The following is a 43,496-nucleotide window of genomic DNA, read 5'->3' on the forward strand; positions in this document are numbered from 1 at the left end:
TAAAAACCTTAATTAGTGGTGTCATTAATATGACAGGTATTTTATACATTGCAACATGGATTTCACCTTATTTTACAAAACTAGCGGAAAAAGGCGGCGTGTCAGAATCCGGTGATAAGGTCAGTGCCTTATGGGCAGGGAATGTCTTTGATTTTGTTATCGCAAACATTGGATTTTTGGGTTATCTTGGCTTGGCCATTTTAATTATAGCAACTTGTTTTATAACGATTTTTGTAAAAAGAAATGCTTTAAAAGATTAAACATCAGGAGGGAACAACATGACTTGGTTAAAAGAAAAATTAGGTACAGAAAAGGCAATTATTGCAATGTGTCATTTCGATGCGTTGCCGGGGGATCCTCATTTTAATGAGGAAGGTGGTATGGAAAGAGTGATTGAGCATGCCAAAGCTGATTTTTTAGCGCTTCAAGAAGGCGGCGTTGACGCAGTAATGTTTTCTAATGAGTTTTCTTTACCTTATTTAACAGATGTTCGGACAGAGACAGTAGCCGCAATGGCACGAATCATTGGAGAGCTGAAACCATTAATTAATATACCATTTGGAGTAAATGTTTTATGGGATGCTAAAAAATCGTTAGACTTAGCAAAAGCCGTGGATGCTGTTTTTGTAAGAGAGATTTTTACTGGGGTATATGGGTCAGATTTTGGCTTATGGAACACAAATGTCGGAGATACTGTTCGACATCAAAAACAAATTGGCGCTCAAAACGTGAAACTTCTTTTTAATATCGTTCCGGAGGCTGCTACTTATCTTGGTGATCGTGACATTACAAGTGTTGCCAAATCAACTGTTTTCAATAATCGTCCAGACGCACTTTGTGTCTCAGGTTTGACAGCTGGAACAGAGACAGACGCTAATACTCTAAAGGTTGTCAAAGATGTTGTTCCCAATACTGTTGTTTTCGCCAACACTGGTGTCAGACTGAACAATGTTGAAGAACAATTAAAGATCGCTGATGGTGCTGTTGTTGGTACTACGTTTAAGAAAGATGGCGTCTTCGAAAATCATGTTGATCAGGCACGTGTGAAGGAATTTATGGATAAGGTCAAAGCGTTTCGTGAGCAGTCCCATTCATGAGCAAACCAACTGTGATCCATCGTTATAAGTTTGTGATTGATTTTGATGGTACGATTTCAATTAATGATAGTACGACAATGCTGGCTGAAATGTATATTCCTGATCTACATCAGAAATATTTAAGGGAGATTCGAAATGGAAATATTTCTGTAAGGAAATATATAAAAGAACAATTAGAAGCAATTAGGATTACCAGAGAAGAGTACATTCGTACATTACGAAACGAGATGCAGATTGACTTGACCTTCAAAAATTTTCTGATAAAGAATTGGGATTTTATGATTGTAAGTGCGGGCACTCTACAAAATGTTTTTTACTCATTAGAAGCAAAAGGGATAGATATCTCACAAAAACAAATTATTTCAAATCATTTGACTTTCAATGGTGAAGAATTGAAAGTGGAGGCACCGCGCCAATATGATGATCAGGAAAATGGTATTAATAAGGCTGAAGTCATCAGGAACTATCAGCGACAAGGATATCAAGTTGTTTTTATAGGTGACAGTATTTCAGATTTTGAAGGTGCTAAAGTTTCGGATATTGTGTATGCCAAAAAGAGCCAGAAATTAGCGAAGTACCTCAAAGCACAAAATATTCCTTTTATTGAGTATCAAAATTTTGACGAAATTGTTCGTCATTTTCAACGATATTTAGTTGGTATGAAGTAAATGATAGTTCTATAAAATCCAAGCAGCTTCTTTGGATTTTGTAGGACTATCTTTTTTGGGGGAATCTGTATTGAAGACATGCTTTGTTTGACTATGGGATATAAATAGAAGATCGTCTTTAAATGATGAGAGTGCTTATGATTTCAGCCCACTAGTTCGCAGATGTTTTTGAATAGCTTTTTGTTGAATCATTACACAAATATTTCTCTCCTAGAGTTTATTTCTTCTTTAATAATTATAGTAAATAAAAAATAGCTACATTCTATATTGAAAACCCCTGTCACTTCAATTAGAATTTAATTATCATACGCTATTATGATAATTAAAAATGGAAAAGAGGGTACTCGTTTTGCTAGAATTTTTTAAACAGCTTTCGCTAATCAAGCGGATCGTCATAGGGATTATCGTTGGGGGAATATTAGGTGTTTTTCTTCCTCAATGGAGCTTTATTGCGATCCTAGGCAGTTTGTTTGTTGGCGCGTTAAAAGGGATTGCGCCACTATTGGTATTTGTGTTGATCATGTCTTCGGTATCGAAACATCAAGCGGAAACGCAAACGTTCATTAAGCCAATCATTTCTTTGTACTTATTTACCACTTTATTAGCAGCAACTGTTGCTGTATTGGCTAGTTATATTTTCCCGCTAACTATTTCGTTACAAGAGGTTTCGGGTTCTCAAGAAGCGCCCAAAGCTCTGATCGATGTATTGACGACTATTTTGAATAATATTGTTCAAAATCCGTTACAGGCAATGATTGATGGTAATTATTTAGGGGTTCTATTTTGGTCCGCTTTAATTGGTTTTGCACTACGTACACGGAAAAATTCGGTAAAAGAAGTCATTGACGAATTTTCTCAAGCAATTACTGGGGTAGTCCAGTTAGTTATTGCGATGGCACCATTTGGTATCGCGGGTCTTGTTTTTGATTCGGTCGCATCAACTGGTTTGTCCGGTTTAGCGCAATACGGCCGTCTTTTGCTTCTATTAGTAGGTACAATGTTGGTTGTAGATTTGATTATTTATCCTTTAGTCGCTTTTGTGATCATTAGACAAAATCCATATCCGCTCGTTTGGTTCTGCTTAAAAGAAAGTGCGATTCCAGCATTTTTCACTCGAAGCTCTGCAGCCAATATCCCAATCAATATGATGTTGGCTAAACGCTTAGGTTTAACAAAAGAATCGTATTCTATTTCGTTACCACTAGGTGCAACCATCAATATGGGGGGAGCAGCGATTACTATCTCTATAATGACCTTAGCGACTGTTCATACTTTAGGAATCGCTGTTCCTTTTAGTTTGACCTTAATGCTATGTGTATTGTCAGCCTTAGCTGCTTGTGGAGCTTCAGGAATTGCCGGCGGGTCGTTATTATTAATCCCATTAGCCTGCAGTCTCTTTGGAATTTCCAACGATATTGCTATGCAAGTTGTTGGTGTTGGCTTCATTATCGGGGTAGTTCAAGATTCTGTTGAGACAGCAGTGAACTCATCCAACGATTTATTTTTCACGGCTATTGGTGAATTTTCAGATCTGCGCAAACGTGGAGAAAAAATTAATCTAAAGGAACGCTTGGCAGAGAAATAAAGAACGTTGATTCAGTTCTCAAGAAATGAATGAAATAGGAGTGTACAGAAGATGTACACTCCTATTTTTTCTATAATAGAGAAAGTTATTCGCTTTTTTTATCTGGGCGCATAATTGGAAACAGCACAGAATCTCTTAGATTTTTGGTTCCAGTGATTACTTGAATTAATCGATCTATGCCCATACCCCAACCAGAAATCGGGGGCATACCGTGACGCATAGCAGTAAGGTAATCAGTATCCATTACCATGGCTTCTTGATCTCCCTCTTTATTTAATTTCGCCTGTTGCTCAAGTCTTCGTTCTTGTTCTGTAGGATCAACAAGTTCAGAGTAGCCGTTAATAATTTCAGCACCGTTAATAATTAATTGAAAACGGTCTGTAATTTGCGGATTTTCGTCATTTGCTCGAGCTAGTGGTGATAGCTCAATAGGATGCTCTGTTAAAAAGGTTGGTTGAATAATCCGTGGACGACTTACTTTTTTATAGAGCAAATCAATTAGGTTTCCTTTTCCCATTGAGTCTAAGTCATCCGTGCTATTGAGCTCAATGTTGTTTCTTTTAATTTCTTTCAATAGGCTTTTTGCTGTATCGAACTGATTTATGTCTATTCCACAATCTTTGATAAGCAGCTCTCGAAAGGTCACAATCGGCCATTCGCCATCAAATTCTATAAGACGTTCATTTATGGAAATCTGTGTTTTACCATAAACCTCTTTGATTACTGAAACGAGCATTTCTTGTAAAAATTTCATATTGTCTAAATAGTTATAATATGCGCAATAAGCCTCTAACATAGTAAAATCCTGCAAATGAGTAGCGTCCATACCCTCATTGCGAAAACAACGGGCAAATTCAAATACTTTGGTAAATCCGCCTACAATGGCCCTTTTTAAATAAGTTTCAGGAGCTATACGCAAAAAAACATCAATATCTAAAGCATTATGGTGTGATACAAAAGGCTTAGCCAAAGCACCAGAAGGCTTATTGGTCAAAACAGGTGTCTCAATTTCAATATATTGCTCATTCTCTAAATAGCGTCTAATAGCTTGAATGATTTTCGTTCGCAACAAGAAACGCTCCTTGGCTTCTTTATTCATGATTAAATCAAGATATCGTTGACGATAAATAATCTCAGAATTCTGCAACCCATGAAATTTTTCCGGTAGTGGAAGGTAGCTCTTGCCTAAAAAAGTATACTCTTTTACTCTTAACGTTTTTTCTCCTGTTTTAGTTGTAAAAATGGCGCCCTCTAATCCGATAAAATCACCAGTATCAATTATTTGATGAAAATGGTTGTAGCTTTCCTCGCCAACCTCATCTTTTTTGATAGCTGCTTGAACTTCACCATCAATGTCAGAGATACGGAAAAAAGTTAGTTTTCCTATTTTTCGAACAGCGGTTATTCTACCAGCAATCTTTACATCAGTTGTCCCGTCCTCTAGAGAGGCAACTTTACAAATCTTTTCATTAGCTTCGTATCTGTCAGGATAAGGATTTTTTATCTCCTTTAGCTTTGCTATTCTCACTTCTTCTAATGACAAATTATCCATATTGATTCCTCCTTAAAATAAAAAAAGCCTTCATCCATAAAAGGACGAAAGCTTTTGTTTCGTGGTACCATCTTTTTTCATCTATACCTCTCGGCACAAATCTCTGCAAGTACGGGTAAATTACCGATACTCTGATGCTATAATGGGCATTCCCATCGCAGCCTCAATACTTAAAAGTATAATCGGTGCGCCGCTCCGAGTCTTTTCAGTAAGCTTATTTTGTACCTTCTTTCAGCAACCGAAGGCTCTCTGTAACAAAAGTTGAAGCAAACATTCTCTCTTCATAGCGTTTCATTTCTTTTAAGTATGTTCACATGAAGTCAGTAAAAAGTCAACCGCTCAAAAAAAGATATTTATCTGTGAAGCTATGAAACAAGAGCAAAAGAGATATCGATTGCCCGTGGTAATCAACGACATAAGGAGATTTGAAATACCTATAAGAAATCTTTTCCTGCTGTTTTTGGAGAGGGAATTGAGAAACGAGGGGACTTATTTGCATCATTAAAAAACTTTTAAATGTTTTTATAAAAAGCTTTTTAAGGGTAAGTAAAAGTATTTTCTATAGAAGATTATGACCACGAGAGGGAGGAGGCACCTTCGATTATCAATGATTATCTATGTTGCCTATTCATTTTACGTATAAGAATTTCAAACTGTCTGAGGATTGATCAAAAATCATCCTTGATTAACGATAGGAGAGATAAGAAAAAATCAACGATCAACTTAGTAGATCGTTGTATCTTTTCAAAAGCTGCTGATAGTGAGCATACAGCAATGTAAAGCGATTATTACTTTTTTCATCCCAAGGCTTTGGCTTGCCGCAATAATGCAGAACAACGGTATTTTTGGCTACCCAGTGAGAGTTATGTTTGCCGAGGCTTTTTGTGAGATAGACATTAGATTTTCTAGTATCGTAATTCCATATTTCTTCAGGGATCTCTTTGATATATTTTCCATAAAGGAAGTTTAGAATGTCTTGATCAGGAAGTAATAGGTAATCGCCGAATTCATGAATCGTCTTGAAAATATCTTCTAGCTGGACGATTTCACGAACTTTTTCCATATCCATAAGCATCACGCCAGAGTTATAGTAGCCATGATCCGTACCCAAACGAATATTATTGAAGCCTTCTGTCAAGTTAGTTAACCCAGCATGAGTCGCTGCTCCTAGCATGTTGCCATTCAAATCAAAATCCCATAAGGAGTTTAAAGGATTAATGATTAAGGTGTCAGGGTCCAAATACACTACCTTTTTGACAGTATTCGGCAATAATTTACCGCTGGCTAGACGAAAATACATTTCTTTTGGATAACGTTCTACAGTAGGGGCATTAGAGAATAATTCCATAGGGACCTTAATTTCATGGAACGTCATTTTCCATTGGGCCAATAGACGATTAAGCTGTTGTAGTTTACTATCAGGTATCCGCTCATGTATCAACCAAATAGTAAAGTCTTGAGCGGGATTATTGACGTGTAGTGAGGTAAGCATGATATGCAGCGGCTCCAAGTAATTTTCATCTAAAGTAATTAAGATATCTATCGTTTCAGCCATAGTGCAGCGTCCTTTCGAAAATATAGATTATTTTTTGGGAAATAAAAAAGGAATGTTTTCCTCTATGACAATAGTCAAGTGGCGAAACCGACTACTTAGGAGGTACATTCCCTACGAACAAATTTACCATAGAAACAAGGCTCGCTTTAGCCTGAAAAAAAGATTTGAATAAAACTTTATGTTTTTGTCTTGAACAAATTTTCTTACATGAATAAATAGGTCAGAGTGAACGCTCGTGTATTAATGGAATAGTTGCACCAAACGATACACGAGCTTTTTAAATTGCTGGGTTGATGCCTCTAGTTATTCAAATACGACATCCAAAATTTTCAGGGAATAGACCATCAGATGGAAGTTTCTGATTTTGTCATGAATAATCGAATCCTCCATAATCGTGTAAAAAGCTTCTTTCAGCTCATCGATGTTTAGAGAGTCAGTTTTTCTACGTATTTTTTGAAAGAATAGCTCCATCTTAGCGTTAAGAATAGTGAAAATTTGCGCTTTTAATGGCATAAAGTGATTCAAGTCGATCCCATGATTCATTTGAAAGAGCAGCTTTATTCTTTTCTGCTGCTCCACAGAACTCGTCATTTCAATCAGGTTATCAGTTAAACGGGTCAAATCTTCTTTTGATTCAATCGAAGGAATGATCGCTTCTAGTTCAGTAATAAACGTGTGATTAGCCGAGTGTAGTAAATCGACCTGGTTCTTGTAGTGCTGATAGAATCTTTTTTTACTGACCTTAGACGCTGCAAGCAGCTCATTTAAGGGGATTGTCAGGTAATGTTTATCCTCAATCAGTTTTTTTGCTCCATGCATCAATTGATTTTCTAAGTTGTTTTTTATTGTATTTGCGGATACTGTAAATTGCATTGTTTTTATCACTCCGATCCTTTGTTAAGTGGTTCCAATATCACTGCTACCTGAGAAGAATTTTCAATATTTCTCTTTTTTGAAAGCCGATAACCATCATTGACGATCACTGAGAACTCGCCTTTTTCTTTTAAAACCAATTTCATTAGCTTTGAAATATAGTTTTGTTTAAGATTCCCGTTAATGATCAGCTTTCCTTTGGCTTGCTTTAAATGCTCTTTGATCTTTTTAATAGAAAAATGACTATTTTTGTGGAATTCTTTAAAGGTAAGAAAGCTTTTTATATTTTTGGGTTTACTGCCTAATAAGATATCTGTTTCAACAATAGGCTGTTTTACTAAATTTTGACGTTGGGCAATGTATTTTCGAATTTTATTGATCATAGTGAAGGCACCTCTTTCTTTTTATTAGACAAAGGAAATTTCATCATGCAGCTTTTTTTTCAGCGTTTAATAGGGATATTCCCAATTATTGGCTGCGTAATCCTCTAGTGTTTTCAGTACACCATCGCTATTGTTTGATGGAATGATTTTATCAGCGAGTTGTTGGATACTAGGATCAGCATTTCCCGGAACAAAGGATCTGCCAGCATACGTCAACATTTCTTCATCATTCCAATCATTTCCAAAAGCAATCATTTGAGAAGGGCGGATAGCGTATTTTTTTCCTAACCTTTCTAAACCTGTCGCTTTATTTATGTCAGGCGAAAGGATATCCAAAGTCCCATGTCCAGCTGCTTTAACACAAATATTCCCGCCAAAATTCTTTTCGATCACTTTTGTCATATAGCCTTTACTGTCACTAGGAAGCAAACAGGTGATTTTAAAAAATTGATCCTTTGGCAGCTGTTTGATGTTCTCGATGACTTTTAAATTAACAAAAAACCGTTTTGCTAAAGAGAGAACTTTTTCGTTTTTAGAATCTGTATAGGCAAAGCGTTTTCCAGAAAGCAAGATCTCGATCCTGGGTATTCGTTTAAGTAAGGCTAAGATCTGAGCGATTTTGGATGTGGGGATCGAACTAGCGACCAGCTCCTCCTTTTCTGCTAAAACATGCGCGCCATTTTCCGCTATGATTGAAATGTGGTCATTGAATGAAAAATGCGAGCGGAGTTTCGAGTGCTGGTTCCCACTTGCGGCAACAAATTTGACGCCATTCTCCTCCATTTTTTCAAAGATTTTACGAAAGCGCGCGTTATCGTAGGTCAGATCGTCTCTTAAAAAGGTGCCATCCATATCTGCGGCAATAAGTTTGATCATTTTGTTTCCTCCATTCATGAGTTTATTCGCTATAGGAGTTATTTTTTTGATTGTTCCAATAGACGACAAACGTATAGTAAAATGATATAAAATAGTTATAAGCTATCCCTTAAAGGGAAGGTCAAGGAGGATGAGATGGATCATAAGGATTTGTTAACAATTGGAAAGCTGGCTGAACTCTCAGGGGTTCATGTCAAAGCGTTGAGATACTATGATCGTATCGGAATACTGCCGCCAGCTTGGGTGAATGAAGAGAATGGGTACCGCTATTATTCTCAAGAACATATCTATTTAGTTGAAATCATCAAGCTTTGTGCAGAAATAAGTATTCCGTTAAAGGACTTAAAGGAGTACCTATCCGAAGATGGATCGATCGAAAATATCTCCGAGCTTGCGGACGTCGGTATTGAGATGTTGAAAAAAAGAGTGAAGGAATTTCAGGAAGGTTTAGGCTTTCTGGAGGAGTTGAAAAAGGAGATTCAGCGTTCGTCAGATATGAAAGAAAATAATCAGGCTACGCTGATTGAATTTGATGCCACTGATTATTGGTTAGAGCCATTCGATGGTCGAATAGATGACATTGCTTATCATACTTTATTGGCAAAGGTATTTAAGAAGTTAGAAAAGTTGGACCTACAAACCAAATACGAGATGGGTACCGCTCTTATATATGAAGAGGGCACGTATCGTTCTTATATTTTTATCGCACTAGAGGAAAAGGAAAAAAATTCAACATTTGATTCTGTCATTCGTGTGCCAGCGACTTCTTATTTAGCAAAAATAACCGCTGAGACAAGGTTAACTTCAGCAAATGAGGTTTTCCCAGAGCTCTTTAAAAAAGAACATCCCAAAATCATATTCGAGCTGGAACTAATAACTGTTCAAATGAATCGAAGCCTGCCGAGATACGAAATGAGATGTTCATTGCCCGCAAAATAAAAAAAGTTCTTATGACGTTTTTAGTGGAAAACGCTATAAAAACTTTTTTTGTATTTTATAGGTTATATCTGATTTGAGATTATGAGCTTGCTGGATTAAAAGCTAGTTCAATTGCTTCTATCCTATTTGTTAAAGTGAATAATTGATAAAAGAGAAGGGCGGCGAAAACGTGTCGCCCTGGGTATTTTTGCGATTAGAATAGAATCGTCTCGGTAGTTTCTACTAGCATAGCTGTCTCCACCGTATCAAAGAGATCTTCTCCTTCTTTAGAGAATAGCTTCAATGGACCGATTCGTTCCAATAGACCTTTGATTTGCGCGGGTGTCTTGCTCGTATCTGGATTAGCGAAGCTCCATGTTTGTTTCTTTCCTGCACTGCTTCTAAAAATGGCAACTAGTTTTAACATATCATTTCCTCCGATTTCTTTTTTATGATGTTAGTTGGTGTAACGAGTTTGGCTGGTTAGGACAACACCATCAAGCTCGCTGCCGTCAGGTGATAGAAGAGTCATGATTTCGCCTAACTCTAAGATGGCGCTTTCTTCTGGAGCGTCCACGACATTTTGAAAGTTGATGTTTTGCAACTTTTCCTCATTTGGCGCATTGACCTGTACTTTTAATTTGTTTCCAATTCGTTGAATCATTTTCATTCCTCCATGTTGATTTTTTATAGTTCCGGCCGGTGAGGTAAGAATACCGCAAAACGAAAAAAACGCCTCCTGCCAATTTCGTGAAAAGTGGGTCAATTTCGGAGGAACGATACTTATTCATTTAACAGAAACGTTGATTTAATAGGATTTATAATAATTCTCACTCGCCAAAACCTCCGTAAAAGGCCCTTAAATCCAGTTATACGAGCTTGACAAAATTATTTGTTTGTGAAAAGGCTTTATTTGTGTTTGAGAAGCTGGTAAATCAGTGTTTGTAGACAAAAAGACGCGTCTGTAAAAAACACAGACGAGTCAAAAATTTATTCATAAAAGGCTTACATTATTGTGATAGGCATGCAGTCACAGATCGGAAAGACCACTGACACACATCAAAATTTTTGAGAGGAATTATTCTTGAGGGCTTCTCATTTTCACTTCAGCCGCTAACTGCGTCAGCTTTTCGCTATCTAGAATTAGATAGTGTTTTTTTTCTTTTATGATGTAGCCTTTTTCTACAAAATGTGCGAACACGTAAAGCAGGTGTCGATAGGAGACACCTAGGTATTCAGCGACCTGAGTGTGTTTTTCGCGATAGATGCCTTCGTTTTGTGTCAATAAAATGAAGGAAGCTAAACGCTGCGAAAGAGGATAGCCTTGATTTTTTGTTGATGCTTTAATGTTTCGATAGTTTTTATGAGCAAAGTAAATACATAATTTTTGTAAAAAAAGTGTGTCGGACAGCAGCCGCTTTTGACAATCCTTTTGTGCCAAGGCGAGGCACCAGCAATCATCGATCGCCTGTACACTAAAAGCTGTTTGATTTTCATCTACCAATTCCATCTCGCCGATAAAGCAGGGCGGTGAAAAGAAATCGATCAGTGCCAATTTACCATTAGCCAAAGTGTCATACAGCTTGGCTTTACCTTTGACTAAATAAAACAAATGCGTTGGCGGTTGATTTTCTTTGACGATATAGCTGTTGGCTGGAAAGAAAAATAGTTGAGTATCTAAGCTGACATCAAAGGAAAATTGATTCAAAAAGCCCGAAGAGCGGATAAATTGCTGCTTTAATTGCTCATTGTGCAATTTCTTCATTTTTCTGTCTCCTTGTATGAGATTTCTCATATTTGTGATAGGAAGGAACTCGCTATAATGCAAATAAATAAAGGAAATAAATTTGTAGGAGGCGTTAAAATGGAAAAGCGAAAAATTATTCTCGACTGTGATCCAGGGCACGATGATGCGATTACAATGTTGATGGCGGCAGTCCATCCGAAAATTGATCTATTAGGAATTACTATTGTAGCAGGAAATCAAACGTTGGACAAGACGGTGGTAAATGGGTTGAATGTCTGCCAATTATTGGATATCGATGCGAAGGTCTATGCGGGGATGCCAAAACCACTAGTACGAGAACAAGTAGTGGCAGACAATGTTCATGGTGAATCTGGTTTAGACGGACCAGTCTTTGGCCCGCTTCATCGTCAGGTAGAAAAAACACATGCGATTAAATACATCATTGATACTCTGTTGGAAAGCGATGGGGATATTACGCTGGTGCCAGTTGGTCCACTAACCAATATCGCGGTTGCTATGCGGACAGAGCCAAGGATCGTTCCTAAGATCAAGGAAATTGTTTTGATGGGTGGCGCTTATGGAACAGGCAATTTCACACCTTCAGCTGAGTTCAATATTTTTGCCGATCCAGAGGCGGCACAAGTCGTCTTTACCTCTGGTGCTCCGATTGTCATGATGGGATTGGATTTGACGAATCAAACACTTTGTACGATGGAGGTTATTGAACGGATGGAAGCAGTTGGAAATGCTGCTGGTAAATTATTCGGAGATATTATGCGGTTTACACTGAAAAGCCAATTCGAGTGCTTTGGGTTGGAGGCAGGCCCTGTACACGATGCGACATGCGTGGCCTATCTGATTCATCCAGAAGCCTTTGAAACACAAGACATGTTTGTAGAAATCGATACGAATCAAGGACCTTGCTACGGGCGAACGGTCTGTGATGAGTTGAATGTCTTGAAGCAAGTACCAAATGCGAAGGTTGGTAAAAAGATCGATACCGATTATTTCTGGGATTTGGTAGAGGAATGTATCAAGAAGTATTCAGACGTATATGTTGGTGCAAAATAACGAACTATGAGAGAAGCAATTGAATAAAATCAATGAATTGTTTCTCTTCTATATTATGTAAGCGGTTTATTTAGGAGGGTTTGAAAATGAAAGTTGTAGTAGTTGGGAGCATTAATTTAGATCTGGTTGTTCAAGCAGATCGCTTTCCGAAAGTTGGCGAAACAATGTTTGGGACAGACAGTAAGATGCTGCCCGGAGGAAAAGGTGCCAATCAAGCTGTTGCGGCAGCGCGACTGGGTGCAGAGGTTACCATGGTCGGGTGTGTCGGAAACGATGCTTATGGCGAGATTGTATTGAAAAATTTTCAAGAGAATCAGGTTGATGTTTCTTGTGTAAAAAAAGTGGCAGAGCCTACCGGAGTGGCTTATATCACGATCGCGGAAAACGATAATTCAATCATTCTGGTACAAGGAGCCAATGCCTGTGTGGATCGTTCGCTGATCGATGACTCTAAAGCCCAGATTTTAGCAGCGGACATCGTCATTACTCAATGTGAGATTCCACTGGATACAATTGAATATTTGATTGATCTGTGTGCTGAAAATGACGTATGCCTGGTACTGAATCCAGCACCAGCGCCGGAGATTGATCGAGCACACTTAGTCAAGGCGACTTTTTTAACCCCGAATGAAATTGAGATCAATCAGCTTTTTGAGCAGGAGGCAGAGTTGGTATTACAAAAGTATCCGAATCAAATCATTATGACTTATGGCGCAAATGGGGTTCGCTATCATGATGGAGAAAAAATCGTAGAGATTTCCAGCTATCAAGTTCCAGTAGTGGATACGACAGGTGCTGGTGATACTTTTAATGCAGCATTTGCAGTGGCTTTTGGACAGAAACAGGATCTGGCAGCGGCCATCGACTTTGCGAACCTAGCAGCTAGTAAGACAGTTCAAGGATTAGGAGCACAAAGCGCGATGCCGAGAATCGAAGAGCTGGTTTAGCAAGGAGAAGCTTTGAGATATCGATTCTGCTTTTTGCAGCTATCGGTCAAAGAAATCCTATGTTTTAGACAATTGATAGATGTGATGAGCATCTAACTTATTTTTCTTTTTGAAAAACAATACATGAAAACGAACTAGGAGGAATACAAAATGAAAAAAACAAAATTATTTTCTTTGGGTCTTGTGGCAATGGCGGCGTTAGTGGCGTTTAGTGGTTGTGGTGGTGGAAACAAAAGTGGTTCTTCTGATAAAGGAAGCTCAGATCATAGTGTCGTGATGGTGACCGATGTCAGCGGAGTAGATGATAAATCCTTCAATCAATCGGCATGGGAAGGTCTGCAAAAATGGGGGAAGGAAAATAAATTCAAACGAGGAATCGGCGGCTATGACTATATTCAATCCAATGAGATCGCTCAATTTGCATCGAACATCGATACTGCCGTGTCGAATAATTTCAAGACGGTGTTTGGGATTGGGTATTTACTGGCGGATTCGATTGAAGCGGCAGCCGGACAAAACCCGGACACCAATTTCGTCATTATCGATACTGTAATTGAGGGCAAGGATAACGTGGTATCTGCGACCTTCCGTGACAATGAAGTGGGTTATATTGCGGGTGTCTCTGCCGGCTACACGACTAAAACCAACAAAGTCGGCTTCATCGGCGGCGAAGAAGGTAAGGTAATTGATCGTTATGAAGCAGGGTTTGTTAAAGGAGTCAAAGATACAGCGAAGAAGCTGAACAAGGAAATCTCGGTAGATGTGAAATATGCAGCATCCTTTGGTGATCCGGCAAAAGGGAAGGCCTTAGCAGCGAATATTTATCAAAACGGTGCGGATATCATTTATCAAGCAGCTGGCGGAACTGGCGCCGGTGTTTTCTCAGAAGCAAAGGCCTTGAATTCAGAAAAAAATGAAGCAGATAAAGTTTGGGTATTAGGCGTGGATCGCGATCAACAGGACGAAGGTGAGTACAAATCAAAAGATGGGAAAGAAAGCAATTTCTGTCTTGCTTCAACGATTAAATCTGTTGGTGTGGTGGTTCAAGATATCTCTACTCGTGCATTAGAAGATAAGTTCCCTGGCGGCAAACACCTGTCCTTTGGCTTGAAGGATGGCGGTGTAGAAATGACCGATGGCTATCTAAGCGATGAAGCAAAAGCGGCAGTGAAGGAAGCGAAGGAGCAAGTGATTTCTGGCGATATCAAGGTTCCTGAAACACCTGAGGATTAGTAACAGAAAGGTCCCCTCTGAATTGTTCAGAGGGGATCACTAGAAGGAAAGAAAGGATGCGAATCAACGTGACAGAAGAACAGTATGTCATCGAAATGCGGCATATCACAAAGCAATTCGGCGATTTCAAAGCCAATGACGATATCAATCTGCAAATTCGCAAGGGTGAAATCCATGCGCTCTTAGGAGAAAATGGCGCTGGTAAATCGACCTTGATGAATGTATTGTCGGGGTTATTGCAGCCAACCTCAGGTGAGATTTATATGAATGGACAGGCAGTCAGCATCGCCAGTCCAACCAAAGCAAATCAGCTTGGAATCGGAATGGTCCACCAGCATTTTATGTTAGTTGATGCTTTTACAGTGACTGAAAATATTATTTTAGGCAGTGAGTTAAGTACAAATGGCGTGTTGGATCAGAAAAAAGCCAAGGAAGAGATTACTCGATTATCTAATAACTATGGTTTGCAGGTCGATCCAGATGCGTATGTTCGGGATATTTCGGTCGGAATGCAGCAACGGGTAGAAATCTTGAAAACCTTGTATCGCGGTGCGAATGTGTTGATCTTCGATGAGCCGACAGCAGTTTTGACGCCGCAGGAAATCGATGAACTGATCACGATCATGGCAACATTAGTTGACGAGGGCAAGTCAATCATTTTGATTACTCATAAGCTGGATGAGATCAAAAAAGTCGCTGACCGTTGTTCAGTTATTCGCCGAGGCCGTTATATTGGAACGGTTGATGTAAAAGATGTGAGTTCTCAGGAATTGGCAGATATGATGGTAGGACGCTCGGTTTCTTTCAAGACGGACAAACAGCCGCCGACGATCGGTGAGATCGTTCTTTCTATTGAAGATTTAGTAGTAAAGGAAAGCCGTGGGCTGGATGCGGTGAAAAACTTGAGTTTAACTGTTCATCGTGGCGAGGTCTTAGGAATCGCCGGTATTGATGGGAATGGTCAATCAGAGTTGATTCAGGCATTGACGGGTTTGCGAAAAGTGGAAAGCGGCACGATCATGATTGATGGAAAAGATGTGACTGGCAACAAGCCGCGGGAGATCACTGAGAATGGGGTTGGACATGTACCAGAGGATCGCCATAAGTATGGCTTGGTTTTACCTATGCCATTATCGGAAAATATTGCTCTGCAATCTTATTATCATGAACCTTTTAGTAAAAATGGTATTTTGAATTTCGCGGAGATCCAGCAATACGCTAGTCGCTTGATTGAAGAATACGATGTTCGAACGACTAGTGAACAGGCGCCAGCAGCATCATTATCTGGAGGAAATCAGCAAAAAGCGATTATTGCTCGAGAAGTGGACCGAGATCCAGAGCTTCTGATTGTGGCGCAGCCGACGCGAGGCTTAGATGTCGGTGCTATTGAATATATTCATAAACGTTTGATAGAACAGCGGGATAAAAGTAAAGGAGTTCTGTTGGTCAGCTTTGAGTTGGATGAAATTTTGAATGTTTCGGACCGTATAGCGGTGATTCATGCAGGAGAGATTGTCGGAATCGTTGATCCGCAGGAAACAACGGAAAGAGAGCTGGGCTTGCTGATGGCGGGATATAGCTTAGAAGATGCCAGAAAAGAGTTAGTAAAGGTGGGTGGAACAAATGAATGATCGTTCTGGACAACTCAGCAATGCGCTGGTGCCGATTATCTCGGTCGTTTTAGGATTTATTTTGGGAGGATTGCTGATGCTTGCGACCGGATATAATCCGCTCTTAGGGTACCAGGCGATGTTCCGTTCAGCCTTTCAAAGCAGTATCTCTATTGGTGAGATCTTAGTTGGTGCCGGACCGCTAATTTTTACTGCATTAGGTTTCTCAGTGGCTAATTCAGCAGGATTTTTCAACGTCGGTCTATCGGGACAAGCGTTATGCGGCTGGGTAGCGAGTATTTGGGTAGCGTTGAGTATGCCTGATTCACCAAAAGCAGTGGTAGTACCTTTGGCGATTCTTGCAGGAGCAGCAGCTGGTGCTTTGGCAGCGGCAATCCCTGGCTTGCTGAGGGCTTATTTTGGGACTAGTGAGGTCATCGTCACGATTATGATGAATTATGTTTTGTTGTATTTTGCCAATCACATAGTCAATAATGTCATGGCACCAACGATCATTTCCAATAAAGGTGTTACTAAAATCGTGGGAACGAATGGGTTACTACGAGAAGAGTGGCTGACAAATCTGTTTGGCGGGTCACGAGTCAATATGGGGTTTGTTCTTGCCTTGATCTTCTTAGTTCTGGTTTGGTTTCTGATGAAACGGACGACCTTGGGATTTGAGATTCGCTCAGTTGGAATCAATCCTTTTGCCTCTGAATATGCTGGTATGAGCAGTAGACGCACGATCGTGATCTCTATGCTGATATCTGGGCTGTTAGCTGGATTAGGCGGAGTGGTTCAAGGACTAGGAACATTTGGCAATTATTTTGTTCAAGGTTCCTCGATCAGTATCGGCTTTGATGGTATGGCTGTTTCCTTATTAGGAAATGGCGGTTCGGTCGGGATTCTTTTATCAGCACTGCTTTTCAGTATCTTGAAGCTCGGCGGACAGGGAATGCAGTTTGCTGGTGTTCCAAGTGAACTGGCAAATAGTGTGATTCCGCTGATCATCTTCTTTGTCGGAATCAATTATGTAGTTGGACGGGCGTTAGACAAAGCTGGAGAGCACAAGAAGGAGAAGAAAAAGCGAGAAGTAAGAACAGTTCAGTCGTTAAATCATAAACAGGAAGGAGCTGATTTGGAATGAACATCCAGTTAATTGGTTCATTGATCTCTCAAACCCTCGTTTATGCAGCACCTTTGATTTTAACGGCATTAGGCGGTGTCTTTTCTGAACGTAGCGGAATCGTAAATGTCGGATTAGAGGGAATCATGGTAGTTGGTGCATTTAGTTCGGTTATTTTCAATTTAAGCTTCGCAGATCAATTTGGTATGATGACGCCTTGGCTGGGAGTCCTCGTTGGTGGAATTGCCGGGTTAGTGTTCTCCTTAATCCATGCGGCAGCCACGATCAATTTCCGTGCAGACCACGTTATCAGTGGGACGGTCATGAACCTATTGGCCCCGCCATTGACGATCTTTTTGATTAAAGTGATGTATGGCAAGGGACAAACCGATACGATTCAGCAGCAATTTGGCTATTATGATTTCCCTGGTCTAAGCAAGCTTCCGATTCTGGGCGACCTGCTTTTCAAGCGTACTAGTTTGCCAGCCTTTTTTGCGATCGCTGTTGCAGTTGCAGCATGGTTCGTCATTTATAAAACCAAATTTGGTCTGCGATTACGTTCAGTCGGAGAGAATCCGCAAGCAGCAGATACTTTAGGGATCAATGTCTATGCGATGCGTTATGCGGGCGTGCTGATTTCTGGATTTCTTGGCGGTATGGGCGGAGCAGTGTTTGCTCAGTCAATTGCCGGGCGTTTTGCCATCACTACAATCGCCGGACAAGGATTTATCTCTTTAGCAGCAATGATCTTTGGTAAATGGAATCCACTCGGTGCAATGGGAGCCGCGGTTTTCTTTGGCTTCGCGCAGAATCTCAGTATTGCCGGATCTAACTTGCCGGTCATTTCGCAGATTCCTGATGTGTATCTGCAATCTGCGCCATACGTACTAACGATTCTCGTGTTAGTTGTCTTCTTAGGAAAAGCTACAGGGCCAAAAGCAGGCGGAGTAAACTATATAAAATCGAAATAGTTAGAAATACGAAAAGAAACTAATTCCTAGCGATTGGTTTCTTTTTTTATAAAAAAATTTTGAACGATTCAAAAGGAAAATTAGGTGCGAATACATCTAAACCTAAGCCATTTTATCGATTGATGGATTCTTGGATTTTTCTTAATATTAAGGAATAAACATTACCGTTTAGGGTCGTTACTTTGCCGTTCAAGGTATCGAATAACTTTATTTGTGATTTTAGATTCTATTTTATAGCAGAATGTGATATTTTCAATAAAGAAACCGATAATAATTATAAAGTACTTCTGTTCGCTTAGCATTCAAATAAGAAACTAATTTTTAATGCATCATTTAGAAGTCAAATAGAGGACACGCATTATCTGAATGAAAGAGAATATTTGAAGAGGAAATTAGAGAATTGAGCAGAGTTAGCTTTGCCAGAGATTCATTAGTAGGAGGTAAATGATTGAGCAAGAAGACTGGACTACTACCAATTTTTTTAGTAACTATCATAGTACTCACAGTTATTACTTTTTGGTACTTTTTAGTAACCAAAAAGGAGATTGCTAAGAACGAATTTATAAATAGTGAAATCAAAGAAATTGTATTCGGAGAAATCTATACTTTTCAAGAAAAGGGATCAATGCCAGAGTACATAAAATTTCTTGATGAGGAAAATTATGTTGCAATACCAGGAACGAACGCTCCAGAAGACAGTTTTGGTGATGGGGAAACTTACGATATTATTTTTATCGAGGGAAAATATTCATATAGTAATGGAAAATTTTATCTAGGCAAGTCAGTTAAAGATACGATGTTATCTTTCTACGATGAGAAAGGGTTAAATTCAAATAGATATGTTGGAATATATAAATCTGCCAAACCAAGTACGATTGATTTTGAAACAGGCAGCATTGAGAAAAAAGAGAAACAATGGGTTTATCGCCGTAATTCAAGTAATGGGAACGTCGAATATCCATTAGAACGATCAAAAAACGACATTCCGAATTCTATGGATGAATTCTTGAAGAAGTATAAGAAGGTAGATGAAGTTAGTTCTTCAAGGGAGTAATGTAAGCAAAGACTGGGATTTTTTTTACCAGAAAAATATCCAATAGTAGCAGCATAGAAGAATTTTGAAAATCGGATTATGAACGGTGAATCATATATTTATGCGAATAAGGATGGAACAAGAGCATAGGAGATTAGAGAGTGATCTGCTAAAGGGAGAGGATTATCAATAAAAAGGTAGACAATAAAGATTCTTGGAACTGAACTTCCATTGCTTTCATATTAAATTGATAGAAATATGTCTCAATCAATTTAAGTGTAGATGATAGCTATGAAAAAATGGGCTTTGGAGAGATCAATATAACTCCTCAAAGCTCAAAAAGGAGTACCAATGACTAATTTTGCGAAAAAAACAGAAATGGAGAAATAGTTTTGAAAAAAAGATACATTGAAACGTTATTGTTGATTATATTATTATGTGGCTTATTTCTGTCTAACTATTCAAAATACTCAGGTTTATGGAGTTTAAGAAGAAATCACAATGAAATCTATCACCTCTCAAAAAGAGGGTACCTTAAAATCATTGCAGTTGAAGAACTTGATGCAAGCGGTATGAGTATAGAGGTAGATGAAGTAACAGAGATACCATTAAATCGTTTTCATTATTTTCAAGGTAACCTTGAAACCTATAATCAGCTAGGGGATAGTTACAATTGGTTAGGCGATAAAGAAAAAATCTACATTAATTATTGTGATGAATGGGATACCCTTACTTTTTCTCAAAAAAATAAGGGAGACAAGTTGTTCGGCACTTATGAAATGTTGGGGGATGATGGTAGTTATGGAAAGTATATCGTAGAAATAAAATGATATATATATCCCCGTCGGCAGTCTGTGAGTATAAGTGAAACAATATGCTTCTATCTGATTGATCTAACGGTAGGAATCATCAAATAGTCAGATAAAATTACCCTCTCGACTCTATTAAAAAGGAGAATAAATATGACTAAAGTTTTTGAAGATTATTTTACAGACTTACAAGCGGATATGGTCTCGATTTGTTTAGAGTATGTTGAAAACGATGGTGAAGTAATATACATATACTGCTCTTATGAAAGAAAGGTTTATTCGGTAGGATATTTTTATAAGATAAATGGGAAATTAAAGGAAAGGCATAAAGTGAATGAAGAATTGTCTAATCTTGATGTATCAATTCATCGACAACAGACCGTTTTGCAGATATTGATGGATGATTTAAAACAAATAGAGGATGTTTGTAAGCAATTTGGTCGACCAATGCCTACAGAAATGAAACTAATATATGATATTAAAAATAACAGCTATAATGCAAGTTACCAATATGAGTTAGTTTATTCTGAAGAGGGTGAGAAAACAGCTGATGATATCGAAGAAGAATGGTTTGAAGAAGTAATGAAACAGAACAACCAAAAGTAGTGTACAATTTTTTAGTAAATTTCTATTCTAGTAATATGAATATTTTGGCAGAACTAACTAAAAAGATATTTCCTTTAGTCGTGATACGCATTCAGCTGTATTTATTCTATCTAGTTTGGCGTAGCCAATTCAGATTATTGATAAAATAGAACAGAGGGATTTAGGTAAAGGAGATTTTTGTGATGAGTATTGAAAAGTACGATAAGGCGAAAAGAATAATACAAGAAAATGATTATTTAGTTGATGATTTTGGTGGGGCTCAAAAAAATAGTATAGAAAAAGCACAAAAAATCCTAGGAGTAGAGTTTCCAGAAGACTACAAACTTTTTTTAGCAGATTTTGGAGCACTGACATTTGGTTCGATAGAAATATATGGAGTATGTAAAGAAGACTTTGCAGACTCTGGAATTCCGGACACTGTTTGGGCGACCTTAAATGAAAGAGAATTGATACAGATGCCTAAACAACTTATTATTTTATATAATTCCGGCATGGGTGAATTATATTGTATGAATTTCAACGAGCTTAATAAAGAAAATGAACCTCAAATAACTTCATACTATCCAGGATTTTCTGAAGAAGCTCAAAGGAATGAAATTTTATACGATAATTTCGGGAGCTTTCTTTTAGATATGGTAATGGAAGAAATAGGTTAAGTGGAGTAATAAATTATTATAAGGTCCAGTCATCTGAGTCGTTAATGAAATTTGCCTATAACTTGTTTTGCAGATACAGATAGCTTGATAATCAAGAGTTTAGTCTTGGCCAGTATCAATTAAAAAAACAGTATCTTTTCTTGGCTTTAGAAGGAGTAATTTATGAAAATATACTTATTGAGAGCGTCGTAGAGGTAGGCTACCATGTTCCAATTACAGTGTTATTTCAAGAAAATGATGATAGGTATAAACTGGGAGAAATTTATTACTACAGGTTTGCTAATGAGCAAGAATCATTTTATTGAAGTCAAAATTAATTCTATTACACAAAAAATGCTAGAAGTGCCCTACTTATCTATTAACGATATTGAAGAATCTATTTTATCTATTGAAGATTGTGAAGAAAAAAATCCAATGATTCAAATGGATATTTTTGATGGAAACTCAATAGCAACTGAAGACTCTAAATTTAAAATATTACGAGAATATAAAAAATTATTTTTCAAACTAGACAAAGAGAAACTACATACTACTGTGAAGATATCCAAGCATTTATTATTCTTTCTAAATATGGATCATAAAATCATCGGCATGGAGTTTGCTTGTTTATCAGAAGAGGAATGGTCAAAAATTAATAAGAGTATAGTCTCATTATCTGTATTTTAGTCTGTCAACTAGGTGCTCACTACCTGAAGTTAAGATGTGATAATTTATTTTAAGTTTTTTTTCACCTTGCAAATTTTTTTTATTGGATATGTGGTCTTGAATAAGCAAGTTTGTCATAATCTGATATTTTCTTTTGTTATTGGCCTATTATGAGGCTGTTATCAAATTTTAAATTAGATCATGGTCGCTGGCAACCATAATCATGTTGGATGACGGCATGTTTTAAATTTAGTTGTATGAGTAAATGAATTTCGGTTATGATACGAATGAGGTGATTTCGTGCTAACTTATCGACAGGTATTAATTTTATCCTATATTTTAAGTATGAAAGAGGGCGTCTTACTAGCGACGTTAGCTCAAACTTTAGAGGTATCTGATAAGACTGTAAAAAATGAAGTTGCAGCAATCAATCAGCTGTTGCCGAAGGAAGAACAAATTCAGTACATAGGAAAAAAAGGCTACTTTATTGAAAAGGCTGGCAGGACAATCGATAAAATTATGGATGAATCTTTTCAAGAAAATCACGAGGAGTACGTGGACAGGGATAGAACGAACCGTATTTTAATGATTTTACTATTTGAAAAGGATTATATTAGCATGGAAGCGCTAGGTCGAAAGTTGTTTTTGTCTAAGTCCATGCTGAATAAGCTAATGGATGTTTCCTGGAGATTGCGGAATTATATTGAAGTTTCTCCTACAAAGGGTTTGCGTTTACCATGGTCTGAAAGTAAAAAGAGAAATTTTTTGGCTAAATCTTTTATTATCAGCCCAGCAACACTGGCACTCGTTCAGCAAGACTCAGAGGCTCTTTCGGCTATGGATACTTTGTATCAAATTTTACAAAAAGCCGTGCTAGCCCATCATTATACAGTTGCTGGAGATGCTTTTACCGCATTTCATCGGTATATGTCAGTAACGATGATTCGTACGCAGCAGGGCTTTCTTTTAGAAGAAGAGGTTGCAAAAGTACCACTCTCAAATTTAATGATGGAGGTAAATCAACAGATTCAATCAGAGTTGCAGGTAATTTTGAGCGAAAAGGATCTGTGGAGCTGCCAAAAGAAGTTAAATGAGTTGAATGTGCTGCATTCTATAAAAAAAGATGGCTTTACTGAATACATGGAGGTCCTGAAGGATAATCTGGATTTGTTTAGCAAAGAAATAAAAAAGGATTTCAACATTACTATTGAGATGTCTGAATCACTGCGGGAAAACTTTTTACTGCATATGTACAAGCTGAAAATTAGAAATGACAATGGCACAGATGTTCCGAACTTTAATAAGCGAACGATTAATGAGCATTATCCATTCTCAGCCCAAGTTATAAGAGACTATTTTCTTCCGATTTTTAAGCTCGACATTAGAGAATCGGAAGTATCCTATATTATTCTTTATTTTGCAAAATTTTTAGAACCTTCAATGCCAAAGCAGGAACTTTTGCTTATTAGTGATAGTGCTCCCAGCTTGATTTATGATGCACAGAGGAAATTAATGCAGCGACTTGAAGGGTGCTCTGTAACAATCATTCCCCAATATAAATATTTAGCAGCTATGGAAGAGTACAATGCTCGTTTTCTAGCGATTCTTACCACGGAAGTTCCAGTTATTGTAAAAAATCATCGAGCGCTGTTAATTGATAAGTTCCTAGTTCAGGAGGATTATGGACTCATTGAGCTTTACCTGCAAGGATGTCTGCATAGCAATGAGAAAATCAGACTAGAAGAAAATTATCAGCGTTTTGTTTCCGAAGATGATGTAATTAAGGGAGCTTATAAGTCAGTGACGGAGCTTTTTCCTGAAGAACAGCTTGGCGGCTTTAAACGCTATGACTTGGTTTTAGAAAAAAATATTGGTTACTTTGCTTCTTTTTCAAAGGGGAAGAGCCAAATAAGAATTAAAAAGCTGCAAACACCCATTTTGTACAAGGATCATTTTTTAGAAGCGGTGATTGTAGCTGAATATAATCCAGAGACAAATAATCTAGCGGGCTTTTTCCAAGTGATTCATCCCTTACTTCAAACATCCACTTAAGCAAGGAATATAAGGAGTTGATCGGCTTCTAGTATAACCATTCACTTTTTTTCCATTTTTTTTGGAAAAAGACTGAATGGTTTTTTTTATGCGGCTTTTTATAATAAGAAGTAACAATAGAACAGATGGAGAGAGGAGTAGAAAGATGTATCATAAACGAATTTCTAAGTTCCCTGAGGATTTTTTGTTTGCCGCAGCGACCTCAGCGTTTCAAGTAGAAGGAGGGATTGACTGTGGTGGCAGAGGGGTAGCGGTTCATGATTTACAGCCGAAGAAACCAGGGATTACTGATTTCTCTGTAGCCAGCGATCATTACCATCACTATAAAGAAGATATTGCTTTGATGAAAGAATTGGGATTAAAAGCCTATCGTCTATCTATCTCGTGGGTTCGTATTATGCCGGATGGAGAAAGCGTCAACCCAGAGGGAGTGGCTTTTTATGATCGTCTGTTACAAGAGGTTGTTGATAACGGAATGGAGCCGATTGTGACAATATATCATTTTGAATACCCGCAAGCATTAGTAGAAAAATATGGTGGCTGGTTGGACCGAAAAGCCATTGATGATTTTGAACGGTTTGCGACAGTACTTTTTGAAAACTATGGAGATCGTGTGAAGCACTGGCTGACTATTAATGAACAGGATCATTTACTAAAAATTAGTGGACGTCTTGGTTTTCCTGAAGCATTGACAGGTCAGGATTATTTAAAAGCAGCTGAGCAGGCAAATTATCACATGTGTACAGCAACGGCTCGCGTAATTAAAAAATGTCATGAGCTTTTACCAACCGCTAAAATTGGTCCTGTGATTAATCCCATGCCGGCACTGGCTGGCAGCAACAAACCAGAGGATACAATTGCGGCGATGGAATTTAATGAACTTTCAACGTACTATATCACCGAACTACATTGTCGTGGGGAGTATTCACCTCTTCACTGGAAATACATGGAGGATCGTGACATCCTTCCTGAGATTCGTGAGGAAGACATGCAGCTGATGAAAGAAAATACGCCGGATTTCTTGGCGATGAACTATTATTTAAATCAAACGGTTGCCAAAAGTCAGAAGAAAGAATTTGGCTATCATGACAAAGCCGTCTTCATCAATGAAGAGCCGGGTATTTATAAAATTGTAGAAAATGAGCATGTTCCACAAACGGACTGGGGTTGGAACATTTGTCCTGAAGGGCTTAAAATCGCGATTATGGATTTCTACCATCGCTATCGTCTGCCAATTCTGATTACCGAAAATGGGTTAGGAGCTTACGATAAGCTGGAGAATGGAGAAATCAATGACGATTATCGTATTGAATATCTGCAGAATCATTTAACACAAATCAAAGATTGTATCGGAATGGGGTATCCGGTTTTCGGTTATTGCGCGTGGTCCTTTATGGATTTGGTTAGTGGACGTGAGGGTATGGATAAACGCTATGGGTTTGTTTACGTTAATCGAAATAATGAAGAGCTGCTGGATATGAAGCGCATCAAAAAGAAGAGTTTTTATTGGTATCAAAATATGATTAAGGAAAGAGGGGAATCGCTATGACCAATCAAGAAATTGCCAAGGAGATTTTGTCGTTTGTTGGAGGAAAAGAGAATATTACGAATGTTACCCACTGTGCGACAAGACTACGTTTAAACGTAAAAGATGAAGCAGCGGTAAAAATGGATCGCTTGAATGATATTCCTGATGTAATCAAAGCACAATTCAGCAGTGGCCAACTGCAAGTTATTCTTGGTGGAAAGGTAACAGGTGTCTACAGTGCATTTACGGCATTGGTTCCAAGTGGTGATGAGGAACAAGTTGAGGAGAAGAAGAAGTTTTCTTTCGGCTCGTTGATTGAAACCATCGCAGGCATTTTTAGTCCGACATTACCTATTTTAATTGGTTGCGGGATGATTCAATCCGTGAATGCTCTGTTGGTCAACTTTCAACTAATTTCACCAGAATCTGGTGCGTATGCGTTGCTGCAAATGACTGGTGATTTAATCTTTTATTTCTTGCCATTCTTCCTGGCCATTAGTGCAGCAAGAAAGTTCAAGACAAACGAATATATGGCAGTTGCTTTGGCTGCGGCTTACATGTATCCGACCATTCAAAATGGTGCGTTGACTGCAGCAGAAACAGGGATCAAGGCATTAGATTTCTTTGGCTTGCCGCTATTGTTCGTTAATTATAAGGCAACCGTTTTTCCAATTATTTTTGCAGTCTGGATTATGAGCTATATTTATAAATGGATCAATAAGTTGATTCCGGATGCTTTTAAGATTCTAGCAGTTCCGATGCTTACCTTATTTATCATGGTTCCCTTACAACTAGGTATTTTAGGACCGATCGGCTCGTACACGGGGATCTATATCGCTCAAGGTGTTAACTGGTTATATAATACAGGGGGAATTATTGGCGCCTTCCTTCTGGGGGCTTTAAGACCCGTTCTGGTAATGTTTGGTATGCATTATGCCATTACTCCAATTATGGTTCAAGAAGTTGCTGAAACAGGAAAAACAGTAATTATTCCTGCGTTACTGGTTGGAAATTTAGCACAATCAGGTGCGGCTTTTGCGGTGGCTGTCAAATTGAGAAACAAAGCTCAGAAGGCCGGTGCGTTTTCAGCTGCCTTCACAGCCTTTTTAGGAATTACCGAACCGGCAATGTATGGCTACAATTTAAAATATAAAAAGCCATTTTACGCAGCCTTACTTTCCGCTGGGGTGGCAGCTGCTTACTTAAGTATTTTCCATGCATCCAGTAATGCAGTCGCTTTACCGGGAATTCTGGCATTATCCACGTATAAAGCAAGTAGTTTTATTCATATTATTATTGGAGTAGTGATTGCGGTAGTAGGCGCATTCTGTTTAACCTTTGTATTAGGAATTGGCGAACAAAAGGAAGAAAAAACAGGAGCAGGTACCACAAATTCAGCCGATTTAACTTCAAGCATGACAGTTCAAGAAATGGTGTCACCGGTTAAAGGGGAGCAAATTGAGTTGGCTCAGGTACAGGATGAAGTCTTTTCTAAGGAACTAATGGGAAAAGGGTTTGCAGTATTGCCAAGTGAAGGGAAAATCTATGCTCCTTTTGACGGAGAAGTAACCATGCTTTTTGATACCCTGCATGCCATTGGTTTAACCTCAACGCAGGGGGCAGAAGTTTTAATTCATGTAGGCATGGATACCGTCAATTTGAAGGGACAGCATTTTACTCCTAAAGTAAACGTAGGAGATCAGGTGAAGGCTGGAGATCTATTGTTGGAGTTTGATCTTGATAAAATCAAAGAAGCAGGATATTTAACAGATACTCCTGTTGTTGTTACTAATGGTATGCCCTATACAGTAGTCTAGATTGAAGCAATCGTAAAAGAATTCTTTACTTGTTGAAAGATAAGTAAAGAATTCTTTTTTGCGTTCATGCTTCAGATGATTTTAGGGCATAAAAGTATGGTCATTCCAGCTATCTAAAATGGTGGATGTAAGGAGGATCAGTCCTATTTTCGAGTTCATTACCTAAGAAAAATAGTGGACATTGCTGCCTATACCCCCAACTTAATAGAAAACGATATGAACATTTTAGACCAGAAAATGGAAAATTAGAGAAGCATTTAACAAGGAGTGGAACGGTAACTCTGCTTGACGAAAACCACATGTGTTACGAAAATAAACCAATTATTTACAATATTCGTAAAAGAGTTCAGCCATATATTCTTCACTTTCGTTAAAGTCGTTCATAATCCATTCAATTAGTATATTAAAAAAACCACCGGTCAAAAATTTGATGGTATATTTTTCCTTTTCTGGAGAATAAGACTTGTCACAAACAATTGTTTTACAGATGTCTTCTAAAAAAGTATTGCACTTATCAAGTAGGAGATAGGTTAGTTTTGATTCGATCAGATTTAATAAAAGCGTTTTTTCCGCTTTGAAAGTAGAGAAAAACAGCAATACAACTTCATAGCTATTATATAATCCGACACGTTCTATCGCTTTTTCATATTCGGCGAAGCAGTCATTCAAGTAGTCAGTGATGACATCCTCAAGCACTTCGTAATTTCGATAAAAGGCCATTCTGGAGACACCTGCTTTTGCGGTGACTTCAGTGACGGATATTTTATGAAAGTCCTTTTTTTCCATGATGATCATGAGCGCAGTAAAGATACTTTCCTTTGTGATTGCGTTTTTGTAGCTGTTCATCGCATTAGCCATAACACTTTGCCCCAATCTGTAACGTTTGGAGGGGTTACACTTGAAACACCTCGTTGAACAGAGTATATTTCATTTTGCGAGAGGTTGCAACTGTAACATCTAGAAAAATAAAGCGAGGGACATTTAGTATGAATGAAAAACGAAATGAGAAAAAAAGATGGACAGAAAAAGAAATAGGTTCTCAAATTGGTAAGAATGTGGTGATTACTGGTACTGGCGGACTAGGATATGAAGCAGCGATAACTTTGGCAGGTGCAGGCGCGAATGTGATCATTGCAGGACGCAATCCTGAAAAGGGGAGAAAAGCGGTGGATGGCATAAAATCCGTTTATCCTAATGAGATAATCAGCTTCCAACAGCTTGATCTGGCAGATTTGGCTTCAATAAAAAAATTTAGTGAAGTGATTCAGTCACGCTTTAAAAAACTGGACATTCTCATCAATAATGCCGGTGTCATGGCGGTTCCAGAGAGACACGTGACGAAAGATAAATTTGAATTGCAGCTTGGGACGAATTATCTTGGGCATTTTGCATTGACGGCGCACCTCATCCCGCTTCTTCGCAAGGTGCAAACTCCCCGTGTCGTAACAGTGAGCAGTATGGCGCATCGTTCTGGAAAGATTCATTTTGATGATCTACAGCTAGAGCAAAATTATGATCCTGATGTTGCTTACTCTCAATCTAAGCTGGCTTGCTTGATGTTTGCTCTTGAGCTACATAAGCGCAGTGTTGCGGCAGGCTGGGGGATCACCAGTATCGGTGTTCATCCAGGTGGGGTGGCGACTGATTTGATAGATAATGGTCCAGGCAAAACGCTCTATACCCGATTGATTTATCATACTCTCCAAACACCTAGTGAAGGGGCCAGAGCTTCTTTACTTGCGGCTACATCATCCGAAGCCCAAAGCGGCTCATTTTATGGACCAACAAGACTGATGGAGATTTATGGAAAGCCAAAATTGATTGAACCTGCAAGCCAAGCATTAGATGCTCAGGCTTCTGCAAAATTATGGGATATATCCAGTGAACTGGTTCATGCGGTCTTTATGTAGAATCCAGATCAAGCGTGGAAAGATTTCTTGAAGCCAAGCCTCTATTAGTATTTATTCAACAAATGCTTTTATGATAAACTATATGAACGATTAAGATCATAAAAATGGAAAAAAGAGGCAGGCATTTAAGAAGGGGTGAGTCAAATTGATTAAGCGTATTCGGGAAATAGGTGCTGAGTATCCAATTCTAGCACACATAATTGGTTATTTTCTTTTGGCTATAGGTTTGGGAGCTTTTGATTTGTATGTGAATGATAAGATCGGCTTTGCTGTTTTTATGGGGCCTCTAGTTCTCTTTTTATTCTGGCTCCTTGAATCGTATTATCGCCTTTCGTATAAAAAAATATGGCTTATTTACTTTGTTGTACTCTTCATCTTTCTAACAATTTTTGATAGAGGAGCTTGGGTAGACTGGACATCTTCAGTCGTTCAATTAGGGACAGCTGCAATAGTAGCGACTCTCGCTGTAGTTTTCTCTAGAAGAGAAGGAAGAAGCTAAACAAAAAATCGATTGGCTTACAATCTGCTTATACGAAACTTGGCAGCAGATTGGTCGTAAAAATATATCTGAGTGACTCATGCTGTCTCAACCGAACTAAATACGGGAAAATAATTATATTAAAAGATCAGAAAATGAGATGTCTATTATATCTCCTCTTTCGGGTCTTTTTCCTTAGCTCAACACTTTGCAAAATAAAAACTGTGGAGCAGCTCCTTGAATAGTGGTTACTTATTTCAAAAATCATTATGGCAAATATTTTTCATAAATTCTTGAGTCTCTGTCTGGGAATGGGTAGCTAATATCCAATCTCTCTTTATCTATTTGTCTAAAGCCGTTCTTTTCATAAAAGAAATGTGAACGTTTTTCGTTTTCTGGTGTATCTAAGACAATTCTATTAAAATCTGCATTTAGGGCATACTGAAGAAAGGTTTCAAACAATTGGGCGCCTAATCTAATAGGATATCCTCTGAATTCAGGATAAGTAAAAAATTTTTTTAATACAACAACCTCATTATTGATTGGTAATAACGCGATTGATCCTACAACTCGATTTTCTTTCAAAGCAATCCAAAATTCGCCATTATTATCTTGATAATATGATTTAATGTTGAAAACATCACTCTGTTCAGCCATTTTAATATCTAAGCCGGCCTCAATATTTTGACAATAGTTTATTAAATCGACTAGTTCTGCTAAATGTTGAGAATTTTCTTTGTATTTGACAATTTCCATTATGCTCACTCAATTCTTACTAAGATATGTAGTCTATTTGACGTTGACAACTAATAGGCTACAATCTATAATAACACCAAAAAAACTTCGGAAAAATCGAATTATATGGATTTTGAATTCGATAAAACCGAATTGAAGGACATCACCTATGGAACTTAAAAATTTGATTACTTTTAAGACAATTGTTGAGACTGGAAGCTTTCAAAATGCTTCCTTCCAACTTAATTATGCTCAATCAACAGTTACAAATCAAATTCAACAACTTGAAAATGAGTTCAACGTCAAATTATTTGAAAAAGTTGGAAGGCAAATGATGCTTACTCAAGCTGGGAAAGATTTAATTCCACATATTAATAGCATTATTGATACCATGTCTTTGATAAAAAACTACCATAATAGAGACAATACAAAATTAGAAGGTGAATTAAGAATTGCGCTTCCAGAATCGTTGTTAACTTATCAGCTTCAGCCGATACTCAAAAAATTTCATCAAGAAGCACCGAATGTAAAATTACATCTGAGAACCATGAATTGTTATCAAATACCTAGTGAGGTTCATTCTGGTTTAGTAGATTTAGGCGTTTATTATGATGTCGAAGAGCGAATACCTAATTTAATAATAAATAAAATTTGGAAACACTCGATTGTTTTGATTGGCAGCCCACAATTAGATACAACAAGAATAGATTTTTCAAAACCCAATCAAACAATTGATAGCTGTTTGCTGACAAATGACCCAGACAGCATATTTCAAAAGCGGTTGAATCGCTATTTAAAGAAAATGAATATAAATTTTTCACATAGTATGAATATTAGAAGCATAGAAACAATAAAAAGAAGCACCCAAAGTAATCTTGGAATCGCAATACTTCCGAGATTCGTGGTTGAAAAAGAGTTGACCGCGAATGACATAAAGGAAATTCCTATAAATTTTTCAAAAGGCCAAACGCAGATTGAAACCATTTATGCGTTCCATAAGAACAAGTGGATGTCTCCTAGTATGAAGCTCTTTATAAACTTATTGGAAAATGAAAAGGCAGACGAAGAGTTCATTTAGTTACTTCAAATTGCTGAGGAGCGATGAAGAAATTCTTAACTAGCGCTCTTTATATTTTTCCTAGGTTTATAGCCCCATTCGTTTAGTGTTTCTTCCTACGTTGAATTCTTCGTAAATATCCCGCTTAGTTTTTGCAGCAGTCCATTCCTTTTTTTGGGAATGGCTTCTTTTTTGTCTGATGAGGAGGGACTAGGCGATCGACCTTCTGAATGGATGCTTTCTACAGGTAGATAGGAGTTGGTCTCAAATACTTCTATTTGTTTGACAGGACGAGTGATAAGTAGGCTTGTGTCTAGTTCTATCGGCTCCTCTTTTGTGTCAAGCTTGTCGGCAGGGACTTTGTTTAGCGCCTTAGGGCAGACTAAATCGACAAACTTTTCGTAATTAATCGGCTTGAAGGGATTCAAGCAAGAAACGGGCATAGGGTTCTTGACTGGCTTTTCTGGCAAAGGCTCGGATTCGACAGGAGCGTCTGGATTGAACTGAATGTATTTTACTGTTTCGATGTATCTAGCAGTGACGACTTCCGCGAAGGTTTTTATCCCGTTTTCTTCTTCAAAAATATCTAAGGTGGTCAGTAATTCCAAGGCTTCATGAACTTCTTCGGGCGTTTTATCAACAGTCGGACTTTTGATCGTCAGATTGTGTTTTTCGCCGACACTGTTTTTAAAGGTGGATACGAGCTTTTTGACTTTGATGGTTTTCATGTTTTTCGTCCTTTCTTTTTAGTTTTTTACGATCACTCGACCTGTGTTTCGTTGTTAAATAAGCGGATACCAGAAAAGCGGCTGCGGACTTCGTTGATCGCTTTTTCGGCGTATTGTCGGACAGGAAAGACACGGATCGTTAAGTATTTCCACTGTTTTGATACGAAGTACTCTTTAAAGTGGAAAAAGTATTTTTTCATAATTTTCGTAACCTTGCGTTGGGTGAATAGATGGTGCACAAGATCCTTTAGAACCAAGTGGAATTCGCTATCTCCTAGGCGATTTCGGACTTGCAGGGCGATTAGATATTGTACGGTGGCATCGGAGTCGCCGGAGATTCTGTAATACGAGACGATACGTTTTTCCAGCGTGGATTTTTTCAAGCCAAATAGCTGTTGACGGGTAAAAGGTTGTTCGTTCATAGGTTTTTCCTCCTCGATTTAGAAATGAGTGAACAGATGCGAGTCCGTTGATGTCATTTCCTTTGAATAGTGTGGTTTCGATAGTTTCTTGATACTTTGCGCTTTCGATCGAAAAGAAAGCAGCGTTTTTAAAAAGGGTTAAAAAAGTAACACGTTCCAGAAGACTGCGCAGTTCCTCTGATTTTAAATCTGTCCTAGGATTTATGTAGTACCAGCGATGGTGTGTATCATCGTCGGATTTGTAGTCAATGATGAGCCTGATCATGTTTCTTCCTCCTTGAAAGAGAAGGGCGGCGAAAACGTACCGCCCTCGACACTTTTACGATTAAAATAGAATCGTCTCAGTAGTTTCTACCAGCATAGCTGTTTCCACTGTGTCAAAGAGATCTTCTCCTTCTTTAGAAAATAGCTTCAATGGTCCGATTCGTTCCAATAGCCCTTTGATTTGCGCGGGCGTCTTATTCGTATCTGGATTAGCGAAGCTCCACGTTTGTTTCTTTCCTGCACTGCTTCTAAAAATGGCAACTAGTTTTAACATATCATTTCCTCCGATTTCTTTTTTTTTCATGGTGTTACCTAACGAATGGCCCGCTGTAAGCGAGTGACCTTCTGGTGTCGGATTGCCCTAAGCAGGCCATTGGGTTGGATAGACTATTTGGTGTAACGAGTTTGGCTGGTTAGGACAACACCATCAAGCTCGCTGCCGTCAGGTGATAGAAGAGTCATGATTTCGCCTAACTCTAAGACGGCACTTTCTTCTGGAGCGTCCACGACATTTTGAAAGTTGATGTTTTGCAATTTTTCCTCGTTTGGCGCATTGACCTGTACCTTTAATTTGTTTCCAATTCGTTGAATCATTTTCATTCCTCCAAGTTTAATTTTTTATAGTTCCGGCCGGTGAGGTAAGAATACCCTAAAACGAAAAAAACGCCTCCTGCCAATTTCGTGAAAAGTGGGTCAATTTCGGAGGGACGCTACTTATCTATTTAACAGAAATGTTGATTTAATAGGTTTTCTAAAAATTCTGAATCTCCAAAACCTCCGTAAAAGGCCCCCAAATCCAGTTATACGAGCTTGACAAAATTATTTGTTTATGAAAGGGTTTTATCTTTGTATTAAAAGCTGGTAGAACAGTGTTTATAGACAAAAAGACTCGTCTGTAAAAACACAGATGAGTTAAAAATTTATTCTTAAAAAAGCTTGTATGAGTAAATAGTGTGTGAATGAGCGGGTTTGGAAGACCGACATTTTCTTTTGTGTGCGGGAGGTAATTTTTATAAAAATTAACGAGTTTATTAGGTAATAATTAATTTACATCCACGCTTGATTTGTTAATTAGTCAAAGTATATTAATCGGTATAATTATAAATGGTGATGTTAATAATCAATATTAAGCTTATTGTAAGAAGGAGGCAGGGGTTGTATTAAAAATCGGAAAGTGTGAAATAACGACAGCATCTCCTTAACCCCCTTCGATATAAATAAGAAATATATAGGTAAAGAAATGGATAACTTTCGATAAGGGAAAAACAAGAGGAAGAAGTCGTTAGAGGAAATGCTGGTAAATCAATACCCATATTAACATTATCAAAACGATCAATTAAAAATGGAGGAAAAAGAATGAAAAAGAAATTCTACTGTATAATAAGCTTGCTTTTAATAGTTATTAATTTCTTTCCACCAATTTTTCAATCAATACAAGCGACCGCAACAAGTACAGAACAGAATAAAACGATTCAATCAGAACAACAACCGATAAAAGATATTGATTTTATAGATAAAGTTGAAACAGATAGCAGTGAGGCTCCTAAAGAAGACCTTACTACAAGAAGTTCGATGGATAATCAACAAGAAAATTATTCTGACTCAATACAAGCTATGTCTGAGGTTGACACAGTAGTTAATATGAGTATAAGTGATTCAACGGGGAATCCCTTAGCTCCCAATGCTTCAATTGATGAATATGAAAGCTTCAGGATTAATGTAGATTTTTTCGTCCCTAATAATACTGTCCAATCAGGAGATACTACCACCCTTACACTACTAGCATCATTAAAGGTTTCTAGTTTAACAGCTGAGTTCAGTGTATATGATACTATGGGATACGAAGTTGCCAAGGTAAAAGTTGAACCGGGGAATAAGACGATCACTATAACATACACGGATTATGTAGAGCTGAATTCAGATGTCTCAGGTAGTTTTTATTACTATGTGCAAGTGGATAGCGTCGCTGTTACTGAAGAAAAAGACATACCAATTGATATCACAGTTAACAATGGAACAGAATATCACGCAGGAGACATCCATTATCCTGGTCCTATAATTATTCCTGAGACCAGTATTGATAAAATTGGTTGGATGGATGCAGTCACACCTTACACAGGCTTTTATGAAATCTACGTCAATAGAAACAATAGTAAAATGCGCAATGTCTCCTTGCATGATGAATTAGAAAATGCTGGGATAACTATTATTCCAAGTACGATTTCTATCACAAAAGGACAATGGACCAAAAATGGACAAGGCAAATTTGTTCTAATTAATACAGCGGATGTTACTGCGAACTATACCATTACTATGGATCAGGGAAATACTGGTTTTGTTATCGAGTTAGGTGATATATCAGAAACAGAAGGTTTTATTATAAGCTATCAGACAGATATATCTTATGATTTGATTGACGGAGAAGAAATTAATAATAAAGTTACTATTAATTATGATGAAACCAAAACAGAAGAAAAAATCACTCAATATATCTATAGAAAAACTGGAGGAGCTGCAGAGGGATACACCTACAGTATTGAAATTATAAAGAAAGATAAGGATAATAATAAACTAGCTGGAGCAGAATTTGAGGTAGTTAGAGATCGAACCAATGAAGTAGTTGGAAAAATAACGTCAGATTCAAATGGGAGTGCAGTGTTAAACGGTCTATTAAAAGATGATTATACTATTAAAGAAATAAAGGCTCCCCAAGGCTACCAACTGTCGGCTCAAGAAATTACCATTTCTCAAAACAATTTTGATGAGAATAAATATTTTGGTTCGGAGTTCATTAACGAAAGAATAGAAGGAACCGTCGTTCTTCAAGCGAATAAGGTATTGAACGGAAAAACATTAGCAGATAAGGCGTTCAATTTTATTTTGAAAGACGAAAACAATCAAGAAATACAAACACAAAGCAATGATGCCGCAGGTGCAATTAGCTTTGATGAAATAAAGTATAAAAAAGCAGGCACCTATAAGTACACGATTCAAGAAGTAAAAGGTACAGAAGAAGGAATCACTTATGATGATCACGTCTTAAATGTAACAGTGACAGTAGAAGAAAAAGACGGAAAATTAGTAGCGACGCCTTCATATAGCGGTGAGCAGACCTTTGTTAATGATTACAAGTCCCCAGAGACTTCTGTGGTATTACAAGCAAAGAAAGTATTGAACGGAAAAAGCTTAACAAACGGGGCATTCAAATTCATTCTGAAGGACGATAAGGATCAAGAAATACAAACACAAAGCAACGATGCCGCAGGTGCAATTAGCTTTGACGAAATAAAATACAAAAAAGCAGGCACCTACAAGTACACGATTCAAGAAGTAAAAGGTACAGAAGAAGGAATCACTTATGATAATCATGTCTTAAATGTAACAGTGACAGTAGAAGAAAAAGACGGAAAATTAGTAGCGACGCCTTCATATAGTGGTGGGCAGACCTTTGTTAATGTTTATGGAGCACCAACTGGTTCTGCGATATTACAAGCAAAGAAAGTATTGAATGGAAAAACCTTAACAGATAAGGCATTCAAGTTCATTTTGAAGGACGATAAGGATCAAGAAATACAAACACAAAGCAACGATGCCGCAGGTGCAATTAGCTTTGATGAAATAAAATACAAAAAGGCAGGCACCTACAAGTACACGATTCAAGAAGTAAAAGGTACAGAAGAAGGAATCACTTATGACGATCATGTCTTAAATGTAACAGTGACAGTAGAAGAAAAAGACGGAAAATTAGTAGCGACACCTTCATATAGCGGTGAGCAAACCTTTGTAAACACTTATAAGGGAATGAATATGATGGGCAACCAAAAGAATTTCTCAAATTGGATACACAGGAAATTACTTCCTAATACTGGGGAACAAAAATCAAGATCAATGATCATTGTTGGTATAGTCATCATAGTCCTTCTAGGCATTTATGTAAAAGTGAGAAACTCTAGAAAAAGCACTTTTTGATGGATATAAAAGACAGTGATACTTTTCTCCATCAAAAACCTAAATTTATAATAATAGACTAATCACGACAGCCCTGCTTCAGCTCGAAGCGGGGCTGTTTTCGTCAAAGCCGTTCTTTTCCAATGGGCATGTCATCTAGAAAACCTGGTTCAGCGTCTATCGATTCACCTTTAGCGGCAGCCGCATCAAAAATATTTGCCTGCTTTTTGACAAATGTAATCGAATCGTCGTTACCCTTGAAAGCAAGGTATTCAATATCTTCACCAATTCTAAATTTAGCTGGTTTTAAAAAAAAGCTCTACTCCTGACCGAGTAGGGCTTATGTGTTTCTAGCATTCTGAATCTGTACTTTTTGCCAGTCTATTATAGTATAAGAGCCAGTTTTTAATAAAGGCTTCGGTGCAGTTATTGAAGCGTATTTATCTTTACATTTCATTCGCAATAATTTCTTGCCACAGCGCTATGGCAAGACTTTGTATTCCTTTTGTAAACGCTATCTTATATGATCAAGTTATCGAAGGAAAGGATGGTTTGATCAATGAGTAGATGTTCAAAAAATTTATGTGAGGAGGGAATGCCGCAGCTCGCCGGTTTGACGGCGAATGAAGAGGAACAAGGAAAACGCTAGTGTTCATTGATTTTGCTCAAGACAACGATGGAAAATGGTACATTGGATAAAGTAAAAAAAGATTAGGAGGAATTAGGATGAAAAAAGCGCTAATTATTTGTGCAGGCGGGATGTCTTCTTCGATCATCGCCAAAAAAACAACGGAAAATTTGCAGAAAGGCGGAAAGGATATCGAGGTGAACGCCACTTCTCAATCACAAGGAGCAACGATTATCGGAAAAGATGAATATGAGCTGTATCTGGTAAGTCCACAAACGAAAATGTATTTTGACAGTTTGGAAAAGGCGGCGAATAAGTTTAATAAGCCTATTGTTAATATCCCGCCGCAGGCATACGTACCGATTCCAATGGGGATAGACAAGTTATCGAAGCTGATTACAGACAATATTGATTAAGGATTGATTGATATGTTGAGCAAAAGAGAGGCACAAATTCTTAAATTACTTTTTGATTGCAAGTATACCTATTTGACGAGCCAAGAAATCGCCTCTGGTATCGACGTTTCAAATCGTACCGCTAGAAAATATCTACATCAATTAGAGGACACGTTAAAAGGAAAAGGCCTGGCAGTAATCGAAGGCAAGCAGGGCAACGGGTACAGATTGAAAATAAACAAGCCGAAGGAGTTCGATGAATTTTACTACCAAGAGGTGAAAAGTAATTGTGCCTCAAAGGACATTCGAACGATTCAGGAATCGATTGACCGGCAGTACTATATTTTGAATCACCTGTTTTTTGAACGAAGTGAGGTTTATGTCGATTGTTTAGCAGATGAATTGTATGTTTCTCGCTCAACGATTTCAAATGACTTAGTTGAGATAAAAAAATTATTAAACCCCTATTTGATAGAGCTCCAGAGTAAGAATAATAAAGGGATCTTCGTGGTTGGAAGCGAGCAGAACATTCGCCACTTCATCATGAACTATTTCTTCATGGATCGTTTACACGACAATTTATTTACGTTTTCGATGTATGCGAATTTATTAGAGGGCATAAGTATCGAAGAAATCGTCATCATTGTTCTGGATGAGTGCCGAGAATCTCAACTAAAGCTTTCTGATTTTATCGTCTACAACCTAGTGCTTCATATCGGATTAGCGATCAAGCGAATCCAAAACGGGTTTCAAATGGATATCCCAGCGCCAATGGTGGTTGAAGCTAAATCAGTCGAATATCAAACAGCGCTTAAAATAATCACTAGAATCGAAGAAACGATCGATCTCACTTTTTCTGCGGAAGAGGCGGATTATATTGCTCTTCATTTGAGGAATAAGATCACGGCCAAGACGATTTTTCAAAAGGCAGAATTTAGTGAAGCTGAGATCAGAGCACAGTTGTTGGATACATTGAAGCAAATTGATCAGGTAACAGAGTACACACTAGAAGACGACACGATCTTAATTGATGGTCTGATGATGCACTTCATTCCTCTTTTGACTAGGCTTCAAAATGGTTCCAGCATGGAGAATCCTCTGTTGGAGGAAATAAAGTCGCAGTATCCCGATCATTTTCAATTAACCGTCGACTATTTTTCACAGATGCCTGTCTTCCAAACCTATCAGGTCACAGATAGCGAATGGGCGTACATCACGATTCATTTAACCGCGGCAGTAGAGCGATTTTACAACGAGCAAAAGGCGCATGTGCTAGTCATTTGCGCGACAGGCTTAGGCAGTTCGCAAATGATAAAAAATCGTCTTGAAAGAGAGTTTGGTACAAAAATATTGATTGAGAAGGTCATCAGCTATTATGAGATCGCTAACCAAGACCTGGATCACATCGATTTGATCATTTCTACGATTAATTTGCGGAATATGGTCCTGAATGTGCCGATAGTAAATGTCAGTGTGTTTCTCAGAGAAGAGGATATTCGAAATATCAACCATGAGATATCCAGCTTTAAAGGGGTGAAGCTCACGCATTCATTAACAGAAAATGAACCTTCTTTCGTCAAGGAACGAGTGCGCTTAATAAAAGCCTGCTTCAAACCGGAATTGTTTTATCTGATTGATAGAAAAACAGAGAAGGATGCAGTGATAAAGGAGCTGGTTACACGGATCGAGCGTGTCGAGCACCAGGACCTATACGAAAGCTTCTCAAAGCAATTACTGCTGAGGGAATCCTACAGCTCCGTCGTTTTTTCAGAATATCTGGCTGTTCCGCATCCGATTGAAGCGTTGACGAACGAAGCCCATGTTGCCATTGCGGTCGCAAAAGACGGGATCGACTGGGGAGCAGAATCATCAACGATCCAGCTGGTATTCTTGCTTTCGCCAGATAAGCTAGGAAAATTTGAGATCGAAAAAATTAGTCAAATGCTAATGGAAATTATTGAAGATAATCAGTTTAGAGAGCGATTAATCACTAGTGAAAGCTTTGACCAATTTATTGAAGCTTTCACCAATCAACTAGAGAAAAAATCCTGTTAGGGAGGGAACAAAATGGATTCAGAAAAATTACAAGAAGTCGCTTTCCAGATTATTTTAAGCAGCGGCGATGCTAGAACCTTGGTTCATGAAGCATTTGCGCAAATGCGAGCAGAAAAATTTAATGATGCTGAGTCTCTATTAAATGAAGCGAATGACTCGCTGGTGAAGGCCCATAAGGTACAGACAGAACTGCTTCAGCAATATGCGAACGGGGAGCGGATCGAGATGGAGATTATTATGGTCCACGCACAGGACCATTTGATGACAACGATGACTCTGAGAGAAGTCGCGTTAGAGATGCTGTCACTATATAAAAAGGTTTCATAAAAGGGGAGAGAAACAAATGAGCAAACGAAATAGCAATCAATTAAAGAAGGAAACAGCGTTAAAGAATTTCAGATACAGCCGCTTCTTATTACTCAGATATCTCTTGGCAGGATTTTTCTTCGCAAACCTGTATTGGGCTCTTTTATTAAAAATGAGTCATAGTCCATGGGTCATTTTGCCTGTTCTTTTGATTGCTATTTCGATCCCAGCCATTGCGGAGCATCTTCGTTTATACGGATATCCGTCAGATGATGTGAGTGATCAGTTGAAATTTCAGCGATTGTATCAACGAATCCAATTATCAATCAATGGTATCCTGCTCATTTCAATCTTAACAAATATCGGATATAGCGATTTGTTTCCGTTTCTTTCCGATACCTTCGCCACAAAAGGAGCAATCATTTTTATTCAATTAGTGGGGATTTTATTGTCTGAAGTTGTTCTGCGCAGAGTGAAAAAGATCTATCAGCAGCAGGATAAGCACCTGTCATATATCACAGAATTTATCAAACTTAATAAATAGAGAGTGAGTGAAAAAAATGGACGGATCAAACAGCAGGTTATTTACATTTTTGGAAAAGTCTTTAATGGGACCGATGGGGAAGCTGGCCCAGTTTAAGATCGTTCGAGCGATTATGGGCGCAGGGATGGGTGCCATTCCCTTTACGATCGTCGGGTCAATGTTCTTGGTATTTAATATTTTGCCGATGACAATGCCGTTTTTAGAAGGTATTTTTAATTCAACATTCTTCAAGATCAGTGATTTGTATATGTTAGCCAACAGTACGACAATGGGGATTCTAGCTTTGTATTTCTGTGTAGGATTGGGCTATGAATATACGAAAATCATCGCTGAAGAAGAAGATTTAAATGTAGCTCCATTAACAGGTGCGCTATTGTCTATGTTTGCATTCTTTTTATCAATTCCGCAATTAGTGATTGAAAACGGGAGTATCGTACGTTTGACAAACGCTGATGAAGCTATTATTAATGGATGGGCAATAGGAGCCGATGGGGTCTCACGCTTAGGAACAGTAGGTATTTTTACCGGAATCATCATGGCGGTCATCGCTGTTCAGCTCTATCGCTTGTGTGTCGCTAGAAATTGGGTCATCAAAATGCCGGAGGAAGTACCAGAAGGTGTTTCAAGAGCCTTTACAGCCCTAGTACCTGCATTTATCGTGGCATTTGTCGTTTTGATCATCACAGGTATCTTGGTGGTATTCAATACGGATATTTTCCAATTGATCGCTGTTCCATTCGGCTTTGTGACAAGCCTGACGAGCAGCTGGATCGGGGTCATGGTTATTTACTTCTTAGTACATGCATTATGGCTGGTAGGTATTCATGGCGCGAACATTATCTTCTCACTGATCACACCAATCACATTAGGAAATTTAGCGCTAAATGCAGAAGGTGCACATATTCCTTTGGCGGGAGAATTCAATAATGCCTTTGTAACCGTTGGCGGCTCAGGAGCAACTCTAGGATTATGTTTCTTCTTAGTGTATATGGCAAAATCTGAGCAGCTGAAGGTTCTGGGAAAAGCCGCACTAGTTCCAGCAATCTTCAATATCAATGAGCCGATGATCTTCGGTATTCCATTGATCTATAATCCATATCTTGCGATTCCGTTCTTCTTAGCACCAATGGCCTCCGCAACAATCGGCTATTTCGCGATTCAATTAGAATTGATTCGTCCAGTCATCGCTAATATGCCTTGGCCATCACCAGTAGGTATCGGAGCATTCATTAGTACCGGGGGAGATTGGAAAGCAGCGGTTGTCGCTGTAATATGTGCAGTAGTATCCTTTGTCATCTATCTGCCATTTGCCAAATCTTATGACCTTCGATTAGTGAAGGATGAAGCTGAAAACGCTGCAGAAAGCACAACAGAAGGATTAGTATAAACGAAAAAATGATCTAGTGTGGTTTTGAGAAAATTCCCAAAAGAAATCCCTGCTCCTCGCCGAGCAGGGATTTCTTGTTTTTAGCACTTTCTCATATTAAAAATATAAATCATGAAATTAATATTCAATTACGATAGCGGATGCGCTATCATAAATATACAAAGAAACCTCAATTTGATTTCATAAGGCGGAAGGAGTAAATAAATTAAAAGATTTTTCAAATTCGATTCCTGAAAAAGATTCTGCTAAAAACGTTAAAAAACGGTATGAGAAAGGAGAACTTCAATGGGCAAAATTGATGAATTAATTAATAAGAAAAAAGCTGAAAGTGCAATTTTTGCTACGGAGTATGAAAAGGAAGCACAACGCTTAGATATTGCGATTGCTTTAACTCAATTGCGAAAAGAATTAGGGCTAACCCAGCGTGAATTGGCTGAAAAAGTAGGGAAACCCCAATCAACCATTGCTAGGATTGAAAATGGATCAATGAATCCAAGCTTGACTATTCTCCATGAAATTGCAACTAAAGTAGGAAAAGAGCTACATGTAGAGTTTAAGTAGTTTTGATCAATTACAGAAAAATCGGTAAATCAGTAGGCGCGATTTTTCGTAAAGATACTTCTCCAAAAGTTGGCGAAGTCTACATACAATTATCAAATAGAAGTCTGATTTCACATTAATTTATTGTACTAGAAACGCTTTGAAAAAAAATCAATTGTTTTCTCTAGTCGTTCTTATTCACATGGTACAATAATACGTGAAAAAATGAGTGAGAAGATTGGAGAAGATAAAATGGAAAAAGAATATATTGTAGAGGCGAGAACAGGAATAAACATTAAAGTGAATGAAGGAGAGCTAGTCGAAATAATCGATTTAGCAGGGCAACAAGTCGTAGATTTCTTTGCGCTAAATCAAATAAATCCTAAAGAATTTTTATCAGCAGGGGTCACCATAGATTGTAACGAAAGCTTGAAAGTTACAGTGGGGGATAGTCTTTATACAAATCATTACAAAAAAATGTTTACGATAATCGATGATGATGTAAAGGAACATGATTTACTACATCCATGTTGTCGGACGGAAATGTATGATTTCTTTTACAAAACAGGTGAGAATCATCCTAGCTGTTTATCAAATATTAATAAGGCCCTTCTTGAAACCTTTGATATTCGTAAGGAAGAAATTACGCCTTTTAATATATTTATGTATACTAAAATATTACCAGATGGAAAAATTTCTGTGGAGCCCCCTAAATCTAAAGAAGGAGATAAAATTGTTTTA

Annotated in this window: 44 protein-coding genes (1 of these 44 only partly in view); 30 read left to right on the plus strand and 14 right to left on the minus strand. The window is 38.1% G+C overall.

Annotation, left to right across the window (positions count from 1 at the left end):
- The 4 genes from JZO85_RS06200 to sstT form a co-directional block, all read left to right on the plus strand.
- Nucleotides 1–260: the 3' end of a PTS galactitol transporter subunit IIC gene (locus tag JZO85_RS06200; protein ID WP_207107634.1), read on the plus strand. Its footprint begins 1,057 nt before the window's first position; the window shows 260 of its 1,317 coding nt (coding positions 1,058–1,317); its start codon lies beyond the left edge, outside the window; the stop codon is at nt 258–260.
- Between the two features lie 18 nt (nt 261–278).
- Nucleotides 279–1,097: a BtpA/SgcQ family protein gene (locus JZO85_RS06205; protein ID WP_207107635.1), complete on the plus strand. Its 819-nt coding sequence runs from the start codon at nt 279–281 to the stop codon at nt 1,095–1,097.
- Nucleotides 1,094–1,765, plus strand: a complete 672-nt coding sequence (locus tag JZO85_RS06210) for an HAD-IB family phosphatase (RefSeq protein ID WP_207107636.1) — start codon at nt 1,094–1,096, stop codon at nt 1,763–1,765. Before JZO85_RS06205 ends, JZO85_RS06210 begins: the two co-directional genes overlap by 4 nt.
- A gap of 349 nt (nt 1,766–2,114) precedes the next feature.
- On the plus strand, nt 2,115–3,350 hold the full coding sequence (sstT, locus tag JZO85_RS06215; RefSeq protein ID WP_207107637.1) for a serine/threonine transporter SstT: 1,236 nt from the start codon (nt 2,115–2,117) through the stop codon (nt 3,348–3,350).
- Nucleotides 3,351–3,435: 85 nt separating this feature from the next.
- Here sstT and lysS read toward each other — a convergent pair whose 3' ends face one another.
- From lysS to JZO85_RS06240, 5 genes are all read right to left on the minus strand, one after another.
- Nucleotides 3,436–4,902, minus strand: coding sequence for a lysine--tRNA ligase (lysS, locus tag JZO85_RS06220; protein ID WP_207107638.1), 1,467 nt, complete (start codon nt 4,900–4,902; stop codon nt 3,436–3,438).
- A 718-nt stretch (nt 4,903–5,620) separates the two neighbouring features.
- A complete protein-coding gene (locus JZO85_RS06225) occupies nt 5,621–6,457 on the minus strand; it encodes a glycosyltransferase family 8 protein (protein ID WP_207107639.1) in 837 nt (278 codons plus the stop codon).
- Between the two features lie 303 nt (nt 6,458–6,760).
- Nucleotides 6,761–7,330: a hypothetical protein gene (locus JZO85_RS06230; RefSeq protein WP_207107640.1), complete on the minus strand. Its 570-nt coding sequence runs from the start codon at nt 7,328–7,330 to the stop codon at nt 6,761–6,763.
- A gap of 8 nt (nt 7,331–7,338) precedes the next feature.
- Nucleotides 7,339–7,713, minus strand: coding sequence for a DUF1694 domain-containing protein (locus tag JZO85_RS06235; protein WP_207107641.1), 375 nt, complete (start codon nt 7,711–7,713; stop codon nt 7,339–7,341).
- 66 nt (nt 7,714–7,779) lie between these two features.
- Nucleotides 7,780–8,589 carry a Cof-type HAD-IIB family hydrolase gene (locus JZO85_RS06240; protein WP_207107642.1) on the minus strand — a complete coding sequence of 270 codons (810 nt, stop codon included), beginning with the start codon at nt 8,587–8,589 and terminating at the stop codon, nt 7,780–7,782.
- Nucleotides 8,590–8,724: 135 nt separating this feature from the next.
- On the opposite strand from JZO85_RS06240, the gene JZO85_RS06245 reads away from it, so the two are divergent.
- A complete protein-coding gene (locus tag JZO85_RS06245) occupies nt 8,725–9,528 on the plus strand; it encodes a MerR family transcriptional regulator (RefSeq protein WP_207107643.1) in 804 nt (267 codons plus the stop codon).
- A gap of 193 nt (nt 9,529–9,721) precedes the next feature.
- Here JZO85_RS06245 and JZO85_RS06250 read toward each other — a convergent pair whose 3' ends face one another.
- From JZO85_RS06250 to yeiL, 3 genes are all read right to left on the minus strand, one after another.
- Nucleotides 9,722–9,934: a DUF2922 family protein gene (locus JZO85_RS06250; RefSeq protein WP_207107644.1), complete on the minus strand. Its 213-nt coding sequence runs from the start codon at nt 9,932–9,934 to the stop codon at nt 9,722–9,724.
- 30 nt (nt 9,935–9,964) lie between these two features.
- Entirely contained in the window at nt 9,965–10,171 is a 207-nt protein-coding gene (locus JZO85_RS06255) for a hypothetical protein (RefSeq protein ID WP_207107645.1), read from the minus strand.
- A gap of 414 nt (nt 10,172–10,585) precedes the next feature.
- Nucleotides 10,586–11,272, minus strand: coding sequence for a transcriptional regulator YeiL (gene yeiL, locus JZO85_RS06260; RefSeq protein WP_207107646.1), 687 nt, complete (start codon nt 11,270–11,272; stop codon nt 10,586–10,588).
- A gap of 99 nt (nt 11,273–11,371) precedes the next feature.
- Here yeiL and rihB point away from each other — a divergent pair, with 99 nt between their 5' ends.
- The 14 genes from rihB to JZO85_RS06330 all read left to right on the plus strand — a co-directional run bounded on the left by rihB (nt 11,372) and on the right by JZO85_RS06330 (nt 27,358).
- Entirely contained in the window at nt 11,372–12,325 is a 954-nt protein-coding gene (gene rihB, locus JZO85_RS06265; RefSeq protein ID WP_207107647.1) for a ribosylpyrimidine nucleosidase, read from the plus strand.
- A gap of 86 nt (nt 12,326–12,411) precedes the next feature.
- Entirely contained in the window at nt 12,412–13,272 is an 861-nt protein-coding gene (gene rbsK / locus JZO85_RS06270; protein WP_207107648.1) for a ribokinase, read from the plus strand.
- 150 nt (nt 13,273–13,422) lie between these two features.
- Nucleotides 13,423–14,505 (plus strand): BMP family lipoprotein, encoded by a 1,083-nt coding sequence (locus JZO85_RS06275; protein ID WP_207107649.1) that lies wholly within the window; start codon nt 13,423–13,425, stop codon nt 14,503–14,505.
- A gap of 56 nt (nt 14,506–14,561) precedes the next feature.
- On the plus strand, nt 14,562–16,136 hold the full coding sequence (locus JZO85_RS06280) for an ABC transporter ATP-binding protein (RefSeq protein WP_242550239.1): 1,575 nt from the start codon (nt 14,562–14,564) through the stop codon (nt 16,134–16,136).
- Nucleotides 16,129–17,262, plus strand: coding sequence for an ABC transporter permease (locus JZO85_RS06285; RefSeq protein WP_207107650.1), 1,134 nt, complete (start codon nt 16,129–16,131; stop codon nt 17,260–17,262). The genes JZO85_RS06280 and JZO85_RS06285 overlap by 8 nt, the downstream gene beginning before the upstream one ends.
- Nucleotides 17,259–18,212, plus strand: coding sequence for an ABC transporter permease (locus tag JZO85_RS06290; protein WP_207107651.1), 954 nt, complete (start codon nt 17,259–17,261; stop codon nt 18,210–18,212). The genes JZO85_RS06285 and JZO85_RS06290 overlap by 4 nt, the downstream gene beginning before the upstream one ends.
- Nucleotides 18,213–18,660: 448 nt before the next feature.
- Complete coding sequence (locus tag JZO85_RS06295) at nt 18,661–19,266, plus strand: hypothetical protein (protein ID WP_207107652.1); 606 nt, start codon at nt 18,661–18,663, stop codon at nt 19,264–19,266.
- Between the two features lie 371 nt (nt 19,267–19,637).
- Entirely contained in the window at nt 19,638–20,075 is a 438-nt protein-coding gene (locus JZO85_RS06300; protein WP_207107653.1) for a hypothetical protein, read from the plus strand.
- A gap of 132 nt (nt 20,076–20,207) precedes the next feature.
- On the plus strand, nt 20,208–20,660 hold the full coding sequence (locus JZO85_RS06305) for a hypothetical protein (protein ID WP_207107654.1): 453 nt from the start codon (nt 20,208–20,210) through the stop codon (nt 20,658–20,660).
- Between the two features lie 182 nt (nt 20,661–20,842).
- Nucleotides 20,843–21,316 (plus strand): SMI1/KNR4 family protein, encoded by a 474-nt coding sequence (locus tag JZO85_RS06310; RefSeq protein ID WP_242550240.1) that lies wholly within the window; start codon nt 20,843–20,845, stop codon nt 21,314–21,316.
- A 204-nt stretch (nt 21,317–21,520) separates the two neighbouring features.
- Entirely contained in the window at nt 21,521–21,982 is a 462-nt protein-coding gene (locus JZO85_RS06315; protein ID WP_242550241.1) for a hypothetical protein, read from the plus strand.
- A gap of 279 nt (nt 21,983–22,261) precedes the next feature.
- Nucleotides 22,262–24,013, plus strand: coding sequence for a PRD domain-containing protein (locus JZO85_RS23425; RefSeq protein WP_207107655.1), 1,752 nt, complete (start codon nt 22,262–22,264; stop codon nt 24,011–24,013).
- A gap of 145 nt (nt 24,014–24,158) precedes the next feature.
- Nucleotides 24,159–25,562, plus strand: coding sequence for a glycoside hydrolase family 1 protein (locus JZO85_RS06325; protein ID WP_207107656.1), 1,404 nt, complete (start codon nt 24,159–24,161; stop codon nt 25,560–25,562).
- The gene (locus tag JZO85_RS06330; protein WP_207107657.1) at nt 25,559–27,358 is read left to right on the plus strand and encodes a beta-glucoside-specific PTS transporter subunit IIABC; all 1,800 of its coding nucleotides are present in this window, start codon (nt 25,559–25,561) and stop codon (nt 27,356–27,358) included. Before JZO85_RS06325 ends, JZO85_RS06330 begins: the two co-directional genes overlap by 4 nt.
- Nucleotides 27,359–27,679: 321 nt before the next feature.
- Here the strand turns inward: JZO85_RS06330 and JZO85_RS06335 are convergent, their stop codons facing one another.
- Nucleotides 27,680–28,216: a TetR/AcrR family transcriptional regulator gene (locus tag JZO85_RS06335; RefSeq protein ID WP_207107658.1), complete on the minus strand. Its 537-nt coding sequence runs from the start codon at nt 28,214–28,216 to the stop codon at nt 27,680–27,682.
- Between the two features lie 128 nt (nt 28,217–28,344).
- Between JZO85_RS06335 and JZO85_RS06340 the strand changes: the two genes are divergently transcribed.
- Entirely contained in the window at nt 28,345–29,268 is a 924-nt protein-coding gene (locus tag JZO85_RS06340; protein ID WP_207107659.1) for an oxidoreductase, read from the plus strand.
- 145 nt (nt 29,269–29,413) lie between these two features.
- Entirely contained in the window at nt 29,414–29,767 is a 354-nt protein-coding gene (locus JZO85_RS06345; RefSeq protein WP_207107660.1) for a hypothetical protein, read from the plus strand.
- A gap of 246 nt (nt 29,768–30,013) precedes the next feature.
- On the opposite strand, the gene JZO85_RS06350 is transcribed toward JZO85_RS06345, so the two are convergent.
- A complete protein-coding gene (locus JZO85_RS06350; RefSeq protein WP_207107661.1) occupies nt 30,014–30,502 on the minus strand; it encodes a GNAT family N-acetyltransferase in 489 nt (162 codons plus the stop codon).
- Nucleotides 30,503–30,650: 148 nt separating this feature from the next.
- Between JZO85_RS06350 and JZO85_RS06355 the strand changes: the two genes are divergently transcribed.
- Nucleotides 30,651–31,559, plus strand: coding sequence for a LysR family transcriptional regulator (locus tag JZO85_RS06355; protein ID WP_207107662.1), 909 nt, complete (start codon nt 30,651–30,653; stop codon nt 31,557–31,559).
- Nucleotides 31,560–31,654: 95 nt separating this feature from the next.
- Here JZO85_RS06355 and JZO85_RS06360 read toward each other — a convergent pair whose 3' ends face one another.
- From JZO85_RS06360 to JZO85_RS06375, 4 genes are all read right to left on the minus strand, one after another.
- The gene (locus JZO85_RS06360) at nt 31,655–32,266 is read right to left on the minus strand and encodes a DUF2922 domain-containing protein (RefSeq protein ID WP_207107663.1); all 612 of its coding nucleotides are present in this window, start codon (nt 32,264–32,266) and stop codon (nt 31,655–31,657) included.
- A 32-nt stretch (nt 32,267–32,298) separates the two neighbouring features.
- Complete coding sequence (locus JZO85_RS06365) at nt 32,299–32,688, minus strand: hypothetical protein (protein ID WP_207107664.1); 390 nt, start codon at nt 32,686–32,688, stop codon at nt 32,299–32,301.
- 325 nt (nt 32,689–33,013) lie between these two features.
- The gene (locus JZO85_RS06370; RefSeq protein ID WP_207107665.1) at nt 33,014–33,226 is read right to left on the minus strand and encodes a DUF2922 family protein; all 213 of its coding nucleotides are present in this window, start codon (nt 33,224–33,226) and stop codon (nt 33,014–33,016) included.
- A gap of 113 nt (nt 33,227–33,339) precedes the next feature.
- Nucleotides 33,340–33,546, minus strand: coding sequence for a hypothetical protein (locus JZO85_RS06375; protein ID WP_207107666.1), 207 nt, complete (start codon nt 33,544–33,546; stop codon nt 33,340–33,342).
- 762 nt (nt 33,547–34,308) lie between these two features.
- On the opposite strand from JZO85_RS06375, the gene JZO85_RS06380 reads away from it, so the two are divergent.
- From JZO85_RS06380 to JZO85_RS06415, 8 genes are all read left to right on the plus strand, one after another.
- On the plus strand, nt 34,309–36,921 hold the full coding sequence (locus JZO85_RS06380) for a Spy0128 family protein (protein WP_207107667.1): 2,613 nt from the start codon (nt 34,309–34,311) through the stop codon (nt 36,919–36,921).
- A 705-nt stretch (nt 36,922–37,626) separates the two neighbouring features.
- Nucleotides 37,627–37,944 carry a PTS cellobiose transporter subunit IIB gene (locus JZO85_RS06385; protein ID WP_207107668.1) on the plus strand — a complete coding sequence of 106 codons (318 nt, stop codon included), beginning with the start codon at nt 37,627–37,629 and terminating at the stop codon, nt 37,942–37,944.
- Between the two features lie 12 nt (nt 37,945–37,956).
- Nucleotides 37,957–39,978: a BglG family transcription antiterminator gene (locus JZO85_RS06390; RefSeq protein ID WP_207107669.1), complete on the plus strand. Its 2,022-nt coding sequence runs from the start codon at nt 37,957–37,959 to the stop codon at nt 39,976–39,978.
- A gap of 12 nt (nt 39,979–39,990) precedes the next feature.
- Nucleotides 39,991–40,305: a PTS cellobiose transporter subunit IIA gene (locus JZO85_RS06395; RefSeq protein ID WP_207107670.1), complete on the plus strand. Its 315-nt coding sequence runs from the start codon at nt 39,991–39,993 to the stop codon at nt 40,303–40,305.
- Between the two features lie 16 nt (nt 40,306–40,321).
- The gene (locus JZO85_RS06400; protein ID WP_207107671.1) at nt 40,322–40,828 is read left to right on the plus strand and encodes a hypothetical protein; all 507 of its coding nucleotides are present in this window, start codon (nt 40,322–40,324) and stop codon (nt 40,826–40,828) included.
- A gap of 16 nt (nt 40,829–40,844) precedes the next feature.
- Nucleotides 40,845–42,215, plus strand: a complete 1,371-nt coding sequence (gene celB / locus JZO85_RS06405) for a PTS cellobiose transporter subunit IIC (RefSeq protein WP_207107672.1) — start codon at nt 40,845–40,847, stop codon at nt 42,213–42,215.
- A gap of 285 nt (nt 42,216–42,500) precedes the next feature.
- Nucleotides 42,501–42,776 carry a helix-turn-helix domain-containing protein gene (locus tag JZO85_RS06410; protein ID WP_207107673.1) on the plus strand — a complete coding sequence of 92 codons (276 nt, stop codon included), beginning with the start codon at nt 42,501–42,503 and terminating at the stop codon, nt 42,774–42,776.
- A 231-nt stretch (nt 42,777–43,007) separates the two neighbouring features.
- A partial coding sequence (locus JZO85_RS06415; RefSeq protein WP_207107674.1) for an urea carboxylase-associated family protein occupies nt 43,008–43,496 on the plus strand: 489 nt, incomplete at its 3' end.

This window comes from Candidatus Enterococcus murrayae, from assembly GCF_017315985.1.
GTDB lineage: Bacteria > Bacillota > Bacilli > Lactobacillales > Enterococcaceae > Enterococcus_A > Enterococcus_A murrayae.

Excerpts from the sequence above, each read along its gene's own strand:
- JZO85_RS06205 (WP_207107635.1), top strand. The coding sequence starts at position 279 with ATGACTTGGTTAAAAGAAAAATTAGGTACAGAAAAGGCAATTATTGCA.
- JZO85_RS06210 (WP_207107636.1), top strand. The coding sequence starts at position 1,094 with ATGAGCAAACCAACTGTGATCCATCGTTATAAGTTTGTGATTGATTTT.
- lysS (WP_207107638.1), bottom strand. The coding sequence starts at position 4,902 with ATGGATAATTTGTCATTAGAAGAAGTGAGAATAGCAAAGCTAAAGGAG.
- JZO85_RS06225 (WP_207107639.1), bottom strand. The coding sequence starts at position 6,457 with ATGGCTGAAACGATAGATATCTTAATTACTTTAGATGAAAATTACTTG.
- JZO85_RS06230 (WP_207107640.1), bottom strand. The coding sequence starts at position 7,330 with ATGCAATTTACAGTATCCGCAAATACAATAAAAAACAACTTAGAAAAT.
- JZO85_RS06235 (WP_207107641.1), bottom strand. The coding sequence starts at position 7,713 with ATGATCAATAAAATTCGAAAATACATTGCCCAACGTCAAAATTTAGTA.
- JZO85_RS06240 (WP_207107642.1), bottom strand. The coding sequence starts at position 8,589 with ATGATCAAACTTATTGCCGCAGATATGGATGGCACCTTTTTAAGAGAC.
- JZO85_RS06245 (WP_207107643.1), top strand. The coding sequence starts at position 8,725 with ATGGATCATAAGGATTTGTTAACAATTGGAAAGCTGGCTGAACTCTCA.
- JZO85_RS06250 (WP_207107644.1), bottom strand. The coding sequence starts at position 9,934 with ATGTTAAAACTAGTTGCCATTTTTAGAAGCAGTGCAGGAAAGAAACAA.
- JZO85_RS06255 (WP_207107645.1), bottom strand. The coding sequence starts at position 10,171 with ATGATTCAACGAATTGGAAACAAATTAAAAGTACAGGTCAATGCGCCA.
- yeiL (WP_207107646.1), bottom strand. The coding sequence starts at position 11,272 with ATGAAGAAATTGCACAATGAGCAATTAAAGCAGCAATTTATCCGCTCT.
- rihB (WP_207107647.1), top strand. The coding sequence starts at position 11,372 with ATGGAAAAGCGAAAAATTATTCTCGACTGTGATCCAGGGCACGATGAT.
- rbsK (WP_207107648.1), top strand. The coding sequence starts at position 12,412 with ATGAAAGTTGTAGTAGTTGGGAGCATTAATTTAGATCTGGTTGTTCAA.
- JZO85_RS06275 (WP_207107649.1), top strand. The coding sequence starts at position 13,423 with ATGAAAAAAACAAAATTATTTTCTTTGGGTCTTGTGGCAATGGCGGCG.
- JZO85_RS06280 (WP_242550239.1), top strand. The coding sequence starts at position 14,562 with ATGCGAATCAACGTGACAGAAGAACAGTATGTCATCGAAATGCGGCAT.
- JZO85_RS06285 (WP_207107650.1), top strand. The coding sequence starts at position 16,129 with ATGAATGATCGTTCTGGACAACTCAGCAATGCGCTGGTGCCGATTATC.
- JZO85_RS06290 (WP_207107651.1), top strand. The coding sequence starts at position 17,259 with ATGAACATCCAGTTAATTGGTTCATTGATCTCTCAAACCCTCGTTTAT.
- JZO85_RS06305 (WP_207107654.1), top strand. The coding sequence starts at position 20,208 with ATGACTAAAGTTTTTGAAGATTATTTTACAGACTTACAAGCGGATATG.
- JZO85_RS06310 (WP_242550240.1), top strand. The coding sequence starts at position 20,843 with ATGAGTATTGAAAAGTACGATAAGGCGAAAAGAATAATACAAGAAAAT.
- JZO85_RS06315 (WP_242550241.1), top strand. The coding sequence starts at position 21,521 with ATGTTCCAATTACAGTGTTATTTCAAGAAAATGATGATAGGTATAAAC.
- JZO85_RS06325 (WP_207107656.1), top strand. The coding sequence starts at position 24,159 with ATGTATCATAAACGAATTTCTAAGTTCCCTGAGGATTTTTTGTTTGCC.
- JZO85_RS06330 (WP_207107657.1), top strand. The coding sequence starts at position 25,559 with ATGACCAATCAAGAAATTGCCAAGGAGATTTTGTCGTTTGTTGGAGGA.
- JZO85_RS06335 (WP_207107658.1), bottom strand. The coding sequence starts at position 28,216 with ATGGCTAATGCGATGAACAGCTACAAAAACGCAATCACAAAGGAAAGT.
- JZO85_RS06340 (WP_207107659.1), top strand. The coding sequence starts at position 28,345 with ATGAATGAAAAACGAAATGAGAAAAAAAGATGGACAGAAAAAGAAATA.
- JZO85_RS06350 (WP_207107661.1), bottom strand. The coding sequence starts at position 30,502 with ATGGAAATTGTCAAATACAAAGAAAATTCTCAACATTTAGCAGAACTA.
- JZO85_RS06355 (WP_207107662.1), top strand. The coding sequence starts at position 30,651 with ATGGAACTTAAAAATTTGATTACTTTTAAGACAATTGTTGAGACTGGA.
- JZO85_RS06360 (WP_207107663.1), bottom strand. The coding sequence starts at position 32,266 with ATGAAAACCATCAAAGTCAAAAAGCTCGTATCCACCTTTAAAAACAGT.
- JZO85_RS06365 (WP_207107664.1), bottom strand. The coding sequence starts at position 32,688 with ATGAACGAACAACCTTTTACCCGTCAACAGCTATTTGGCTTGAAAAAA.
- JZO85_RS06370 (WP_207107665.1), bottom strand. The coding sequence starts at position 33,226 with ATGTTAAAACTAGTTGCCATTTTTAGAAGCAGTGCAGGAAAGAAACAA.
- JZO85_RS06375 (WP_207107666.1), bottom strand. The coding sequence starts at position 33,546 with ATGATTCAACGAATTGGAAACAAATTAAAGGTACAGGTCAATGCGCCA.
- JZO85_RS06380 (WP_207107667.1), top strand. The coding sequence starts at position 34,309 with ATGAAAAAGAAATTCTACTGTATAATAAGCTTGCTTTTAATAGTTATT.
- JZO85_RS06385 (WP_207107668.1), top strand. The coding sequence starts at position 37,627 with ATGAAAAAAGCGCTAATTATTTGTGCAGGCGGGATGTCTTCTTCGATC.
- JZO85_RS06390 (WP_207107669.1), top strand. The coding sequence starts at position 37,957 with ATGTTGAGCAAAAGAGAGGCACAAATTCTTAAATTACTTTTTGATTGC.
- JZO85_RS06395 (WP_207107670.1), top strand. The coding sequence starts at position 39,991 with ATGGATTCAGAAAAATTACAAGAAGTCGCTTTCCAGATTATTTTAAGC.
- JZO85_RS06400 (WP_207107671.1), top strand. The coding sequence starts at position 40,322 with ATGAGCAAACGAAATAGCAATCAATTAAAGAAGGAAACAGCGTTAAAG.
- celB (WP_207107672.1), top strand. The coding sequence starts at position 40,845 with ATGGACGGATCAAACAGCAGGTTATTTACATTTTTGGAAAAGTCTTTA.
- JZO85_RS06410 (WP_207107673.1), top strand. The coding sequence starts at position 42,501 with ATGGGCAAAATTGATGAATTAATTAATAAGAAAAAAGCTGAAAGTGCA.